Annotated in this window: 57 protein-coding genes and 1 pseudogene (1 of these 58 cut by a window edge); 31 read left to right on the top strand and 27 right to left on the bottom strand. The window is 57.0% G+C overall.

The window, feature by feature from the left end; translation table 11 throughout:
• A protein-coding gene (locus QN370_RS07125; protein WP_322129070.1) for a response regulator crosses the window boundary here: on the top strand, window positions 1–1,890 show its 3' portion. It extends 1,635 nt beyond the left edge of the window; the window shows 1,890 of its 3,525 coding nt (coding positions 1,636–3,525); its start codon lies off the left edge, out of view; its stop codon occupies window positions 1,888–1,890.
• A 40-nt stretch (window positions 1,891–1,930) separates the two neighbouring features.
• On the top strand, window positions 1,931–2,707 hold the full coding sequence (locus tag QN370_RS07120; protein ID WP_322129071.1) for an exodeoxyribonuclease III: 777 nt from the start codon (window positions 1,931–1,933) through the stop codon (window positions 2,705–2,707).
• A 66-nt stretch (window positions 2,708–2,773) separates the two neighbouring features.
• Here QN370_RS07120 and QN370_RS07115 read toward each other — a convergent pair whose 3' ends face one another.
• The gene (locus QN370_RS07115) at window positions 2,774–3,907 is read right to left on the bottom strand and encodes a hypothetical protein (protein WP_322129072.1); all 1,134 of its coding nucleotides are present in this window, start codon (window positions 3,905–3,907) and stop codon (window positions 2,774–2,776) included.
• Window positions 3,904–4,452, bottom strand: coding sequence for a DUF4365 domain-containing protein (locus QN370_RS07110; RefSeq protein ID WP_322129073.1), 549 nt, complete (start codon window positions 4,450–4,452; stop codon window positions 3,904–3,906). The genes QN370_RS07115 and QN370_RS07110 overlap by 4 nt, the downstream gene beginning before the upstream one ends.
• Before the next feature lie 275 nt (window positions 4,453–4,727).
• Between QN370_RS07110 and QN370_RS07105 the strand changes: the two are divergent.
• Window positions 4,728–4,844 (top strand): annotated as a pseudogene (locus QN370_RS07105) (exodeoxyribonuclease III); the annotation flags it as partial.
• Between the two features lie 2 nt (window positions 4,845–4,846).
• Here the strand turns inward: QN370_RS07105 and QN370_RS07100 are convergent.
• Entirely contained in the window at window positions 4,847–5,875 is a 1,029-nt protein-coding gene (locus QN370_RS07100) for an AraC family transcriptional regulator (protein WP_322129074.1), read from the bottom strand.
• Between the two features lie 143 nt (window positions 5,876–6,018).
• Between QN370_RS07100 and QN370_RS07095 the strand changes: the two genes are divergently transcribed.
• The gene (locus tag QN370_RS07095; RefSeq protein ID WP_322129075.1) at window positions 6,019–7,188 is read left to right on the top strand and encodes an alkane 1-monooxygenase; all 1,170 of its coding nucleotides are present in this window, start codon (window positions 6,019–6,021) and stop codon (window positions 7,186–7,188) included.
• Window positions 7,185–8,858, top strand: coding sequence for a GMC family oxidoreductase (locus QN370_RS07090; RefSeq protein ID WP_322129076.1), 1,674 nt, complete (start codon window positions 7,185–7,187; stop codon window positions 8,856–8,858). Before QN370_RS07095 ends, QN370_RS07090 begins: the two co-directional genes overlap by 4 nt.
• Here the strand turns inward: QN370_RS07090 and QN370_RS07085 are convergent.
• The 12 genes from QN370_RS07085 to QN370_RS07030 all read right to left on the bottom strand — a co-directional run bounded on the left by QN370_RS07085 (window position 8,800) and on the right by QN370_RS07030 (window position 21,083).
• Entirely contained in the window at window positions 8,800–10,041 is a 1,242-nt protein-coding gene (locus QN370_RS07085; protein WP_322129077.1) for an AmpG family muropeptide MFS transporter, read from the bottom strand. The two genes, QN370_RS07090 and QN370_RS07085, sit on opposite strands and share 59 nt — an antisense overlap.
• A complete protein-coding gene (gene metW, locus QN370_RS07080; protein ID WP_322129078.1) occupies window positions 10,041–10,652 on the bottom strand; it encodes a methionine biosynthesis protein MetW in 612 nt (203 codons plus the stop codon). Before metW ends, QN370_RS07085 begins: the two co-directional genes overlap by 1 nt.
• Window positions 10,649–11,800, bottom strand: coding sequence for a homoserine O-succinyltransferase MetX (metX, locus tag QN370_RS07075; RefSeq protein WP_322129079.1), 1,152 nt, complete (start codon window positions 11,798–11,800; stop codon window positions 10,649–10,651). Before metX ends, metW begins: the two co-directional genes overlap by 4 nt.
• 263 nt (window positions 11,801–12,063) lie before the next feature.
• A complete protein-coding gene (locus QN370_RS07070; RefSeq protein WP_322129080.1) occupies window positions 12,064–13,269 on the bottom strand; it encodes a hypothetical protein in 1,206 nt (401 codons plus the stop codon).
• Window positions 13,270–13,384: 115 nt separating this feature from the next.
• Window positions 13,385–15,136: a phosphoenolpyruvate--protein phosphotransferase gene (gene ptsP / locus QN370_RS07065; RefSeq protein WP_322129081.1), complete on the bottom strand. Its 1,752-nt coding sequence runs from the start codon at window positions 15,134–15,136 to the stop codon at window positions 13,385–13,387.
• A 24-nt stretch (window positions 15,137–15,160) separates the two neighbouring features.
• On the bottom strand, window positions 15,161–15,430 hold the full coding sequence (locus tag QN370_RS07060; protein ID WP_322129082.1) for an HPr family phosphocarrier protein: 270 nt from the start codon (window positions 15,428–15,430) through the stop codon (window positions 15,161–15,163).
• A gap of 66 nt (window positions 15,431–15,496) precedes the next feature.
• Window positions 15,497–15,904: a PTS fructose transporter subunit IIA gene (locus QN370_RS07055; protein ID WP_322129083.1), complete on the bottom strand. Its 408-nt coding sequence runs from the start codon at window positions 15,902–15,904 to the stop codon at window positions 15,497–15,499.
• 46 nt (window positions 15,905–15,950) lie between these two features.
• The gene (gshB, locus tag QN370_RS07050) at window positions 15,951–16,895 is read right to left on the bottom strand and encodes a glutathione synthase (protein WP_322129084.1); all 945 of its coding nucleotides are present in this window, start codon (window positions 16,893–16,895) and stop codon (window positions 15,951–15,953) included.
• Window positions 16,895–18,193 carry a glutamate--cysteine ligase gene (gshA, locus tag QN370_RS07045; RefSeq protein ID WP_322129085.1) on the bottom strand — a complete coding sequence of 433 codons (1,299 nt, stop codon included), beginning with the start codon at window positions 18,191–18,193 and terminating at the stop codon, window positions 16,895–16,897. The genes gshB and gshA overlap by 1 nt, the downstream gene beginning before the upstream one ends.
• A 225-nt stretch (window positions 18,194–18,418) precedes the next feature.
• A complete protein-coding gene (locus QN370_RS07040) occupies window positions 18,419–19,975 on the bottom strand; it encodes an ammonium transporter (RefSeq protein WP_322129086.1) in 1,557 nt (518 codons plus the stop codon).
• Window positions 19,976–19,985: 10 nt separating this feature from the next.
• The gene (gene glnK, locus QN370_RS07035; protein ID WP_322129087.1) at window positions 19,986–20,324 is read right to left on the bottom strand and encodes a P-II family nitrogen regulator; all 339 of its coding nucleotides are present in this window, start codon (window positions 20,322–20,324) and stop codon (window positions 19,986–19,988) included.
• A 12-nt stretch (window positions 20,325–20,336) separates the two neighbouring features.
• Window positions 20,337–21,083: a TorF family putative porin gene (locus tag QN370_RS07030; protein WP_322129088.1), complete on the bottom strand. Its 747-nt coding sequence runs from the start codon at window positions 21,081–21,083 to the stop codon at window positions 20,337–20,339.
• Window positions 21,084–21,316: 233 nt separating this feature from the next.
• Here QN370_RS07030 and QN370_RS07025 point away from each other — a divergent pair, with 233 nt between their 5' ends.
• The 4 genes from QN370_RS07025 (at window position 21,317) to QN370_RS07010 (ending at window position 24,276) form a co-directional block, all read left to right on the top strand.
• Window positions 21,317–21,562, top strand: a complete 246-nt coding sequence (locus tag QN370_RS07025; protein ID WP_322129089.1) for an accessory factor UbiK family protein — start codon at window positions 21,317–21,319, stop codon at window positions 21,560–21,562.
• A 138-nt stretch (window positions 21,563–21,700) separates the two neighbouring features.
• Window positions 21,701–23,224 carry a YifB family Mg chelatase-like AAA ATPase gene (locus tag QN370_RS07020; protein WP_322129090.1) on the top strand — a complete coding sequence of 508 codons (1,524 nt, stop codon included), beginning with the start codon at window positions 21,701–21,703 and terminating at the stop codon, window positions 23,222–23,224.
• 74 nt (window positions 23,225–23,298) lie between these two features.
• Window positions 23,299–23,817 (top strand): hypothetical protein, encoded by a 519-nt coding sequence (locus tag QN370_RS07015; protein ID WP_322129091.1) that lies wholly within the window; start codon window positions 23,299–23,301, stop codon window positions 23,815–23,817.
• 114 nt (window positions 23,818–23,931) lie between these two features.
• Entirely contained in the window at window positions 23,932–24,276 is a 345-nt protein-coding gene (locus tag QN370_RS07010; RefSeq protein ID WP_322129092.1) for a DUF1840 domain-containing protein, read from the top strand.
• Between the two features lie 12 nt (window positions 24,277–24,288).
• On the opposite strand, the gene QN370_RS07005 is transcribed toward QN370_RS07010, so the two are convergent.
• On the bottom strand, window positions 24,289–24,774 hold the full coding sequence (locus tag QN370_RS07005) for an N-acetyltransferase (RefSeq protein ID WP_322129093.1): 486 nt from the start codon (window positions 24,772–24,774) through the stop codon (window positions 24,289–24,291).
• A gap of 141 nt (window positions 24,775–24,915) precedes the next feature.
• On the opposite strand from QN370_RS07005, the gene QN370_RS07000 reads away from it, so the two are divergent.
• From QN370_RS07000 to QN370_RS06950, 11 genes are all read left to right on the top strand, one after another.
• Entirely contained in the window at window positions 24,916–25,476 is a 561-nt protein-coding gene (locus tag QN370_RS07000) for an ATP-dependent Clp protease proteolytic subunit (protein ID WP_322129094.1), read from the top strand.
• Between the two features lie 385 nt (window positions 25,477–25,861).
• Window positions 25,862–26,500 carry a LysE family translocator gene (locus tag QN370_RS06995; protein ID WP_322129095.1) on the top strand — a complete coding sequence of 213 codons (639 nt, stop codon included), beginning with the start codon at window positions 25,862–25,864 and terminating at the stop codon, window positions 26,498–26,500.
• A 3-nt stretch (window positions 26,501–26,503) separates the two neighbouring features.
• Window positions 26,504–27,817 (top strand): 16S rRNA (cytosine(967)-C(5))-methyltransferase RsmB, encoded by a 1,314-nt coding sequence (gene rsmB, locus QN370_RS06990; RefSeq protein WP_322129096.1) that lies wholly within the window; start codon window positions 26,504–26,506, stop codon window positions 27,815–27,817.
• Window positions 27,817–28,416: a DUF4390 domain-containing protein gene (locus tag QN370_RS06985; RefSeq protein WP_322129097.1), complete on the top strand. Its 600-nt coding sequence runs from the start codon at window positions 27,817–27,819 to the stop codon at window positions 28,414–28,416. The genes rsmB and QN370_RS06985 overlap by 1 nt, the downstream gene beginning before the upstream one ends.
• A 2-nt stretch (window positions 28,417–28,418) precedes the next feature.
• On the top strand, window positions 28,419–30,713 hold the full coding sequence (locus QN370_RS06980) for a sensor histidine kinase (protein WP_322129098.1): 2,295 nt from the start codon (window positions 28,419–28,421) through the stop codon (window positions 30,711–30,713).
• Between the two features lie 74 nt (window positions 30,714–30,787).
• The gene (locus tag QN370_RS06975) at window positions 30,788–31,510 is read left to right on the top strand and encodes a response regulator (RefSeq protein ID WP_322129099.1); all 723 of its coding nucleotides are present in this window, start codon (window positions 30,788–30,790) and stop codon (window positions 31,508–31,510) included.
• Window positions 31,507–31,893, top strand: a complete 387-nt coding sequence (locus tag QN370_RS06970) for a GTPase (RefSeq protein WP_322129100.1) — start codon at window positions 31,507–31,509, stop codon at window positions 31,891–31,893. The genes QN370_RS06975 and QN370_RS06970 overlap by 4 nt, the downstream gene beginning before the upstream one ends.
• Before the next feature lie 60 nt (window positions 31,894–31,953).
• Window positions 31,954–32,211: a DUF3567 domain-containing protein gene (locus QN370_RS06965; RefSeq protein WP_322129101.1), complete on the top strand. Its 258-nt coding sequence runs from the start codon at window positions 31,954–31,956 to the stop codon at window positions 32,209–32,211.
• A gap of 41 nt (window positions 32,212–32,252) precedes the next feature.
• Window positions 32,253–32,954, top strand: coding sequence for an SAM-dependent methyltransferase (gene trmB / locus QN370_RS06960; RefSeq protein WP_322129102.1), 702 nt, complete (start codon window positions 32,253–32,255; stop codon window positions 32,952–32,954).
• A gap of 90 nt (window positions 32,955–33,044) precedes the next feature.
• Entirely contained in the window at window positions 33,045–33,494 is a 450-nt protein-coding gene (locus QN370_RS06955; protein ID WP_322129103.1) for a hypothetical protein, read from the top strand.
• 114 nt (window positions 33,495–33,608) lie between these two features.
• A complete protein-coding gene (locus QN370_RS06950; protein WP_322129104.1) occupies window positions 33,609–34,523 on the top strand; it encodes a LysR family transcriptional regulator in 915 nt (304 codons plus the stop codon).
• Window positions 34,524–34,542: 19 nt separating this feature from the next.
• Here QN370_RS06950 and QN370_RS06945 read toward each other — a convergent pair whose 3' ends face one another.
• The 4 genes from QN370_RS06945 to QN370_RS06930 all read right to left on the bottom strand — a co-directional run bounded on the left by QN370_RS06945 (window position 34,543) and on the right by QN370_RS06930 (window position 36,546).
• Window positions 34,543–34,749 carry a VF530 family protein gene (locus QN370_RS06945; RefSeq protein WP_322129105.1) on the bottom strand — a complete coding sequence of 69 codons (207 nt, stop codon included), beginning with the start codon at window positions 34,747–34,749 and terminating at the stop codon, window positions 34,543–34,545.
• Window positions 34,742–35,377 carry a GGDEF domain-containing protein gene (locus QN370_RS06940; RefSeq protein WP_322129106.1) on the bottom strand — a complete coding sequence of 212 codons (636 nt, stop codon included), beginning with the start codon at window positions 35,375–35,377 and terminating at the stop codon, window positions 34,742–34,744. The genes QN370_RS06945 and QN370_RS06940 overlap by 8 nt, the downstream gene beginning before the upstream one ends.
• A gap of 18 nt (window positions 35,378–35,395) precedes the next feature.
• Window positions 35,396–35,737 (bottom strand): DUF805 domain-containing protein, encoded by a 342-nt coding sequence (locus QN370_RS06935; protein ID WP_322129107.1) that lies wholly within the window; start codon window positions 35,735–35,737, stop codon window positions 35,396–35,398.
• Window positions 35,738–35,859: 122 nt separating this feature from the next.
• A complete protein-coding gene (locus QN370_RS06930) occupies window positions 35,860–36,546 on the bottom strand; it encodes a Crp/Fnr family transcriptional regulator (RefSeq protein ID WP_322129108.1) in 687 nt (228 codons plus the stop codon).
• A 287-nt stretch (window positions 36,547–36,833) separates the two neighbouring features.
• Between QN370_RS06930 and QN370_RS06925 the strand changes: the two genes are divergently transcribed.
• The 7 genes from QN370_RS06925 to QN370_RS06895 all read left to right on the top strand — a co-directional run bounded on the left by QN370_RS06925 (window position 36,834) and on the right by QN370_RS06895 (window position 45,467).
• Window positions 36,834–38,807: an AMP-dependent synthetase/ligase gene (locus tag QN370_RS06925; protein WP_322129109.1), complete on the top strand. Its 1,974-nt coding sequence runs from the start codon at window positions 36,834–36,836 to the stop codon at window positions 38,805–38,807.
• Window positions 38,808–38,817: 10 nt separating this feature from the next.
• A complete protein-coding gene (locus QN370_RS06920) occupies window positions 38,818–39,606 on the top strand; it encodes an ABC transporter ATP-binding protein (RefSeq protein ID WP_322129110.1) in 789 nt (262 codons plus the stop codon).
• Between the two features lie 23 nt (window positions 39,607–39,629).
• Window positions 39,630–40,544 (top strand): branched-chain amino acid ABC transporter permease, encoded by a 915-nt coding sequence (locus QN370_RS06915; protein ID WP_322129111.1) that lies wholly within the window; start codon window positions 39,630–39,632, stop codon window positions 40,542–40,544.
• Window positions 40,545–40,568: 24 nt separating this feature from the next.
• Window positions 40,569–41,645, top strand: a complete 1,077-nt coding sequence (locus QN370_RS06910) for a branched-chain amino acid ABC transporter permease (RefSeq protein WP_322129112.1) — start codon at window positions 40,569–40,571, stop codon at window positions 41,643–41,645.
• A gap of 126 nt (window positions 41,646–41,771) precedes the next feature.
• The gene (locus tag QN370_RS06905; RefSeq protein ID WP_322129212.1) at window positions 41,772–43,034 is read left to right on the top strand and encodes an ABC transporter substrate-binding protein; all 1,263 of its coding nucleotides are present in this window, start codon (window positions 41,772–41,774) and stop codon (window positions 43,032–43,034) included.
• Window positions 43,035–43,104: 70 nt separating this feature from the next.
• Complete coding sequence (locus QN370_RS06900) at window positions 43,105–43,908, top strand: ABC transporter ATP-binding protein (RefSeq protein WP_322129113.1); 804 nt, start codon at window positions 43,105–43,107, stop codon at window positions 43,906–43,908.
• Window positions 43,909–44,219: 311 nt separating this feature from the next.
• Entirely contained in the window at window positions 44,220–45,467 is a 1,248-nt protein-coding gene (locus tag QN370_RS06895; protein WP_322129114.1) for a phenylacetate--CoA ligase family protein, read from the top strand.
• 366 nt (window positions 45,468–45,833) lie between these two features.
• Here QN370_RS06895 and QN370_RS06890 read toward each other — a convergent pair whose 3' ends face one another.
• Window positions 45,834–46,907 carry a glycoside hydrolase family 5 protein gene (locus tag QN370_RS06890; RefSeq protein ID WP_323581697.1) on the bottom strand — a complete coding sequence of 358 codons (1,074 nt, stop codon included), beginning with the start codon at window positions 46,905–46,907 and terminating at the stop codon, window positions 45,834–45,836.
• Window positions 46,908–47,279: 372 nt separating this feature from the next.
• Here QN370_RS06890 and QN370_RS06885 point away from each other — a divergent pair, with 372 nt between their 5' ends.
• Window positions 47,280–48,695: a mannose-1-phosphate guanylyltransferase/mannose-6-phosphate isomerase gene (locus QN370_RS06885; protein ID WP_322129117.1), complete on the top strand. Its 1,416-nt coding sequence runs from the start codon at window positions 47,280–47,282 to the stop codon at window positions 48,693–48,695.
• Window positions 48,696–48,742: 47 nt separating this feature from the next.
• Here the strand turns inward: QN370_RS06885 and QN370_RS06880 are convergent, their stop codons facing one another.
• Together QN370_RS06880 and QN370_RS06875 are read right to left on the bottom strand one after the other, a co-directional pair.
• Window positions 48,743–49,975: a type II toxin-antitoxin system HipA family toxin gene (locus QN370_RS06880; protein WP_323581702.1), complete on the bottom strand. Its 1,233-nt coding sequence runs from the start codon at window positions 49,973–49,975 to the stop codon at window positions 48,743–48,745.
• Window positions 49,976–49,989: 14 nt separating this feature from the next.
• Complete coding sequence (locus QN370_RS06875) at window positions 49,990–50,310, bottom strand: transcriptional regulator (RefSeq protein WP_322129119.1); 321 nt, start codon at window positions 50,308–50,310, stop codon at window positions 49,990–49,992.
• Between the two features lie 303 nt (window positions 50,311–50,613).
• On the opposite strand from QN370_RS06875, the gene QN370_RS06870 reads away from it, so the two are divergent.
• On the top strand, window positions 50,614–50,925 hold the full coding sequence (locus tag QN370_RS06870) for an addiction module antidote protein (RefSeq protein ID WP_322129120.1): 312 nt from the start codon (window positions 50,614–50,616) through the stop codon (window positions 50,923–50,925).
• 82 nt (window positions 50,926–51,007) lie between these two features.
• Here the strand turns inward: QN370_RS06870 and QN370_RS06865 are convergent, their stop codons facing one another.
• From QN370_RS06865 to QN370_RS06855, 3 genes are all read right to left on the bottom strand, one after another.
• Window positions 51,008–52,042, bottom strand: coding sequence for a TIGR03790 family protein (locus QN370_RS06865; RefSeq protein ID WP_322129121.1), 1,035 nt, complete (start codon window positions 52,040–52,042; stop codon window positions 51,008–51,010).
• A 221-nt stretch (window positions 52,043–52,263) separates the two neighbouring features.
• Window positions 52,264–53,418, bottom strand: coding sequence for an NDP-sugar synthase (locus QN370_RS06860; RefSeq protein ID WP_322129122.1), 1,155 nt, complete (start codon window positions 53,416–53,418; stop codon window positions 52,264–52,266).
• A 53-nt stretch (window positions 53,419–53,471) separates the two neighbouring features.
• Window positions 53,472–54,479, bottom strand: a complete 1,008-nt coding sequence (locus tag QN370_RS06855) for an acyltransferase (protein WP_322129123.1) — start codon at window positions 54,477–54,479, stop codon at window positions 53,472–53,474.
• A 259-nt stretch (window positions 54,480–54,738) separates the two neighbouring features.
• On the opposite strand from QN370_RS06855, the gene QN370_RS06850 reads away from it, so the two are divergent.
• Entirely contained in the window at window positions 54,739–54,927 is a 189-nt protein-coding gene (locus QN370_RS06850) for a hypothetical protein (RefSeq protein WP_323581696.1), read from the top strand.
• Window positions 54,928–55,243: 316 nt separating this feature from the next.
• On the top strand, window positions 55,244–55,414 hold the full coding sequence (locus tag QN370_RS06845) for a hypothetical protein (protein ID WP_322129125.1): 171 nt from the start codon (window positions 55,244–55,246) through the stop codon (window positions 55,412–55,414).
• 274 nt (window positions 55,415–55,688) lie between these two features.
• Here the strand turns inward: QN370_RS06845 and QN370_RS06840 are convergent, their stop codons facing one another.
• Complete coding sequence (locus QN370_RS06840; RefSeq protein ID WP_323581695.1) at window positions 55,689–55,886, bottom strand: hypothetical protein; 198 nt, start codon at window positions 55,884–55,886, stop codon at window positions 55,689–55,691.
• Window positions 55,887–56,338 lie beyond the last annotated feature (452 nt).

Raw genomic sequence — 56,338 nt, 5'->3', positions numbered from 1 at the left:
CTGGGGGATTCGCCGATGGGTCAGCGTCAGCGCGATCATGCCGACAAGATCCTGCTTTCGGCCGAAGCATTGCAAATAATGATCGATGACATCCTGGATTTTTCCCGTATCGAAGCCGGCAAGCTGCAACTCGAACATCAGGCCTTTTCGCTGGACGCGATCCTGCGCACCACGGCCACGGTGATCGGCATCGGGTTGGGCGACAAACCGGTCGAAGCCTGTTTTGACATCGCTCCCGACGTTCCCGACATGCTGGTCGGCGACAGCATGCGGCTCCAGCAAGTCCTGCTGAACCTGACCAGCAATGCGGTCAAATTTACCGACACCGGCACCATCGTGATGCAATTGCGCTGCCAGGCTGTTGGCACCAGCAGGGTCGCGTTGCAATTTGTTTTCAGGGATACCGGCATCGGCATACCGCTGGCCCAGCAGACCACTATTTTCGAGCACTTTACCCAAGCCGACACGTCAACGACCCGCCGTTACGGCGGCTCCGGACTGGGCCTGGCCATCAGCAAACGACTGGCCGACCTGATGGGTGGCACCATCACCGTGGACAGCACACCCGGCCAGGGCAGCACGTTCTGCTTCTGCGTCGAACTTGCGCGTGCCGGATTGCCGGGTACGGCACCGCGACCGCTGGCCGGGTTACGCGTGCTGATCGTCGATGACCATCCGAAGGCACGGACATTGCTGTCGCGACCCTGCATCGCCGCCGGCTGGCACGTCACCACGTGCGACAGCGGTGCCAGCGCGCTGGCCGAACTGCAGCGCAGCGCGGCAACCGGTGAAGACCATGATGTCATGCTGCTGGACTGGGACATGCCCGGCATGAACGGCGCAGAGCTGTTGCAGCAAGCCCATGCCATCGACGGCCTGCTGTTACCGGCAACCATTTTGCTGGCACCCATGGGGAAACTGGAACAGGCTGCCGCCGCCACCGCTGATCTGGGTATCGATCGCATCGCAGCCAAGCCGTTGCTAACGGCAACACTGATCGACACCATACGACAAGCTTGCCTGGGCGAACTGGGCACGATGTTTTCGGCACTGACCACGACGAACAAGGACGAGCGTCTCGCCGGGATGCATTTTCTGGTGGCAGAAGACAATCTGATCAACCAGATCGTGATCGAGCAGACCCTGACCGGTGCCGGTGCCAGCGTGGAACTGGCATCCAACGGACAGGCGGCAGTGGAGGCGCTGCGTCAGTCGGTGACACGGCACGCATCGCCGTTTGCTGCGGTACTGATGGATATCCGGATGCCCGTCATGGACGGCTATGAGGCGACCCGTGTGATGCGCGGCGAACCTGGCATGGCCCTGTTGCCGATTATTGCGCTGACCGCCTCGGCGCGACGCCAGGACCGCGAGTCCTTTCGGCAAGCCGGCATGTCCGGAGTCATTGCCAAGCCACTCGACGTCAGCGATTTGCTGGCGATGCTCAACGGCCTGACGAACAGCCCGGGTCAGTTCACCATGACAACGACTGCCGGCGGCGACGATACGGCCGCGCTGGCGATCCTCAATTGTGCGCATGCGTTGCGCAGCTTCGGTGGCGACGACCAGAAGTTCGCGACCTTGTTGCAGCAATTCCTGCGTTCGACCAGCGATGACATCGCCCAAGCCCATTGCCTGCTGGGTGACGGCGATACCGCCAGCGCGGCGGCACTGGCGCACGGCTTGTCCGGCAGCGCCCGTGTTCTGGGCGCCGAGCAACTGGCCAGGGTGGCCAGTGCCACCGAGGTGGTTCTGCTCGATGGCGATCGCGAAACGGCCGTGGTCCTGCTCGCTGAACTGCAGGTCGCGCTGCAACAACTGCATCAGTTCGTTGCGCAAGGCCTTGCAACAGCGAGACGATCGCACGACACCGGTGTGAACGCGGACTGATCAGGTATCCTTGGGCACCACTCACCCGATACTCTCCCTCATGCTGAAAATCATCGCCGCCAATCTTAATGGCATCCGTTCGGCCAGCAAAAAAGGTTTCTTTGTCTGGATGGCCAAGCAGGATGCCGACTTCATTTGCGTTCAGGAGCTCAAGGCCCAGGCCGCCGACATGTCGCCCGAAATGCTGGCACCAGACGGTTACCACGGCTATTTTCACTATGCTGAAAAGAAGGGTTACTCGGGTGCCGGTATTTACAGCAAGCGCCTGCCGGACAAGGTCATCACCGGCTTCGGCAATCCCGAATTCGATGCCGAAGGACGCTACGTCCAGTGCGACTACGGCGACCTGAGCATCATCTCGGTGTACTGCCCGTCGGGTTCCTCCGGCGAAGAACGGCAACTGGCAAAGTTCCGTTTCATGGAGGTCTTCCTGCCGCACCTGGCGGCACTCAAGGCGAGCGGGCGCGAAGTCGTCATCTGCGGCGACTGGAATATCGCGCACAAGGAAATCGATCTGAAGAACTGGAAGGGCAACAAGAAGAATTCCGGCTTCCTGCCCGAAGAGCGGGCCTGGCTGACGCGCCTGTTTGACGAAGTCGCGCTGGTCGACGTCTTTCGCCGGGTCGACGAACGTGCCGAGCAATACACCTGGTGGAGCAACCGCGGCCAGGCCTGGGCCAACAATGTCGGATGGCGCCTCGATTACCAGATCGCCACACCCGGCATCGCAGCGACGGCGAAAGCCGTGGCGATTTACAAGGACGAGCGGTTTTCGGACCATGCACCCTTAACGATCAATTACGACACCAAGACTTGACGTTTCGTGGGCATGATTGGAAGTTCCTATGCAAAATAGGGTCCACCTTTTCTGTGCCGAGACGCGTCAAGATTGAAGAAGTTCAAATGTCGTCATGTCCGTCATTTGTCGTGGCTGCCTGCCGGGACGCAGGCACCCAGTCACACGAACGTACGCCCCGTTATTCATGTGGGCCTGGTCGGCAATGGCGTAGTTGTCTGCAGAGAGAACTGTACGTACGCGAACAGACTCACCTTCGTCAGGCAAAAGAAGGGAGAGAACAACGACTCCGGACCGACGTCCATCGACTCCCATCTCTCCCTCAAGCCGTTCGACGGTTCCGATAAAAGTGTCACGTTGATGGCGCTCTGATGCACGCAACTCTCGACGGACCTCTTCTATGCGCGAAAAATAATCCCGCTGAATGCGAACCGGCCGGGGAGCTACGTCTACGGGAGGCAGATACAGCAGCGACCAGTCGAATCCGACATCCAATGAATTGTCGACTACATCGTCGTGCATCGAGTAAATCGCCTCACATAAATTCGACGAAACGAGCGGCTGATCACACGACTTTAACTCGTCAACAAATTTGTCCAGCGTGTCCGCCTCGATGGCCATCGTCAATTGCGACAACGCGCGCTGAATAGTCTGTGTTACTTGCCGAACAAAGGGAGGGGGATCACTTTCAAGAGTTAAGGATCCTTGGACTTCCATCGAATTGACAGGGCAGGCGACCCGCAAGATAAAGCTGCCGTTTTCCGTCTGACCAAAACGAGCCTTCTCAACGAACTGAGAGGCTTCACTAAGAGTCAAGCGCGGATGATGCGCGCGTGGACGCAAGACTGTACAGGCACCCGCCTTCAACAACTTTTCCGTACTGCTGACCAACATCGTGGCAAAACTCAACGGCAGGGCACTGTCGTTTCCATCAAAGAAAACGCGCAAGCGTAAAACATCATCCCTCACGGACATGACCCTTGAAACAAGCCGCTCTTGCGGCACGGACATCAAATCAGCAAGTTTTGAGAAAACGGAGCCAATAGCGTCAACGAAATCGGGTGCCGTCATATCCATCGGGAAAACCAGTTGTCGACGCTCAAAACGGCTATTTTCCAAAACATATAGCCGGTCATCCAGCGCCTTCTCAACCAGCGACCACCCTTGCGCCTTGAGAAAATCTCTCAAGTCAGTCGGTGCGACCAATGTGACCGATGTCATGTCAATATCTCCTGGTACATCGGAATGTCATTTCTGGAAAGTTGCGTCATCAGTGAAACGAGACCCGTGCTGTCAAAGCGTTGGGCTTTCGGAATGTAGACCGTCTGCGCAGTGTCGTTGACCGAAATTGGCGCACCACGCAAACTGACCCAATAGGCGCAACGGTGCAAAGAAAGCGCCTCCTCTGAATGAGTAATCCATTCCTCATACGCCTTTGGCAAGAAGAGTACAACCAAAATTCTCGGAGTGGCAACTGCATCAGAGCGCAAATCGTTGTACTGCGCGATCCCGCGAAAACAATAAGAAAAATGATCACCGACGGTCGCAGGCGGGGCAATCGTGGCTTTCAGCTGAATTTTAATATCCACTTCTGTCCGATAGCCTCCACCAGCAAACGGGCCCCAACCGACCAATTGGGCATCGACTCCTGCATTGTCCTCATGCCGACTGGTTACCTTGCATCCGCACTGAGCGTGTGACGCAATGGCATGCAAATAAGCGTAGCTAAGTTCGGACTCAACGTTTGCAAGGGTCAGTGGCTTCATCGTGGTTATTCCCTGTTGCTCTTTCGGACATCGTACTGGTGAACATGACTTTTGATTAACTGATCACTCGGCCAAGCACCCAATCTGTTTTTTACCGAAAAGGGAAGCTCTCGACTCTGCCGCTGTCAGCTTGGTGTTTGCACCGACCACAACACCAGAATTCGCAGTCTATCGGATCTGGCAGAGTGCAGGAAGGCTACGATTTCATCACCTTGATGCCATCCCCGTGTTTGTGGCACGGCTGCAGTAAATTTGAATTAAATGTTGGTTTTTAACGAACCAGCTACCAGATCGCCACACCCGGCATCGCAGCGACGGCGAAAGCCGTGGCGATTTACAAGGACGAGCGGTTTTCGGACCATGCGCCGCTGACGATCGAGTACGACGCCTGAGCTCAGCAATCGCGCTGACGCAGCCCTAGCGGTGTCACGCCAAACCAGCGCCGCACCGTCCGGCTGAAGTTGGAGGTGTCGGCATAACCGAGTTGCGCGGCGATCTCTTCGATGCTGCAGCGACTGTGTTGCAGCAGCCAGAGCGTACGGGTCTGACGGGCCGCGTCGAGCAACTGCTGAAACGTCGCATGGTCGGCGTGCAGGCGGCGCATCAGCGTGCGCGGGGTCAGACCCAAGGCGCTGGCCACCTCCACCAGTTGCGGATAACGCCCCGCCGGTGCGACCGCCAGCAGTGCCGTCACCTGCTGAGCGATGCTGCGACCCGCCTGTTCGGCCAGCGCGTCGTCGCACTCGGCGCAGGCCACCGCATGTCCATGCCGGTCGGCACCGAGACACGCCAGACTGCACGCCTGCCGGTCAACATGAAACGCCAGCGCAGACCGCCCAAAACTTATTTCTACTGGCAAGTAGCGCCGGTATTGCGCCACCCACTGAGGCGCGGCAATCGGCATCTCGACGCGCAGTCCGGCCGGTAACTGACCCAATGCCGCAGCGATCAGGTGCAGCACTGCGCCAACCATCATGTCGAGCACGAAACCGCGCGCCTCGCCCCAGTCGGCCTGCTCGGTTGCCTGCAACACGGCACCCTGCGGCGTGATCTGCAACTCCCATGAAAACGCCGCGTTGCGCAAGCTGCTGTACCGCTCCAGCACTACCAGCAAGCCGGCGATATCCCGTGCCGTGACTGCCGCAATACCCAGCGCACCGTGCGCGGTGACCGGCAAGCTGGCGGCCAGATCCAGCCCCAGCCAGGGCTTGCCAGTAGCGGTCATGGCCGAAGTCACCAACCGGGTCACGGTGTCCTGCGACAGGCGACGGTCATCGGTGAGCAGCGTGGCCCAGTCGAGCTGCGCGGCAGCCAGCACCTGATCGCCATCAATCGCGCCTTGCTGCAACAGCATGCGCAATTGCCGCGCATAAATGGGCGGCGTCAGCATGGTCGCGCGAAACCCGGCGGCGTTGGCAGGCATCGTGTCCTATCAAAAAGTGGTTGTCACATTAAGACGAATTCGTGGCATCGGCATCGGTGGCGGTCGCATCAAAAGCGTCGCACACTGTACTGCATCGGTAGCTCAGATTACCGCGTATTTCAACGATGATGGAGACCAACTGCATGTCAACTTCCGCCCCCGTGGTGCCGTATGTCGACCACAAACGTTTTGCCTGGATTCTCTCGCTGCTGATCCCGATGTCGATCGCCACCGGCCCGCTGCTCTGGCAATGGCATCCGGTGACGCTGATGCTGTGGCTGCCGGTCATCTTCACGTATTGCATCGCACCGCTGATCGATCTGGCGCTGGGGACCGATACCAGCAATCCGCCGGAGTCGGCCGTGCCGGCGCTGGACGCCGATCCGTATTACCGGCGTGTCACGTTTGCGCTGGTGCCGCTGCTGTGGGCTGCGTTCATTTACGCGGCCTGGTTCAGCCAGAGCGTGGTGCTGTCCTGGCAAGCGCAACTCGGGCTGATTCTGGCCACCGGCGGCGTCGGCGGCTTCTGCATCAATCTCGGCCACGAGATCGGCCACAAGCGCGCGCCGCTCGAACAATGGCTGGCGCGGCTGATTCTGGCACCGTCGGGTTACGGCCATTTCACGGTCGAACACAATCGTGGCCATCACCGCGATGTCGCCACGCCTGACGACCCGGCATCGTCGCGCATGGGCGAATCGATCTGGCGTTTCGTGTTGCGCGAAATGCCGGGCGCGTTCCAGCGTGCGTGGCGACTCGAACGCACGCGCCTGCATGCGGAGGGTCTGCCGCTCTGGTCGCTGCACAATGCGGTCCTGCAGCCGGCGCTGATCACGTTTGCGCTGTGGGGAGCGCTGTGTCTGTGGCTCGGTCCGCAGGTACTGCTGTTTTTGTTACCGGCGGCGCTGTGGTCGAACTTCCAGCTGACCTCGGCCAACTACATCGAGCACTACGGTTTGCTGCGTCAGGTCAGGCCGAACGGCCGTACTGAATCCTGCAAGCCGCAGCATTCGTGGAACAGCAACCATGTCTTTTCGAACTGGGCCACGTTCCATCTGCAACGTCATTCCGATCACCATGCCCATCCGCTGCGACGCTTCCAGTCGCTGCGCCATTTCGATGCCGCACCACAGCTGCCGAACGGTTATTTCGGCATGTTCCCGGTGGCGTATTTTCCACCGCTCTGGTTTGCCATGATGGACCGGCGACTGGTCGCTGCAGTCGGACGCGATCCGGACCGGATCAACTTTGCACCGGGCCAGCGCGACCGGCTGATGGCGCGTCATGGGCTGGTGGCCAAGGAGCAGCCATGAAGACCGACTTCGATTTCGTCATTGTCGGTGGCGGGTCCGCCGGCTGCGTGCTGGCGGCGCGCCTGAGTGCCGACGGCAAATACCGCGTATGCCTGCTCGAAGCCGGCGGCGATGGCCGCGACCTGCTGATCCGCCTGCCTGCCGGCGTGGTCGCGATGATGCCGGGCAAGCCGGTGAAGATCAATAACTGGGCCTTCGATACGGTGCCACAAGCCGGTCTGGCCGGACGCACCGGTTATCAGCCACGCGGCAAGGCACTCGGTGGTTCGTCGGCGATCAATGCGATGCTATACGTGCGCGGCAATGCGGCCGATTACGATGAATGGGCCAGCCTCGGCTGCGACGGCTGGTCATATGCCGAGGTGCTGCCGTACTTTAAAAAGTCGGAAAACAACCAGCGCGGTGCCAGTGCTTTGCGCGGTGACAGCGGTCCGTTGCAGGTGGCCGAACAGCAAAGCCCGCGCCCGATCTCGCAAGCCTTCGTCGATGCCTGCGCCGAAAATGGCATCGCGCCCAACCCCGATTACAACGGTCCGGTGCAGGAAGGCGCGTTCCTGTATCAGGTGACGCAATTCCATCAGGGCGAGCGCAATGGCCAGCGCTGCTCGGCGGCGGCGGCTTATCTGCATCCGGTCATGGAGCGCAGCAATCTGACTGTGCTGACCCGCGCCCATGCGCGCCGCATCCTGTTCGATGGCCAGCGCGCCATCGGCATCGAATACCAGCAGGACGGCAAGATACTTCAGGTACAGGCAAGTCGCGAAGTCGTGCTCAGTGGCGGCGCATTCAATTCGCCGCAGTTGCTGATGCTGTCCGGCGTCGGTCCGCGCGCCGAGCTGGATCGGCACGGTATCGCGCCGGTGCAGGTGCTGGAGGGCGTCGGAAAAAACTTGCAGGATCATCTGGATTGCGTGATGTCGTTCCGCTCGAAAGACACCAACCTGTTTGGCATTGGTCTCGGTGCGCTGATCGATCATATCGGCGCGTACCGGCAGTGGCGGCGCGATGGCACCGGCATCATGGCCACGCCGTTTGCCGAGGGAGGCGCATTTTTCAAATCGTCGCCCGAGGTGTCGCGGCCTGACTTGCAATTGCATTTCTGTATCTCGATTGTCGATGACCACGCCCGCAAACTGCATCTGGGCTACGGCTTTTCCTGCCACGTCTGCGTGGTGCGGCCAGCCTCGCGCGGCACGGTGTCCCTCAACAATGCTGATCCGCTGGCACCACCGCGCATCGATCCGCAATTCCTGTCGGACGAGCGCGATCTGCAGCTACTGCTGGCAGGCACCCGGACCATGCGCAACATCCTGCATGCGCCGGCACTGGCGAGTTACCGCGACAAGGAGCTGTACACCGAAAACGTCCGCACCGAGGCTGAACTGGAGCAGTACGTTCGCACCCACTCGGACACGATTTACCATCCGGTCGGCACCTGCAAGATGGGCATTGATGCGCTGGCCGTGGTGGACCCGCAATTGCGGGTGCATGGCCTGCGTCACTTGCGCGTAGTCGATGCCTCGGTCATGCCGCGCCTGATCGGCGGCAATACCAATGCACCGACGATGATGATTGCCGAAAAGGCAGCCGACCTGATTTTGCAGGACGCACTCAGTGCTTCTGCGACCACGGTGCGATCTTCGGCAACATCAGCATCCCCGGTATCGTGAGCGCGAAGCACACGAAGAAGAACAGAAACCAGCCGGTCTCGGCGACGATGTAGCCCGCTGACGCATTGATGAACGTGCGTGGCACCGCTGCCAGGCTGGAGAAGAGTGCGTACTGGGTAGCCGTATAGCGCGGGTCGGTGGCGCGCGACAGGAAGGCGACGAAAGCGGCCGAGCCCAGCCCGGTACTGCCGAATGCTTCGAAGGCAATCACGATCCCGAGCACCAGCGGATCGGGGCCGACAAACGCCAGCCACGCAAAGCCGAGCACGGCGACGGCCTGGATCGCGCCGAACACCCACAGCCCGCGGTTGATACCGAGCTTGAGCATCCAGATGCCGCCGACAATGCCGCCAGCCAGACTGGCCCACAGGCCGGTGGCCTTGGCGATGACGCCGATCTGCGTCATGCTGAAACCGAGGTCGAGATAGAACTTGGTCGACAAGGCCGTGGCCATGCTGTCGCCCAGCTTGAACAGGAAAATGAACGCCAGTATCCACAATGCGTGACGCCATCCATCGCGGGCAATGAATTCACGGAACGGGAGTGTGACGGCTTGCGCGAGATTTTTCGGCGGCTCGCCGTATTGCTCCGGCTCCTTGACCAGCAGCGTGCAGAGCAGGCCAGGCAACATGAACGAGGCGGTAATCCAGAACACCGGTTGCCACGGCATCCGGTCAGCCAGGATCAGCGCCAGCGAACCCGGCACCATGCTGGCGACCTTGTAGGCGTTGACGTAGACCGCCGCACCGAGTCCTTGCTGGCTGTCGGGCAAGACTTCGCGCCGGTAGGCATCGACGACGATATCCTGACTGGCCGACAAAAAGGCGACCAGGCTGGCCATCGCCGCCACCAGCGAAATTTGCGTCAGCGGATCGAGCATGCCCATCGTGCCGATGGCCACGAACAGCGCTGCCTGCGTGAGCGCCATCCAGCCACGCCGCCGTCCGAGCGAACCGAAGTGGTAGCGATCCATCAGCGGCGACCAGAGGAATTTCCAGGTGTATGGAAACATCACCAGCGCGAACAGCCCCAGCGCCTTGACGTTCAGGCCAGACTTGGCCAGCCAGGCTTGCAGCAAGTACAGCAGGATGAACAGCGGCAGGCCGGAACTGAACCCGAAAACGAGGATGGCCAGCATGCGCCGGTTCATGTAGTCGCGCCACGGCACGGAAGGATTCGTCATCAGGCGCTGGCAGTTTTCTTGAGGCGAAATACCGCGAGGTTGCCGCGCCAGTTCGGCAGGAAGTGCACCGGACGGCCATCATGCAAGGCCACGCATTCGAGGACGTCGAGACCGACCTGATTGGCCAGTTCTTCAAAATCCTTGATCGTCGCGCAACGCAGGTTGGGCGTGTCGTACCACTCGTACGGCAGGCTTTTCGACACCGGCATGCGACCGCGCAGCAACGCCAGTCGATGCGGCCAGTAGGCAAAATTGGGAAACGAGACAATCGCTTCGCGACCAACCCGGGCGATATCGGTCAGCACGCCTTCGACGTTTTTCATCATCTGCAAGGCCGACAGACACAGCACGGTATCGAAGGCGCTGTCGGCGAACATCGCCAGACCCGCTTCCATGTCTTGCTGGATCACCGAGACGCCACGTGCGATGCATTCCGGAATCTTGTCGTCATCGATTTCGACACCGTAGCCGTGACAGGCCTTGTCGGTTTGCAGGTAGTCGAGCATGACGCCATCGCCGCACCCCAGGTCGAGCACTTCGGTGTCGGCACGCACCCAGTGGGCGATAAACGCGAGGTCGGGACGCAGGGCGCTGAGCTCATTGAAATTCATGCGCGGCTTTCGGACTCAAGGGATGTCCAGACGGACTGGTAATAAGCACGCACCACATTCATGTAGCGCGCGTCTTCCTGCAGGAAGGCATCGTGGCCATGGGGTGCGTCGATTTCGGCGTAGGTGACGCGGCGGCGATTGTTGACCAGTGCCTGCACCATTTCGCGGCTGCGTTCGGGCGCGAAGCGCCAGTCGGTCTGAAACGATACCAGCAGGAATTCGGCACTGGTCTTGGCCAGAGCCTTGGTGAGGTCACCGCCATAAGCACGCGCCGGATCAAAATAATCGAGTGCCTTCGTGATCAGCAAATAGGTATTGGCATCGAAGTACAGGGCGAACTTGTCGCCCTGGTAGCGCAGGTAGGATTCGATTTCAAAATCGACGCCGAAGCCGAACTGGTATTCGCCGGAACGCAGGTCACGGCCGAATTTTTCCGCCATGTCGTCATCCGACAAATAGGTGATGTGGCCGACCATGCGGGCAACGCGCAAGCCGTTTTTCGGTACCACGCCGTGGGCATAAAAATCGCCGCCATGAAAATCAGGATCGGTCAGGATAGCTTGTCGCGCGACGTCATTGAAGGCGATGTTCTGGGCCGACAATTTCGGCGTCGAGGCGACGATCACGCAATGGCGCAACCGTTCCGGAAACAGCAGGCTCCAGGCCAGCGCCTGCATGCCGCCCAGCGAGCCTCCCATGACGGCGGCAAATTGCGCGATCCCCAGCGCATCGGCCAGACGGGCTTGTGCCTGCACCCAGTCTTCGACCGTGACCACCGGAAAGCTCGCACCGTACGGTTTGCCTGTGGCGGGATCGGGATGCATCGGGCCGGTCGAACCGAAGCACGAGCCGAGGTTGTTGACGCCGATGACGAAGAAGCGGTCGGTATCGACCGGCTTGCCGGGACCGACCATGTTGTCCCACCAGCCCGGATTGACCGGTTCGCCCGCCGCGTTGGCATACATGCCGGCGACATGATGCGAGGCATTGAGCGCATGGCAAACCAGTACTGCATTGGAGCGCGCCGCGTTGAGCGTGCCGTAGGTTTCATAAGTCAGTGCATAACCGGCCAGCGACGCGCCGCTTTGCAGCGGCAGCGGGGTCGGGAAATGCATCAATTGGGGCGAGACGATTCCGAGGGATTTCATGATGGGCAGCGCGCGGTTGCCGAAGGCATCCGCCGTGAAACTCCTTGCAGGGCAATGAACAGGGGGCGAAGAAGGGACCGTCTCGGGCGCAATAAAAAAGCCCGGCGGGGCTGCTCGGGCTAAGGTGGACTTGCTGTGCAAGCGCGCTTTAGCCGTATTTTTTTCGCGCCCGCAAGCTGATCTCAAATCGGCGCCAAGGACAAAGAATAACCAAGTCGCCGGGGCGCGTCAAACGCTCACCCAAGGTTGACTGCTTGCGTGCTTCAACGACTCGCCAAGGCGCACGCGTGCGCGTCGCACCAATCCCGCAGAGCGCTGGCAATCGCTGCAATGACTGGCTCCCAGTTGCCGTCGGGCGCTTGACGGAACAAGCGCATCTGTTGCGGATACCACGGCGATCCCGCCCCTTGTTCCAGCCAGCGCCAGTCGGTCATCCGCTCTGGCAGCATGACCCAGCATGGGATACCGAGGCTGCCTGCCAGATGCGCGACAGCGGTGTCGACACTGATGACCAGGTCGAGGCTGGCAATGACCGCAGCGGTGTCGGCGAAATCGGTGAAGTCGCGGCCAAGGCCCAGTACATCGAAACCCTCTGTCTGGCTGATCTCGTCTTCGCCTGGCCCTTTTTGCAGGCTAATGAAATGCACACCGGCGACCGCAGCGAGCGGCGCCAGCGTGGCCAGCGATGGCAACGATCGGGCGGCATCGTTTTCAAAACGCGGATTGCCTTTCCAGGCCAGGCCGACTTTCAGTGCGCTCGCTGGCAGCCGCGTCGCCCAGCGGATGATCTCGGCAGGATCGGCGGCGAGGTACGGAATCGCAGCCGGGATGGTAGCGGGCCGCGTCTGAAAAAAATACGGCAAGCTCATTGGCGGGGTCCAGAAATCCCATCCCGATGCCGGCACCTGCTGATGAAACGAGATCACCTCATCAACCGCTGTCAGCGATGCCATCAGGCGCACCAGACCCGGATGACAGACCAGCGTAATGCGGATGGCACCGACGGCCTTGAGCTGCGTGGCATAGCGACAGAACTGGATCATGTCGCCATGACCGGCCTCAAAGCCGATGACGATGGACTTGCCGGCCAGCGGTTCGCCCGCCCAACGCGGACAAGTGAAATGTTGCTCGAGCCGCTGATACCAGTCGCGCGCCTCGAAGCACAGCCAGCCCTCCTCCATGCGCCCCTGCCGCAACAGCAGGTAGGCCAGATTGAAGCGCGCTTTGGCGTAACTGGCATCGCGCGCAAGGGCGCTGCGAAAGCAGCGTTCGGCCGTCTCGTCCTGATGCAGCAGCGTTAGCACCGCACCCAGATTTGACCAGGCCGACGGCTCATCCGGTGCCAGTTGCAGTGCCTGCCGGAAGCCACGTTCGGTTGCGGCAAGATCGCTGTGGACGTACAGGCAATCCTCGAAGGACAGCGCGTCCGGTGCCGACGAGAGGGCGCTGCTGCCGACCGGGGAGATCATGATGATTCCTTGTTAAATTGCACCACTGAAAACGCATTTCCTGCCTGACCGGTGATCGGCAGCGATTCGGTAAGGCGAATCTACCCGCAGGTAAGTCGGTGTGAAGGCTGCCCGACTACAGCGCCGCGAGGCGCTCCACCCCTTCGGCGATGGCGTGCGGTTCAATTGCACGCAATATTTTTTTGGTCTGCGGCACCAGCAGGCGCAGATCGCTGTTCAGCACTTCCTGCTTGACCGACAACAGCTGCGACGGATGCATTGAAAACTCGCGCAGTCCCATGCCAAGCAAGAGCCGGGTCAGGCGCGTGTCACCGGCCATTTCGCCACAGACCGCCACCGGCACACCGTGCCTGGCACCGATGGCAATGGTGTTCGACAACAGGTACAGAATGGCTGGATGCAGCGGGTTGTACAGGTGCGCCACTTCATGATCGACGCGGTCAATGGCCAGCGTGTACTGGATCAGATCATTGGTCCCGATTGACAGGAAATCGAGGCGCTTGACGAACAGCGGCAGCGTCAACGCAGCGGCTGGAATTTCGATCATCGCGCCGACCTCGATGGCTTCATCGAATTTTTTGTTCGCGGTCCGCAACTGAACCTTGGCCTGGGCGATCATTTGCAGCGTCTGGTCGATCTCGAACGCGTGCGAGAGCATCGGCACCAGCAGGCGTACCTTGCCGAATGCCGAGGCGCGCAAGATGGCGCGCAGCTGGATCAGGAACATTTGCGGCTCGGCCAGACAGAAGCGGATCGCGCGCAGGCCGAGTGCCGGATTGAGAGCCGTCTGCTCGGCGAAATCGAGCGGCTTGTCGGCACCGATGTCGAGCGTGCGGATCGTCACCGGCCGACCTTTCATCGCCACCACCGCTTTGCGATAGGACTCGAATTGTTCGTCTTCGGTGGGTAGCTTGTTGTGGTAACCGGTACGTCCCATGAACAGGAATTCGGAACGGAACAGGCCGACTCCCTGCGCGCCGGCATCGAGCGCCGCACCGCAATCCTCGGGCAACTCGATGTTGGCCATCAGCTCGATGGCCACGCCGTCAATGGTGACGGACGGGGTTTTCTTGAGCTTGGTGAGTTTCTTGCGCTCGCGAATCAGGCGCGCCTGGCGTTCGCGGTATTGCTCGAGGACTTGCGGCGACGGGTCGACGATGACTACGCCGGCATCGCCGTCGATGATGACCCAGTCGTCCTGATCGATCAGTGCCGACGCGTTGAACATGCCGACCGCAGCGGGAATATCGAGGCTGCGGGCGACGATGGCGGTATGCGAATTCTGGCCACCGACATCGGTGACGAAGCCGGCAAAGGCGCGGTCGCGAAACTGCATCATGTCGGCCGGTGAAATGTCGTGCGCGACGACGATCATGTGCGAGATTTTTTCTTCGCTGCCGCTCGGTGTCGGGATCGTCGTGGCGGTGCCGGTCAGCACTTTCAGGATGCGTTCGCCGACCTGCTGGATATCGGCCTTGCGTTCCCGCAGGTACGGGTCTTCGACCTCGTCGAACTGCGCCGACAATTCGTCAATCTGCGTGACCAGCGCCCACTCGGCGTTGTAATAGCGCTTGCGAATAATGTTGAGCGGTACTTCGGAGAGCATCGGGTCCGACAGGATCAGCACGTGGACATCAATGAAGGCGGCGAGCTCGGCTGGCGAATCCTTGGGCAAGTCGCGCCAGATTGTCTGCAGTTCTCCGTGCACGGTCCTGATCGCATTTTGCAGGCGAGCGACTTCGGCTTCCATCTGGTCTTGGTCGATCAGGTAATGCTTGACGTCGAGCGTCGCGGGCGTGAGCAGATGAGCGCGCCCGATCGCGATGCCGCGCGAAACTGAAATGCCGTGGAGCGTAAAAGAGGCCATCGGGTTCCGTCGTCAGTGTGAGTGTTATTCGCCTTCGCCAAACTTGTTGTCGATCAGCTCCTGCAATGCGGTGAAGCAAGCCTGCTCATCCGGGCCGTCGGTTTCCAGTAACACTTTCGAGCCCTTGCCGGCGGCCAGCATCATGACGCCCATGATCGACTTGGCATTGACACGGCGCTTGTTACGGGTGAGCCAGACTTCACTCTGGAATTTTGCGGCCAGCTGGGTCAGCTTGGCCGAAGCGCGCGCATGCAGGCCCAGCTTGTTGATGATTTCGAGCTCTTGCTGGATCATGATCGGGTCTTGTCGAAAGAGTCAGTAATAATAAGAAAGTATCGCAAGGCGGTGTCGGCAGCACCCTCAGTTCGGCGACAACCGGACCCGGTTATCGACCCGGACCACGCCACTCTGGCCACCGGCGAGCGCCATCTCGACCACCACGTCGAGGGTGTCGTGACGGTAGGTCAGCGCCCGCAACAGCATCGGCAGACTGATGCCGGCAATCACTTCGACCCGACCGGGATCGTGCAAGGGCAATGTGCAATTCGACGGCGTCCCTCCCATCACATCGGTAATGACCAGCACGCCGTCGCCGGCATCGAGTCGCTCGATGACTACCTTGGCCATGCGTTTGACTTCACAGGGGTCCTGGTCAGCGCACACGTCGACTGCTTCGAGCCGTTCAGGACGCGCCCGAAAAACATGGGCGGCGGCGTCGATGAAGGCTTGTCCGAGCGGGGCATGCGTCAAAAGGAGAATACCAACCATAAATTATTCCGAGAAGCCATTACAAGATCACACGAACACGAACCGATTACGCCTGGCGATTTTTTTCCAGCGCATCGACGAACATGCCCGCTACATTGAATCCGGTCTGTTGCCTGATTTCCTGGAAACAGGTCGGGCTGGTGACATTGATTTCAGTCATGCATCCACCGATGACGTCCAATCCTACCAGCAATAGACCGCGTGCCGCCAGTGTCGGGCCGATGCCATTGGCGATCTCGAGATCGCGTTCGGACAAAGCCTGTGCCACGCCAACACCACCGGCGGCCAGATTGCCACGGATTTCAGTTCCCTGGGGAATGCGCGCCAGACTATGCGGTACCGCCACGCCATCAATGAGCAGGATGCGCTTGTCGCCCTTGACGATCTCGGGAATGTAGCGCTGCGCCATGATGGTCTGATGGCCGTTGGCGGTCAGCGTTTCGATGATCACGCCGAGATTCATCGCATCGTCCTTGATGCGGAATACGCCGGTGCCGCCCATGCCGTCGAGTGGCTTGAAAATGACGTCGCGATGTTCGTCATGGAACGCGCGCAAGCGCTTCTCGTCGCTGGTCACCAGCGTTGGCGTGGTGTACTGCGGAAACTGCAGGATGGCCAGTTTTTCGTTGTGGTCACGGATCGCAGCGGGCTTGTTGACCACGCGTGCACCCTGTTTTTCGGCCAGCTCCAGCAGGTACGTGGCGTAGACGTATTCCATGTCGAACGGCGGATCCTTGCGCATCACTACGACGTCAAAATCAGCCAGCGAACGTGTCTCGCGCGGTGCGGCGCGATACCAGTCGAGCGGCTCGCCGGTCAGCGTCAGTTGTGCCACGCTGGTCGTGACCACCCCGCCGGAAACGACCATGTCGCGCGGCTCGAAGGCGTGGATCTGGTGTCCGCGCGAAACGGCTTCGGCCATCATCGCGTAGGTCGAATCCTTGTAGGTCTTGAAGCCGTCCAGCGGATCGGCAATGAAGGCAATGTTCATTAATAGACTTCCGGGTTGGGATCAGTTTTTTCGAGTTCGATCGAGGCGGCCAACAGCGCCAGTCGCGCCACGACGCCGTACAGATAAAACCGGTTCGGTGCAGCCGTGCCCGGCTTGGCATGCATGTCCGGCAACGAGTGTTGCTGGGCAAACGCCAGCGGTACGAAATGCGCGCCGGGTGCGTTCAGGTTTTCATTGATATCGCGGTCGGCATGGACACGGTAATAGCCACCGACGACGTAGCGGTCGATCATCATCACCACCGGCTCGGCCACCGAGTCATTGATCCGCTCGAACGTATGCACGCCTTCCTGCAGGATCACGTCAGTCACTTCGAGACCATCCTTGACGACCGCCATCCGGCTGCGCTGCTTGCGGTCCATGTCGCGCACTTCGCTGCCTTCCTTGACCGTCATGATGCCCATGCCATATGTACCGGCGTCAGCCTTGATGATCACGAACGGCGTTTCCTTGATGCCGTATTCGCGGTATTTTTTGCGTATCTTGGTCAGCAGGGCGTCGACCTGAACAATCAGCGCATCTTCACCGGAACGATCGTTGAAATCAACCTGACCACATTTGGCAAAGTACGGGTTGAGCATCCACGGATCGATGTCATTCATCTTGGCGAATTTCTTGACGACTTCGTCATACGCTGAAAAATGATTGCTCTTGCGACGCACGGCCCAGCCCGCATGCAGCGGCGGCAGCAGGGTTTGTTCGTTGAGGTTGTCGAAGATGGCCGGAATGCCGGCCGACAGATCGTTGTTGAGCAAAATCGTGCACGGATCAAAATTCTTCAGTCCGAGACGACGGCCATTGGCCGAACGCTCCAGCGGCTCCAGCGTCAGCGTGGTGCCATCAGGCAGGTCGATTGGCGTCGGGCCAGTGACATCGGGAGAAAATGAACCAAGGCGCACGTTCAAACCGGTCTGACGGAAAATCTGCATCAGGCGCGCGATGTTTTGCAGATAGAACGAATTGCGGGTATTGCCCTCCGGGATCAGCAGAAGATTCTTGGCATCCGGACAGTATTTTTCGATGGCCGCCATCGCTGCCTGCACCGCCAGTGGCAACATTTCCGGTGCCAGATTATTGAAGCCGCCCGGATACAGATTGGTATCAACAGGGGCCAGCTTGAAGCCGGCGTTGCGCAAATCAACCGAGCAATAAAACGGCGGCGTGTGCTCTTGCCATTCGAGACGAAACCAGCGTTCGATGGACGGCGTGTTATTAAGAATTTTCTTTTCGAGGTCGAGAAGCGGGCCATTCAGGGCCGTGACGAGATGCGGAACCATTTAAGCCTTTTGCTGTGCGGTGCAGGATGCACCTGCGAAGTGAAGCTGATTCTAACGGTTATCCTCTTGCAAGGCTTGAAGCAACCGATCTGTTCTGTCCCCGTTACATCAGGGTAAGACTGTTAATTTAAAGCCCGGTACGAAAAAAAGCGCTTCTCAGGAAGCGCTTTCGTGGAGTCGTCTGTCAGCGCAAGGCCGACAGACAACGTGACCTGCAATCCCGGATCAGGAATGGTAAGCCGACTCGCCGTGGCTGGAGATATCCAGACCTTCGCGCTCGTCTTCTTCCACTACCCGCATGCCGATAATCATGTCAACGAGCTTGTAGGCGATCAGCGATACCACTGCTGACCAGATCACCGTGGTAATCACGCCCTGTGCCTGAATCCAGACCTGAGCACTGATCGAGTAGTCAGGCGACACCTTGTTGGCGACGTAGTCATAAATACCTTGACCGCCAAGCGATGGCGCAGCAAACACGCCGGTGAGCAATGCGCCGAGGATACCGCCAACGCCATGCACGCCGAAGACATCGAGCGAATCGTCCGCACCGAGCAAGCGCTTGAGACCACTGACACCCCACAGGCAGATGACGCCGGACAGCAAGCCGATCGCCAAGGCACCCATCGGACCGACAAAACCGCAAGCTGGTGTAATGGCAACCAGACCGGCAACCGCACCGGAAGCGCCACCGAGCATTGACGGCTTGCCCTTGGTCAGCCATTCGGCAAAGATCCACGACGCTGCTGCTGCAGCCGTTGCCAGCAGCGTATTGACGAAGGCCAATGCAGCGATATCGTTAGCTTCCAGTGCCGAACCGGCGTTGAAACCGAACCAGCCCACCCACAACAGCGAGGCACCGATCATCGTCATTGTCAGCGAATGCGGCGCCATCGATTCCTTGCCGTAGCCAACCCGCTTGCCAATCACGTACGCACCGACCAGGCCAGCGACAGCGGCGTTGATATGCACCACGGTACCGCCCGCAAAGTCGAGCGCGCCTTTTTGCCATAACCAACCGGCCTTGGCCGACTCGGAAGCCAGCGACGCCGCGTCCTTGATACCGTCCGGACCAGGCCAGAACCAGACCATGTGCGCAATCGGCAAATACGAGAACGTAAACCAGATCACGATGAACATCAGCACCGCTGCAAACTTGGCGCGCTCGGCGAAGGCACCGACGATCAGACCACAGGTAATTGCCGCAAATGTCGCCTGGAACACCACGAAGACAAACTCGGGAATCACGACACCCTTGCTGAAGGTTGCAGCAGTAGCGAACGTACCTTTGACCGGATCGAAGATGCCGTTAAGGAACAGACGATCGAATTTGCCGATGAATGCGCCGCCTTCGGTAAAGGCCAGCGAGTAGCCATAGATGCACCACAGGACGACAATCACAGCGAAGATCGTGAAGACTTGCATCAGGATCGACAGCATGTTTTTGGACCGGACCAGACCGCCGTAAAACAACGCCAGGCCAGGAATCGTCATCAGAATCACCAGGGCGGTGGCGACCATCATCCAGGCCGTATCACCCTTGTTTGGGACGGGTGCGACAGCGGCTGCGGCAGCCGGCGCAGCCAATTCGCCTGCTGCGGGCGCAGCAGCTGTTGCTGCAACCGGAGCAGCAGTAGCAGGTGCGGCGGCGGCAGGTACAGCAACAACGGCCGCGTCAACCTTGGATGGGGCTACTTCATCGGCGGCTACTGCAGCAGGTGCGAAACCGACCGCCAGCAAGAGCGCGCCGGCAGCCAGGAAGCTTGCAAACTGTTTTTTCATGAATAACTCCTTAAAGGGCTTCTTTGCCGGTTTCACCGGTGCGGATACGCACGACGTGCTGCAGATCGTAGACAAAAATCTTGCCGTCACCGATCTTGCCGGTACGGGCAGCTGTTTCGATTGCTTCAATCGCGCGGTCGACAATGTCGTCATCCACGGCAGCTTCGATTTTTGTCTTCGGCAGGAAATCAACGACGTATTCGGCACCGCGATACAGCTCGGTATGCCCCTTCTGACGACCGAAACCCTTGACTTCGGTGACGGTAATGCCCTGGACGCCGATGGCGGACAAAGCCTCGCGGACCTCGTCAAGCTTGAACGGTTTGATGATGGCGGTAATCAGTTTCATGACTGGCCTCGATTAGAAAGTTTTGCTGATGGCGACGACGAGGGCTGTTTTGCCGTTGTCCTTGCCGGAAGGCGTCGAGTAAGCACCCGTTTTGGCATCGGTACCGATCACGGCCAGGCTGCCGCTGAGGAAACCGAAATCTTTTGTCACGCCGACTTTGTAGTCGGTGTAGCTGTAAAAAGAGCCGTTCTTGATTTTCTGATGGCCAGCATGCAGATTCAGGACCGTGCCTTCGGCGATGTCAATGTTTGCGCCAATATCGAGATAGCCGCTATTCTTGCTGTTGACGTTACCGAAGGTGTCGGTCACTGCATTCGAATATTTGACATACGCAGGACCGTAGCCGACCTGGCCATAAATCTCGGTCGTGTTGGCATTTGCAAATCCGGCAACGCGGGACAATTGGTTATCGGCGTAAATGTAAGTCAGCACGCCAACGTCATACGACACATCCTTGACGATTTCTCCGCGCTTGCCTGCGTAGATATCCAGTTCGATATCGCCCTTGCCGCCGGCATCCTTGATCCACTTGATGGATGATGCCCATGTACCCACATAGAAGCCAGTCGGATTGTTGACGAAGTCGGCACCGACAGAGACGGCCGGTTTCAGGCGGGATTGCGAAATACCGCGGTAGCGGTAATCGGAAGTCAATGCAGCATTGAAGCTCAGCTCGTTGTCCGGCTTGGCATCTTCTGCATGAGCAAAGTTACCCATAAAGGTGGCTGCGATGGCCGTGACGAGAAGTAGTTTTTTCATTTTGTTTCCCTGTTAAAAGTTTATGGATAAAAAAGGCAGTGGCACAGCAGTTTTCGATCTACATTAGCAGGACTCGTGCCACCCTTTTTCGGCACGAAAAATTGTTACAACGACAAATAATCATTCCTTGCCATCGCAACATTAGCGCAAGTTTTAACTCAACCGCACCAACTTGTGGCGATTCACCAACAGGTGCACAGTTACGGTGCTTCAGCACCCGGAAAGGCAGAAATATGGACAAGAGCAACTTTTTTAGCGACATGCAAAACAAAATCAGCCAGGCCATCGAAAATTCACCCGCCAAAGACATAGAAAAGAACGTCAAAGCGATGATGACGCAGGGATTTTCAAAGCTTGACCTGGTTACCCGCGATGAATTCGATATTCAGGCACAGGTGCTGGAGAAAACCCGCACCCGACTCGAAGCGCTGGAAATTCAGGTAGCGGCACTCGAAGCGCAGTTGAACAAACCGGCATAATCACCCGGTCCGGATGGCGCGCCCTGCGCCATCCGGCCTGACTCTGCGCCACATCAACATTCGTCATCATTCCTCATTGCAAACTTGCTCGCGATCGCACCGATCCGAACCAAACCACCAGCAAGAATGCGATCCACCATGAGTCTCGCCGTACTGAAAAGTCGCGCCTTGGCAGGCATACAGGCTCCCCAGGTCACTGTGGAAGTGCACCTTGCCAATGGCCTACCCAGTTTTATGATCGTTGGTTTGCCAGAAACCGAAGTCAAGGAATCCCGTGACCGGGTCCGTGCCGCCCTGCAAAACGCCCGCTTCGAATTTCCGGCCCGACGGATTACTGTCAATCTCGCCCCTGCCGACCTGCCCAAGGAATCGGGCCGGTTCGACTTGCCGATTGCATTAGGCATCCTGGCTGCTTCAGGGCAAATGCCCGCAGGCGAACTCGATGACTACGAATTCGCCGGAGAACTCTCGTTATCCGGCGAACTGCGACCGATTCGTGGTGCGCTGGCCATGACATTTGCAATGCACCGCGGCGATGATCCGGGCCGCGCACGACGTGGATTTATCTTGCCACGATCCAATGCCGACGAAGCAGCACTGGTCAAGGACGCCCGGATCTATCCGGCCAGCTCCCTGCTGGAAGTCTGTGCGCACTTCGCGGCTGCGGACGGCGTCAGCCGGTTGGGCAGGCATTGCTGTCAGGCTGCACCGGTACTGGATGTCCATCCTGATTTTTCCGATGTCAAGGGTCAGCTGCAAGTCAAGCGCGGGCTGGAAATTGCCGCAGCAGGAAATCACAGTGCCTTGTTAATCGGTCCGCCCGGCACCGGCAAATCCATGCTGGCTGCACGTTTCGCTGGCATCTTGCCACCAATGACCGACGACGAAGCGCTGGAATCGGCCGCAGTGCAATCTCTGTCGGGCGGATTCACGGCGGCACGCTGGAAGGTCCGGCCGTTCCGATCGCCCCATCACACTGCATCAGGCGTGGCACTGGTTGGTGGCGGGGGCACGCCTCGTCCGGGCGAGATTTCACTGGCGCATCGCGGCATCCTGTTCCTCGATGAATTGCCCGAGTTCGATCGTCGCGTGCTTGAAGTATTGCGCGAACCGCTTGAATCAGGCCGCATCACTATTTCCCGGGCCGCACGGCAAGCCGACTTTCCGGCACGCTTTCAGTTGATCGCAGCAATGAATCCCTGTCCTTGCGGCTATGCCGGCCATCCGTCGGGCCAGTGCCGCTGCACGCCGGACAATGTTGCACGTTATCAAAACCGAATTTCCGGACCGCTGCTCGACCGCATCGACATGCAAATCCTTGTCGGGGCGCTGCCGCATGATGACTTGCTAAAGCCCGCTGCAGGCGAAACGTCCGCCGTCATTGCACTGAGGGTCAAGCGGGCATTCGATATCCAGAAAATGCGGGCAGACAAGACCAACAACTTGCTGACAACCAGCGAAGTCGATCTCCATTGCCAGCCTGACGCGAGCGCCGCCACTTTGCTGCAGGCTGCCATGTTGCGACTGAACTGGTCGGCGCGCTCCTACCATCGGGTACTGAAGGTGGCGCGGACGATTGCCGATCTCGCTGGAGCCACCCAGATCGGCGCGCAACATGTTGGCGAGGCTATCCAGTACCGGCGTGGCTTGCGCGAGCACTGACCGCCGCATCGGGCGGGCATCACAGCATGAACAGCACGCACATTCCTGCAAGCCACCCTGTTACCATACTTGCCATGAAAATTCCCTCTTCGATTTCCTTTAAGCAATTCTCCACAATCCTGCTACTGACTCTGCTGGCAGGTTGCACACCCAGCCACGACTGGCGCGAGGTTCGCGGCACCGACGCGAGCTTTTCCGTACTGATGCCGGCCAAGCCGATGACGCTCACGCGCCAAATTGATCTTGACGGCGTCAATGCGTCCATGACCATGATGGCTGCTGAAATCGATACGGTGACCTATGCGGTCGGTAGCGTCGACCTGGCCGATGACAACGCCGCAAAACTCGCTGTGCTGGCGATGAAAACCGCGATGGTCCGGAATATCAATGGCACCATCCTGCGTGAGAAATCAGCGGGCAGTACAACCGATCTGGAAGCCAGCGGTGCGCCGACCGGTGGCCCGGTGCGACTCTTGATCGCCCGTTTTATCAGCAAAAACCAGCGGGCCTACCAGATTATCGTTACCGGCCCTGAAAAAGCCATTGCACGTGAGCAGGTCGATACCTTCATGACATCTTTCAAGCTGCCATGACCATCCAAGCAAAAACTACTTAAGCGACCCGGCACACAGCATGACGAGCGCCTTGACGCTACAATTCGAGCGCTAGACATCCGCTTCACCAACATCAAAAACAGGGAACACGACATGCTAGTCACATTCAAATCCAAAGCTGCCGGCGAAGTCACCATGTATCAAATACATGCCCGGCGCCTGCTTGATCTGCTGCACAAAGATGTCACGCGCGGGGTAATCACCGCCGAAGAAACTGGCCATGCGCTGGCTGTCCTCGAAGCACAGGTCGCTGCCAGCCGACTGCACCCTGCGTCCGACGAACTCGAACACGATGTCCACGCACACCACGGCGACGAAGGCAATGACAGTGGTCACGAGCCAACCACCGCCGTCAGCTTTTCTGCCCGCGCCTACCCGTTGATGGAAATGCTGCGTGCTGCCCATGCAAGCAAGAACGACATTCTCTGGGGCGTCTGATCCCGGCGTTGATTACGAGGTCAGCAAGGTCTTGGTCATGATGCGCGACTGCACGCCAAAACCTGCCGCGTCGTAAAAGCCAATGGCCTTGTCGTTCGCCTCGAACACTTCGAGCCGGATTTCTTCTGCGGCCATCATTTTTGCCCACTGCTCTATGGCGTCGAGCAACTGCTTGCCAATCCCTTGCCCTTGCATCGACGCTGTCACGACCACGGTACCAACATGGCAAACCTGCCGCGTCCTCAGAAATGACGTTTCTGACGGCAGCAAAATCTTAGCGCGCAGCAAACCGACCACACGATGATCGATCATCGATAACAGCAACATGCCTTCTGTGTCATCAATTGCGGTGCGCCAGAATTCGGCGTCGCGCTCGATACCCGGCGGGGCCGCAAAAACATGGGGGCTATGCGCGTGATGCTGCACGTTGATTTCCTCTGCCAGAAGACAAATGGCATCATGGTCACGTTGCGTTGCGCGTCGGATTTTGGTCAGCATGCCCGCTCTTTATCAATAAAAATAATCCCGAGGATACACGCGCGCGTCGAGGTGATTCACGCCTCTGTGTGCGGCAACGCACATCCGCGACAAACCGCTTCGGAGAATATTTAATCATGACAGCAGCTTGCAGGAACCGGCATGATCGACAATCAGCGCACCCACTCCGACCATGGCTATTTCACGCTCACCGGCGATATCAACAGCGACATGGTGAGACGGGTTTTTGACGCTCTGGAAAAAATAACGGCGAACGGTATTGGTACCGCCCACATCCTGCTGCAATCGAACGGCGGTTACGTCAGCGATGGCATCTGTCTCTACAACACATTACGTAATGTCCCGCTCAATCTGGTCATGTATAACGGTGGCGCGGTCGCCTCCATTGCCGTGACCGTCTTTCTGGCCGGCCAGCGCCGGGTCGCCAGCGATACGGCGCGCTTCATGATCCACAAATCCCATGCGACAGCACCCATCGGTGCTCGCCCGGAAGCGCTCCAGATTATCGCCGACGGCCTGAAGGCCGACGACCGGCGCACCGAAGCGATCCTGCGCCGGCACATCAACCTGACTACGCGCATGTGGGAAGTCCACGCGCACTCGGATCTGCACCTGAGCCCGCAAGATGCGCTCGACACCTTGCTCATCGAGCGGCTCGCCGACTTTGCGCCGCCACCGGGCAGCCAGCTTTTCAATATCTGATGCGACAGATGTGTCCTGCGGCGGTCACGTCGACCGCACAAGGCAGACATAAACCAGCTAAATGCTGCACATGCAAAAAAAAACCCGCTCTAGGAGCGGGCTGAAATCCATACTCTTGGAGGAGTTATGGAGGAGACGGCTCGAGTATGCCACATTATTTGTGCAACGCACCACAACTATTTCAAACAAATCCCCTGCCTTTTCAAATTGCACCAGAAATGTTATCAATAGGAAAATTTTTAACCGTATATTGGGTCAGCGCAACTGCCCCGCAACTTGCCGGTCCAGCAGTTTAAATGTCATAAAAGTGGCTCAAGGCACGCGCAAGCCGGCGTGCACCGCTACAATCACCGCTTTCCGTCAATGCTACTGGCAAGAACCTTCGATGAGCATTACCGGCATTCCCGATTTTGGCTACTTTTGCCTGGCCGTACTCCTGCTCAACGCCACACCTGGCCCCGACACGGCCTTCATCGTCGGGCGCAGTATCGCCCAGGGACGCGCCGCAGGACTGGTATCGGCGCTAGGCATTTCGGCCGGGTGCTGCGTGCACGCTATCGCTGCGACACTCGGCTTGAGTGCGCTGCTGGCGACTTCCGCTACGGCATTCACCCTGATCAAACTAGCCGGCGGCGTGTATTTGATGTATCTGGGCTTGCGCATGTTGCTCACGCGCGCAGCGCCCAATGGCGCGCCAGCGAAAAATGTCTCGGCACGACCATTGCAGACAATTTTCTTGCAGGCGCTGGTCACCAACCTGCTCAATCCGAAAGTCATCCTGTTTTTCTTGTCTTTTTTCCCCCAATTCGTCAGCCCGAATGCCACGGGCAAGACCCTTTCGTTTCTCATACTCGGTGTGGTGTTCGTGCTGATGTCGACCGGCTGGAATTGCGGCACTGCGTTGGTCTCCGGAACGCTGGCGCGGCGAGTCGGCTCCAGCCAGCAAGTCCGGCTCTGGCTGGAACGCTGCGTCGGCGCTGCCTTCATCGCACTGGGTGCGCGCATTGCCTTTGCCAGGAGCTAAACCATGGCCACACTTGATTTGAAACACGATTCACTGGCCTTCAGCCTGCGTAGCGCAGCCCATGCCGTTGCGCTAGTGCGCGGCGGGACCGCCTTGCCGCAAGCCCTTACCCGCGTGCAGGGTTATACCGAAACATCCGGTCAAGCCCGTGGTGCCATTCAGGATATCTCTTACCGGGCCATGCGTGGACTGGGACGCGCCGATGCCCTGATAACCCTGCTCACCTCACGCGCACCCGAGCCGGCCGCTTTGCACGGATTGCTTTGCTGTGCACTGACACTGATCGACTTTGATGAATCTGATCCCGCGGCACCGTACGAGATATTTACCGTCGTCAATCAGGCCGTGCAGGCAGCCAGTGCCGATCCCGCCATGGCGCATGCCAAGGGTATGGTCAACGCAGTGTTACGCCGCTTCTTGCGCGAACGTCAAGCCCTGTTGGCAGACGTACTCCGGCAACCGATTGCCCAATGGAATTATCCGGCTTGGTGGATCGATGCCTTGCGGAGCGCGTATCCGAAGGACTGGCAAGCGATCCTGCAGGCAGGCAATGCGGCACCGCCACTGATCTTGCGCGTCAACCAGCGTCGTACGACACCCGAGGCCTATCTTGCTTTGCTTGCAGAACAGCAGATAGTCGCGCGTCAGGTGGGCCCCGATGCAATCCGGCTGGAACAACCCGTACCGGTCTTGCAGATCCCCGGCTTCATGGACGGACTGGTGTCGGTACAAGATGGCGCAGCACAGCTGGCGGCACCGCTGCTGGATGCGCAAGACGGCATGCGCGTGCTGGATGCCTGTGCCGCACCGGGCGGCAAAACCGGGCATTTGCTCGAACGCGCGCAGCTCGACCTGATCGCACTGGACTCCGACCCGCGTCGCCTCAAGCGCATCGAAGAGAATTTGCAACGTCTGCAATTATCGGCCCGCCTGATCGCCGGCGATGCTGCCGCTACCGACTGGTGGGATGGCCAGCCATTCGACCGCATCCTGGCCGATGTACCCTGCACGGCTTCCGGCATCTTGCGGCGTCATCCGGACATTCGCTGGCTGCGACGCAAAGCCGACACTGCGCAGCTGTCAGCTCTTTCGTCGCGCATACTCGACAATCTTTGGCGCATGCTGGCACCCGATGGTAAATTGCTATTTGTGACCTGCTCGCTGTGGCCGCAGGAGTCCGAGGCACAAGCGGCCGCATTTGCGATGCGCAACCATGCCGAACGGCTTCCAGCACCCGGCCAGCTATTGCCAACTGCAACCCCCAATGAAGATCATGATGGTTTGTTTTACGCATTATTCAGGAAGCCGGCGAGCTGATGCGAGCGCGTGATGCAGTGGCCATGTCAGCGGGTCGGACTGCCGTGATGACATTGCTGCGTGGCTGGCTATTGGGTTGGCTTCTGTTGCTGACGCCAGTGGTACATGCCGACGGCGTCGATATCGTTCAGGCTCACCTGGAATCGACCGACGAGGGGGTGAAGTTGTCCGCCACGTTTGCCTTTGATCTCAATCGCGGCCTGGAAGATGCCATTACCCATGGCCTGCCGCTCTATTTCACGACCGAAATCGAAATGAAGCGTCCTCGATGGTACTGGTTCGACGAAAATACCATCACCGAATCCCAGACCATCCGTCTGTCCTATAACGTGCTGACGCGGCAATACCATGCTGCGATACTTGGACGACTGCAACAGAGTTTCAGCTCACTCGATGAAGCGCTTTCACTAATCCGTCGCCCCAGCCGCTGGCTGGTGGCTGAAAATTCCTCGCTGAAATCAGGTGCGGTGTATTCGGTATCCGTACGCATGCGCCTTGATGTCGCCCAACTGGCAAAGCCGTTTCAGGTCAATGCGATCAACAACGCCGACTGGCGCTTGTCGTCGGACTGGAAAACTTTTCTCTACAAGGCTGAATAGTCGTGCAACGAGCATTACGGTATGCGCTGATAGTCGGCGGAGCGATCGTCGCTATCCTGCTGTTCCTGCTGGCGTCAGCGTCGGATAACTCAGCTTCTTTCGACCAGCACTATCCCTGGTTGCTGGGCCTCAATGTTCTGGTGACGGTGGCATTGCTTGCGCTGGTGACCTTGCTGCTGGCGCGCTTGTATGCCCGCTACAAACGTCGCCTGTTCGGTTCGCGTTTGATGGCAAGGTTAGTGCTGCTGTTTGCGGTGATCGGGATTGTGCCTGGACTGGTGATTTATACGGTCTCGGTACAGTTCGTCTCGCGTTCGATCGAGTCATGGTTTGACGTGCGAGTGGAAGCCGCGCTCGAGTCGGGACTCAATCTGGGTCGTGCCGCACTGGATTCTTCGCTCAGTGACCTGAGCACCAAAGCGCGTAATCTCGCGCTCGAATTATCGGACTTGCCGGACAGCGGTCAGATGCGCCAGCTGGGACGATGGCGCGAACAAAGCAGTAACCAGGAAGCCATCATTGTCACTGCCAGTGGTCGGGTGATTGCCACCGACGGCGGTGAGCTCAAAACAATCGTGCCTGACATACCCAATGCAGCCATGTTGCGTCAGGCCAGGCTTTCGCGTGGTTATACCGGCATGGAAGGCAAGCCCGAATCACATGAAGTCGATACGCCGGCAGCGCGGACCACGCCGCCGGCGGCAGACGCCGTCAACAACCTGCGTCTGCGCGTCGTCGTCGAAATTCCGTCAGGACGCAACGCGCTGTCACTGCAGTCCGAGGTGCGTTTCCTGCAACTGATCCAGCCGGTGCCATCTTCCCTGGCAACGAATGCGGAGGCACTGCGAGCGGCTTACAGCGAGTATCAGGAACGGTCCCTGAGTCGCTCGGGCCTGCGCAAAATTTATATCGTGACACTGACATTGACGTTATTGCTGGCAATTTTTGCCGCCATTGTCAGCGCGTTCCTGATCGCCAGTGACCTGGCAGAACCTCTTCTGCTGCTTGCCGAAGGCACTAAAGCCGTGGCCGAGGGCGATCTGTCGCCGAGACCGATCGTGTCCACTTCTGATGAACTGGGCACGCTAACGCAGTCTTTCAACACGATGACGCGGCAATTGTTCGATGCCCGTGCCGCAGTCGAAATCAACCGCACCGAGCTTGAAAACGCCAAGGCTTATCTGGAATCGGTGCTGGCCAACATGTCGGCAGGCGTGATGGTGCTCGACGACACGTTCTGCCTGGTCACCTGTAACGACTCAGTCGAACGGATCCTGCAACTCGACGTCAAACTGTCTCTGAACCAGCCGTTGTTGGCGATTGCGGGGCTCGAACCTTTTGTCGAAGCGATCCGCAATGCATTTTCGGCGCAAAGCGCGCAATCGGCTGGCACCGACAACGGACAAGCCGGCCTGCACTGGCAACAGCAAATCGAGGTACCCCGTCACAGCGACAATACCAACAGCGATGATGACATCACACTGCTGGCGCGCGGATCGCGTCTGCCGGGGGCGGGTGGCAGCGGTTATGTCGTTGTCTTCGATAACATTTCAGAAGTCATTTCGGCGCAGCGCTCGATCGCATGGGGCGAAGTGGCACGCCGCCTTGCGCATGAAATCAAGAATCCGCTGACGCCGATCCAATTGTCGGCCGAGCGACTGCAAATGAAACTTGAAGACAAGTTATTGCCCCAAGACGCTGCCATGTTGAACAAAAGTACCGCAACGATAGTCAATCAAGTCAATGCCATGAAACGGATGGTTGACGACTTCCGCGATTATGCGAGAACGCCGCAGGCAGTTCTCGCGCAACTCAATCTCAATGCGCTTGTCGAAGAAGTGCTGCATCTTTATACCGGTGGCGATGAACGCGCCATCATCAATGCGGTGCTGATGCCGGATTTGCCGATGGTCATGGGAGATGCAACCCAATTACGACAGGTAATTCATAACCTGCTGCAAAATGCGCAAGATGCCGTAGCGGACCGTCCCGCCGAAAGCACTGCTCCGCGGATCGATGTCATCACCGAAGCAGTTCATTACCAGAGCGCAAACGGTAAGAGCTGCCGCGCAGTACGCTTCAGCATCAGCGACAACGGGCCCGGATTTTCGGCAAAAATTCTCAAACGGGCATTCGAGCCATATGTCACGTCGAAACCCCGCGGAACGGGGCTTGGACTGGCAACGGTGAAAAAAATCGTCGATGAACATGGTGGCCGCATAGATATTCTTAATAGAAACGATTCAAATGGTGCAAAAGTACTAATTTTGCTGTTAAAGTTGGCGCCGGGAGAGTGACCGTAAGTAACTATCGGAACCGCCCCAAATATAGACGCTGCGACTAAAACTATTTGAAAAAGGGAGTTCGGCACATGGCAAATATACTAGTAGTAGATGACGAGATGGGGATCCGCGAGTTGCTTTCAGAAATCCTGAGCGACGAGGGCCATGTCATTCTGATCGCCGAAAATGCGCAGCAAGCACGTGATGTGCGCGCGACCAGTACACCGGACCTGGTTCTGCTCGACATCTGGATGCCCGATACAGATGGCGTGACGCTGCTCAAGGAATGGCAACGTGATGGCTTGCTGACGATGCCCGTGATCATGATGTCAGGCCATGCAACGATCGACACGGCAGTGGAGGCCACGCGCATTGGTGCGATGAATTTCCTTGAGAAACCAATCGCCTTGCAAAAACTGCTAAAAGCCGTCCAGCAAGGTTTATCGCGCGGCAAGGAACCGGTCAGGCCATTGGCTTTCCAGCCTCGACCGGTACCGCTGATCAGCGAAGTATCTGCGAATGTGCATACCCAGCATATCGTCAGTACTACGCTGATTTCGCCAGCGAGTTCTGCCGTGGTGGGAGACATCAACGCGGCGCCAGCCGCACCAGGGTTCACGGTACCCTTCGAATTGCCGCTGCGTGAAGCCCGTGATGCGTTCGAGCGCGCTTATTTTGAACATCATCTGGTCCGTGAGGGCGGCAGCATGACCCGGGTAGCGGAGCGTACCGGTCTTGAGCGTACCCATCTTTACCGCAAGCTAAAGCAACTCGGCGTCGAACCGAGCAAACTGGTCAAGCGCGGCGGATGACACCAACCGCGCTAATCAGCGGGGCAACTGCCCGGCAAAGAGAAGCCGTGATCGCCGACGCCATTGCCCGGTTGCCTCTTCACAGTCAAGTAGCCGTGATTCTGGAGGGGATGCCGGACAGCGCCAGTGCGCTCGCCGACCTTCCTCCAGACCACGCCCTCTCGATTACCCGGATCGCCCCTGGCTGTCCATGCTGCATCGGTAACCTGACCATGCGCGTTACGCTCAATCGGGCGCTGCGGCATCCTCCCGATTACCTCTTCATCAGCCTTGCCAGTACCGCACACCTGGAACAAACCAACCACTTTCTGACCAGCGCGCCCTACGACACCCACTTGCGGCTTGATACCGACATTCGCTGCCCGACCATTGATTTTGCGTGAAACAGCCCAACTTGTTATCGGGAAGAGTGCAGCCTGCATTCAACCGACCAAGGAAATCTGATGAACCTGATCTATAACAGTGACCAGTACAGTGTCGTGGAATTCGGCGCTGACAGCGCACTGGAAGCACTCCGCTCCGGTGGCTACGAAATCATGGACAAACCAGGAAAGCGTGAAATTTTTATCGCTGGCTCCTTAGCCACGGCGTTTCGCGAACATGTCGAAAAACTCATTGCCAGCAATCCGGATGCCGAACAGTTCGACGCCTTCCTGGCCAGCTATGATGAAGTCATGCACCACCCGGTGATCATGCACTGAAGATCCAGGACTGCATGCATGCGGCAGGTATACTGCGCCGCATGCATGCCAACTCCCGCCCCGTCACCAGTAGCCAGACCGAAGCACACTCGCACCTGTCGCGACTAGTGTCACGGCACATCTCCTCGCCTTACCAGAAACCTGTCATGCCGTATAACCGGGCAGCCTTCGACCTGTTCGTGCAGCATTGGCGCACAGCCGGAGAGCCGCCAGTCATCCTCGATGCCGGCTGCGGAGTCGGCCTGTCGACTTTCAATCTGGCGGCACAATTCCCTCGCCACTTCGTGGTTGGCGTCGACCAGTCGGCAGACCGGATTGACCGGAAAACCCAATGGCCCGGTCCGCCGCCACCGAATGCACTTTTACTGCGAGCGGAGCTGGCCGACTTCTGGCGGCTCATGGGTGAAGCCGGCATCCCGCTGGAACGCCACTACCTGCTCTATCCCAACCCCTGGCCCAAGATCGGTCACCTCGGCCGCCGCTGGCATGGCCATCCGGCATTCCCTGCCGCGATCGCGCTGGGCGGCACAATCGAATGCCGCAGCAACTGGCCGGTCTATGTCGAGGAATTCGCCATGGCGCTACGCCAACTAGGTGTAACAGGCGTCGCCACCGAAGCCTATGCACCGAGCCAGCCGATCACGCCATTTGAAATCAAATATCTCGCCTCCGGCCAACAGTTATGGCGCTGCCATGCCCCAATCCCAGTCGAAGTAATTGCCAGCATGCAAAGCAACGTGTGACGGCAGACACATTAGCCCATCACGTGGAGAAACCACCGACACATCGAGAGGGTCCAATGAACCTCATCCCCACATCGTGAAGGAACCGTGATGCAAGCAATTTGCCATGCCGTTGTACAAGCACCAGAAGGCCGTATCCGCATCGAAGGCACGCAAGCATTCGTGCAAACCGAACTGGCGCGCTACGCGCAACCTGAATTCGAAATCATCACCACCGCGCCTGAGCCAGTGACATTGGCCAGTCCGGCAATCGACTTCACTCACCTCACAGAACTTCCCGGCGACAACATGGCTCAAAAAACCGTCAACGCGGCCTTGTTGATGAGCTACTCCGACTTGTCACAAGGTATTCAGAAAACACCTTTGTGGCGCATTCGGGATATCGTCAAACAACTGCACTGCCACGACACCAATAATTTTTCAGCGATTTTGCGACGAGAGACAGCCCTGTTCAGCCATAGCGGCGAACCCACGCTCGCCCTCAATGCGCAGGGAATGGAACGCGCAGCCCATCTCGCACAGCAATTGCAACTCGTGTGACGGCCTTCCAGCCGGCTACCCATGCAGCTTGATCTGCCACCACCCCGGCTGGAAATGACCCGCTTTCCGTAACAATGGAATAATGCGTGCCAGAACCTACAATCAGGATGGCCGATGGATCGTTTGCAATCGATGCGTGTCTTTGCCAAGGTGGTCGAACAAGGCAGCTTTGCCGGTGCCGGACTGGCACTCGACATGTCGAATGCAGTGGTGACGCGCCACGTCGCCGATCTCGAAAAACATCTCGGCGTGCGCTTGCTCAATCGCACAACGCGCCGGTTGTCATTGACCGAAACCGGCCTGATCTATCTCGAACGTGCGAAGCAGATACTGCAAGATGTCGACGATGCCGACGCCATGGCCTCGTCGCAGTCGAGCAAACCGGCAGGCACGCTGCGGATTTACTCGCACCTCGGTTTTGGTCAGTTGCAACTGGCGCAGTTATTACCGCGCTACGCGCTGCTTTTTCCTGACGTCAAACTCGATGTCACGTTATCGGACCATGCAGTCGATCTGGTCGAAGAAGGCTTCGACATCGGCCTGTTTATCGAGCTGCAAAAGTTCGATGCCAGCATGATTGCACGCCGGATCGGTCTCTCGGACATCATCCTGTGTGCGTCACCTGACTACATTCGACAGCACGGCATGCCACTGAAGCCGGAAGACATCTCGCAACACATTTGCCTCAACTTTGCGTACGAACAATTGCGTCATCACTGGCCCCTCTTCATCGACAAGCGGCGCATCGATGTGCCGATCACCACCAAGCTGGTGTCTAACGACGGTAACTTGTTGCGCCAGTGTGCGCTGGCAGGAATGGGCATTGTCATCCGCTCATCCTTCACCCTCGGGGATGATCTCAGCTCGGGCCGACTGGTCAGGCTGCTGCCACAACATCATTTGGGCACCGTGGCGGTAACGATGGTGTATCCGAGTCGTCGCCAGCTATCCGCCAAAGTGCGGTCATTCATCGACTTCATCAGCGCCACTTTCCCGGAGCCGGAATCGGATCCCTGGCAAGCGGCCTGAGGGCACGCTGCCGTATCAGTCAGCGTGTGGCCAGGCGCACGAAAAGCGCCTCCACCTCGGCCCGCGCCCACGGTGTACGGCGCAAAAAAGTCAGGCTGGACTTGATGCTCGGGTCGCTCTTGAAGCAACGCACATCAATATGTTGTGCCAGACCTTCCCAGCCGTGGCGCTCCACCAGCGCGTTCAACATTGCTTCGAGGGTCATGCCATGCAAGGGATCAGTCATCAGGGTCCGTCATATCAGGTAAAGGTTCTTCCAAAATAGCCGTGCAATTGCGGCCATCGAGTTTGGCTTGCAATAGCGCCGCTTCAGCGCGTTGCATCAGGCTGCTAACGGTGTATGCAGGGGCATTAATCGTCACGCCTGCCGAGAACGTGACGACCGTTCCGTCTGTCCTGCCAGTGATGCCGGGCCAGTCGCAGGCGGCGACGGCTGCGCGCAAGCGCGTCATCGCCGTGACGCCGCTGTCGAGCCAGGTTGCCGGCATGACGATGCCGAACTCCTCGCCACCGAGCCGGCCAAAACGATCCACGCCCCGCAATAATTTCTGCGCCGTGTCCGCCAGTGTCTTGAGTACCAGATCGCCAGTGGCCGTGCCGCATTGTTCATTGATGTGCTTGAAATGATCGAGGTCGACGATGGCCAGACAGAATGGCTGGGCAGTGCGGTGCGAGCGCTGCAGTTCCGTCCTCAGGGCTTCGATCAGGGTGCGCCGGTTCAACACACCGGTCAGCGCATCGTGCCGGATCAGCGAGGAGATACTGGAACGCAAGGTCCGCAGTTCTTCTTCCGTGGCGGCGAGCTGCTGGCGCAGCAGGGCGATTTCAGCAACAGCATTCGGTTCCGCGATCATGAGGAGCTCCGTTTAATGTCACGACAATGACGAGTCCGGTGAGGGGCCGAACTGGTTGGGTTCTTTCGCTTCCTGCGCCATGAATATCACCACGATGATCCAGCCAATCAGCGGCACCAGCCACAACAACTGCAACCAGCCGCTCCGATTGGTATCGTGCAGCCGACGACTGGCTGCAGCAGTCGACGGAATCACCGTGACCAGTGAAAAGACGACGCTGGCCGTGTTATCAATCATGCTCAGAACAAGGCTGCCAAGCAATGTGAACAAGATAAAATACCAGAACTCTTCACGGCAAGCGCGACCGCTGAAGTCAGCGTACTTCGAGAAGCAGGTCTTGATGGCGTCGGCAAATGTCATGCAGGGATTCCAGGTTGATTAGGGCGAGACGGAGAAGGACCGGACCGCTCAATATGCCACAGCCCGGCCTGGTTGAAAACACCCACCTTGGCTACCGACAACCATGCAACGGCGGCCCGGTATCAACTGCCAAAAATCCGCAAGCCGGGCAGGTCCAGGATCGTAATGCCGCCGTAGTCAACGCTGAGCAAACCCTCTTTTTCGAGCACCTGCAGAGCCTGATTGGCACGCTGGCGCGAGGTACCGCAGAGGTAGCCGATCTCTTCCTGCGAAATTTGTAATTGCAAACCGTTGTGCGGATTCAGGTACGGATTGAACAGCGCTGCCAGGCAGCGTGCGACGCGGGTATCGGGATCGAGCATGCGGTCGTATTCAACCAGTGAAATGAACAATCCCAGGCGCTCGTTCAATTGCAGCAGCAAAAACCGATTGAACGAAATGCTGGTATCGAGCAGCCACGTGAACGTCGCGCGCGGCATGGTAGCCAGACGGCTTTCACGTAATGCCACCACGTCATAGCGACGCACTTCGGTTTTCAGCAGCGACCCCTCGCCAAACCAGCCGCCCGGTCCCATGCCGGTGAAGGTCACGGTCTTGCCTTCGGGCGACACGCTACTCATTTTCAGCAAGCCCGACATGACACCAATCCAGTGATCGACCGGCTCGGCCTTACGGCAGGCATACCCGCCGGCCGGCACCACGCGTTCGCTCATTTCGCAGGCGACGCGTTCGCGCTGTGCCTGCGTCAGCGACGGGGCCCAGAAGGTCTGGTCGAGGAATTGCGCGATGCTGGACGGGGCTGGGATCATGGTGCAGTGCGTCAACGAAAGTTGGTGAATAGGTGACCGATTGTCGTGCAGAAGACAACCTGCGGCAAGGTGAAGTCCTAGTATCGAGAAAACAAAAAGCCGGCGTCGCCATTTTAAACGGCCCGATAGCGCTGGCACGATTTGATCGTGCGCAATTCGATTGCATGCCAGTTAAACAGTAAGAGTCGCGTCAGTTTCAACGACCACACTATCCGCAGAGTGCTGCCAAAGAGCAGCGCCTCAACGTCACATCAAGCCAGATCAGCAGTTCCAAATAGAAGAGGACCATGGTGGAGACAACAACCAAGGCGACGGGAAACACCTTCCCGCACCTGCTCTTGCAACACGCGCAGCAACGGCCGCACAAGGCAGCCTTCCGCGAAAAAGACCTCGGCATCTGGCAAGCCACGAGCTGGTCGCAGGTCGCCGCCGAGGTCCGTGCGCTAGCCTGCGGGCTGGCGGCGATCGGCTTCAAGCGCGGCATGAATCTGGCCATCATCGGCGACAACCGGCCGCGCCTGTACTGGGCGATGTCGGCGGTGCAATGTCTTGGTGGCGTCCCGGTGCCGTTGTACCAGGATGCGCCGGCGGCCGACATGGCCTACGTGCTGCAGGACGCCGAAATCGACTTCGCCGTGGTGGAAGACCAGGAGCAGGTCGACAAGCTGTTCGAGATCAAGCAGACCCAACCGGCGATGGCCGACCGTCTCCATCACATCATCGTTGATGACGAACGCGGTCTGCGCCATTACGCCCAGCATGAACTTGACAGCTACGCCAGGCTGCAGGAAATCGGTCGCAAGTACGACCTCGCCCATCCCGATTTTTTCATGCGCGAAGTCCACCTCGGTCAGCCCGAGGACACCGCCATCATCCTGTACACCTCGGGTACGACCGGCAAGCCGAAAGGTGTCTGCCATTCGCATGCGGCGATGATTGCCACGGCCACCAACCTGATTGAATTCGATCAACTGACCGAAGCCGACGACGTGCTCTGTTACCTGCCACTGGCCTGGGTCGGCGACTTCCTGTATTCGTATGCGCAAGCGCATCTGGTCGGTTTGTGCCTGAACTGTCCCGAGTCACCGGAGACGGTCATGACCGACCTGCGTGAAATCGGCCCGACCTATTATTTCGGCCCGCCGCGCGTGTATGAAAACATCCTCACGCAAGTGATGATCCGCATCGAAGACGCCAGCTGGATCAAGCGCAAGCTGTTCCATCATTTCATGGCAGTCGCCCGGCGCGTCGGCATTCCCATCCTCGATGGCAAAGGCAGCGTCGGTCTGCTCGACCGGCTCGAATATGCGTTTGGCGAACTGCTCATTTACGGTCCGCTCAAAAACGTGCTCGGGCTATCGCGATTGCGCGTGGCCTACACCGGCGGCGAAGCCATCGGGCCGGACCTGTTCGACTTCTATCGCTCGCTCGGCATCAATCTCAAGCAGCTCTACGGCATGACCGAAACCTGCGTCTCGGTCTGCATGCAGCGCTCCGGCGACGTCAAGCTCGACACCGTCGGCAAGCCGATGAACGGTGTCGAGATCAAGCTCAGCGACAGCGGCGAAGTGATGGTGCGTTCACGCGGCCTGATGACCGGCTACTTCAAACGACCCGAGGCGACCGCCGAAGCGATCGATGCCGACGGCTACTTCCTGACCGGTGACGCCGGCTTCTTCGACGCCGACGGCCATCTGAAAATCATCGACCGCGCCAAGGATGTCGGCAGGATGGCCGATGGCGCCATGTTCGCGCCGAAGTACATCGAAAACAAACTGAAGTTCTTCCCGTACATCAAGGAAGCCGTTGCCTTTGGCGACCAGCGCACGCAATGCAATGCTTTCATTAACATCGACATGGCAGCAGTGGGCAACTGGGCCGAACGACGCGGCCTGGCCTACAGCGGCTACACCGATCTGGCCGCGCTGCCGGCAGTCAATGACCTGATTGCCGAGTGCATCGCCAAGGTCAATGCGGATCTGGTCCATGACCCGCTGCTGGCCGGATCGCAAGTACATCGCTTCATGATCTTGCACAAGGAACTCGATCCGGATGACGACGAACTGACCCGCACCCGCAAAGTCCGGCGCGGTTTCATCGCCGAAAAATATGCGGTGCTCATTGATGCGCTGTACTCGGACAAGACCTCGCAATACATCGAAACCCAGGTCAAGTTCGAAGATGGCCGCAAGGGCATGGTCGCCGCCGACCTGCAAATTCGCAGCGCAAAAATTGTCGCCGCTCTCCCGCGCGCAGCCTGATCGGAACTTCATGAGTAATCAACGACCAACCGGCGACGTGATCCTGAGCCTGCAACATATTTCGCTGGCGTTTGGCGGCGTGAAAGCGCTGACCGACATTTCCTTCGACGTCAGGGAACACGAAATCCGCGCCATCATCGGCCCCAACGGCGCGGGCAAAAGCTCGATGCTCAACGTCATCAACGGCGTGTATCACCCGCAGCAGGGCGACATCACTTTTCATGGTGAAAAGCGGCATGCGATGAACCCGACCCGCGTGGCCCATCAGGGCATCGCCCGGACCTTCCAGAACATCGCGCTGTTCAAGGGCATGACGGTACTCGACAACATCATGACCGGCCGCAACACGCGCATGAAGTCAGGCCTGTTTGCCCATGCGCTGTGGTGGGGACCGGCGCGCAATGAAGAAATCGTCCATCGCAAGCGGGTCGAAGAAGTCATCGATTTCCTCGAAATCCAGCACATCCGCAAGACCCCGGTCGGACGGCTGCCGTATGGCTTGCAAAAGCGTGTCGAACTGGCGCGTGCGCTAGCGGCCGAGCCGAGCTTGCTGTTGCTCGACGAGCCGATGGCCGGCATGAACGTCGAAGAAAAACAGGACATGTGTCGCTTCGTCCTCGACGTCAACGACCAGTTCGGCACCACCATCGTGCTGATCGAGCATGACATGGGCGTCGTGATGGATATCTCGGACCGCGTCGTGGTGCTTGATTACGGCAAGAAAATTGGTGACGGCACGCCGGCTGAAGTGATGGCCAATCCGGATGTCATCAAAGCCTATCTCGGCACATCACACTAAGCACATCGCACCAGGAGGAACCCATGAAATTCTTTTTTGAAGTCCTGCTCAGCGGCATGCTGACCGGCCTGATGTATTCGCTGGTGGCACTCGGTTTCGTGCTGATCTACAAGGCTTCCGGCGTGTTCAATTTTGCCCAGGGCGCGATGGTGTATTTCGCGGCACTGGCCGTGGTCGGGCTGATGGACAAGGGTCTGCCGATGTGGGCAGCGATCGTCGGTGCGTTCGCGGTGATGATCCTCGTCGGTCTGTCGACCGAACGTTTCGTCTTGCGCAAGCTGGTCAACCAGCCGCCGATCACGCTGTTCATGGCGACCATCGGTCTGACATTTTTCCTCGAAGGTCTTGGGCCGCTACTGTTCGGTAGCGAAGTACGACCCATCAACCTCGGCATCGTCGATGAACCCATTCAATCGATTATGGATAGCTATGGCATCGGCATCTCGAAGTTCGATTTGTTCGCCTCCGGCATGGTCATCGTGCTGGTGACCTTGCTGGCGTTATTTTTCCAGAAGACCAAAGTCGGCCGGGCCTTGCGCGCTGTCGCCGATGACCATCAGGCCGCGCTGTCACTGGGCATACCGCTGCAACATATCTGGGCCATCGTCTGGGGCGTGGCCGGCTTCGTTGCGCTGGCAGCCGGCTTGCTGTGGGGTTCGCGCAATGGCGTGCAATTTGCGCTGACGATGACGGCGCTCAAAGCCTTGCCGGTGCTGATCCTCGGCGGCTTCACGTCGGTGCCCGGCGCGATTGTCGGCGGGTTGATTATCGGTGCGTCAGAGAAGCTCGCCGAGCTCTATATCCCGCCGGTCATGCAGGATGCTTTCGGTGGCAATTTCGGCGGCATCGAAGGCTGGTTTCCGTATGTGTTCGCGTTGCTGTTCTTGCTGGTACGGCCTTCGGGTCTATTCGGCGAAAAGCACATCGACCGCGTCTAAACACCACACATTCAGGAGACATCCATGTTCTATCGTGAAGCCGGCCAGTTCAAAACCAGTTACGTGGCCGACAGCCAGATTTTCCCGTTACGCCAGGACCGCATCGGCATGGCCATCGGGCTGGCAATTGCCTTTATCGGTATCCCGGTGCTCGGTTCCGAGTACTGGTTTTCCGCGATTCTGATTCCGTTCCTGGTACTGGCACTGGCCGCACTGGGCCTCAACATTCTGACCGGGTATGCCGGCCAGTTGTCGCTCGGTTCGGCCGCCTTCATGGCCGTCGGCGCGTACGCGGCTTACAACTTCCAGCTGCGTATCGAAGGTATTCCCATCCTTGTCTCGTTCATCCTCGCCGGCTTGTGTGCGGCGGCAGTGGGCGTGCTGTTCGGCTTGCCATCGCTACGCATCAAGGGCTTTTATCTGGCGGTCGCGACGCTGGCGGCGCAGTTCTTCGTGATCTGGGTACTGACCAAGTTTTCGTGGTTTTCCAATGACAGTTCCTCCGGCGTCATTAGCGCGCAGAAGCTGGACCTGTTCGGCTATGCGATCAACACGCCGATGAAGAAATACGTCTTTGTGCTTGCCATCGTCACCGTCATGGCGCTGATCGCCAAGAACCTGGTGCGCAGCGGTACCGGCCGCGCATGGATGGCGGTGCGCGACATGGATGTGGCCGCCGAAGTGATCGGCATTCCGCTGATGAAGACCAAGCTCGTGGCGTTTGCGGTCAGCTCGTTTTATTGCGGCGTGGCCGGTGCGCTGTACGCATTCTGCTACCTCGGGTCGGTCGAGCCGGATGGCTTTTCGCTGGACTTGTCGTTCCGCATTTTGTTCATGATCATCATCGGCGGGGTCGGCAGCATCCTCGGTGCATTCCTCGGCTCGGCCTTCATTTTGCTGTTCCCGATTTTTCTGGATAACTTCCTGCCACCGCTGGCGACCTTGCTGCACTTGCCGTTGTCCGGCTCGGCGGTCTCGCATATCCAGATGATGATGTTTGGCGCGCTGATCATTTTCTTCCTGATCGTCGAGCCGCATGGACTGGCACGCATGTGGGCAATCACCAAGGAAAAGTTGCGCCTGTGGCCGTTCCCGCATTGAATCTTTACGCATCACAGTTGTACCGTCGCACCCAAAAAAGCACCTCATCGAAATGAAGGAGACAGCATGATCAAGCTAAAAAATATCCTGTTCGCGGCAGCCACCGTCACGACCTTGCTCGCGCCGATGACCCAGGCCGTAGCGCAAAGCAATGAGCAGTTCATTGCAATCCCGAGCTATCGCGTCGGCCCGTACGGATCGAATGGCCAGTCGTTCTACGGCGGCTATGTCGATTACCTGAACTACGTGAACCTGAAAGAAGGCGGCATCAACGGCGTCAAGCTGTCCTGGGAAGAGTGCGAAACCGAGTACAACAACGCCAAAGGTGTCGAGTGCTACGAGCGCCTGAAGAACAAGAACCCGGTCACCAAGGGCACCGCCTACAACGTGATGGCGACCGGCATTTCCTATGCGCTGATCGACAAGACCGCCGAGGACAAAGTGCCGCTGATGATGGTCGGCTATGGCCGCACTGATGCGGTCGATGGCTCGGTGTTTCCGTACGCGTTTCCGCTGGTGACGACATACCAGATGCAGGCCTCGGCCATCGTCAAGTTCCTCACCACCAAGAACGGCGGTTCGCTGGCCGGCAAGAAAATCGCCTTCCTCTATCACGACTCCGCGTATGGCAAGGAACCGATCGGCGCACTCGAAGCCGAAAGCCTGCTCGGCAAGTTTGCGCTGGTGCAGATTCCGGTCGCGCATCCGGGCAACGAGCAGGGCGCGCAATGGCTGCGCATTCGCCAGGAAAATCCTGACTACGTGATTTTCTGGGGCTGGGGCGTGATGAACCAGACTGCGATGAAAGCCGCCCAGAAAGTCGGCTACTCGCGTGAAAAAATGATCGGGTCGTGGTGGGCCGGTTCCGAAGAAGACACGGTGCCTGCCGGTGAAGCCGCCAAGGGCTACATGAGCGCGACCTGGAACGTCTCCGGCAAGAACGTGCCGGTCATCGCCGACATCGAAAAAGTCGTCTACGCCACAGGCAAAGGCAACATGCAGGATCAGGCCAAGGTCGGTACCATCCTGTACAACCGCGGCGTCTCGGTCGCGATCGCGACCGTCGAAGCGATCCGGACTGCGCAAGGAAAATACGGCAAGGGCAAAGTCATCTCCGGCGAGCAAATGCGCTGGGGCCTGGAAAACCTGAACATCACCAACGCCCGTCTTGGCGCGCTCGGTGCCACCGGCCTGCTGCCTGAAATCAAGACCAGTTGCGACAACCACGAAGGGTCCGGCAAGGTCAAGATCCAGCAATGGGATGGCAGCAAGTGGGTGTTGATTTCGGACTGGATCGAAGGCAACAAGGCGTTGATTCATCCGCTGTTCAAGGCCAACGCTGCCAAGTACGCCAAAGAGAAAAACATCACGCCGGCGTGCATGAAATAACTGGTGCCGGAATCCGGTCCTGCCCTGTGATGCGGACTGGATTCCACCCATTCTTGAACCTGGAGAAACCATGTCCGCAGGACTGCGCATCAACAATATTGAAGTCATTTATGACCATGTGATCCTGGTCTTGAAAGGCGTCTCGCTGGAAGTCCCGCAGGGCAAGATTGTCGCCCTGCTCGGCGCCAATGGTGCCGGCAAAAGTACCACCCTGAAAGCCATCTCGAACCTGCTCGCCGCAGAGCGGGGCGACGTCACCAAAGGCAGCATCGAATACAACGACGCACGCGTCGACCAGCTCACGCCGAACGAACTAGTCAAGCGTGGCGTGATCCAGGTCATGGAAGGGCGACACTGTTTCGCCCACCTGTCGATCGAAGACAACCTGCTGACCGGTGCCTACACGCGCAACATCAGCGCGGCCGAGACCCGCCATGAACTCGAAAAAATCTACACGTATTTTCCGCGCCTGAAGATCCGGCGCAAATCGCAAGCCGGCTACACCTCCGGCGGCGAACAGCAAATGACCGCGATCGGCCGCGCGATGATGGCCAAGCCCTCGATGATCCTGCTGGACGAGCCATCGATGGGACTCGCGCCGCAGATCGTCGAAGAAATCTTCGACATCGTCAAAGACCTGAACACCCGCGAAAACGTCTCGTTCCTGCTAGCTGAACAAAACACCTCGGTGGCACTACGTTACGCCGACTTCGGCTACATCCTCGAAAGCGGCCGCGTCGTCATGGAAGGCGCCGCCACGGACCTGGCCAGCAACGAAGACGTCAAAGAGTTCTACCTGGGCGTCTCGGGCGCGGGGCGAAAGAGCTTCAAGGACATGAAATTTTACCGACGACGCAAGCGCTGGCTAGCATGACACGCTGGGACTTGCTCAATGACAGCACACGAAACAATCGGGGTCAGAGTGAATTTAATCAGTTGGTAATTAGGGTCAGAGTCAATTTATTCAAAACCCAAAAGCAATATTCAACTCTGACCCCATTTAATTTGTCAGCGTAGCAATTAGGGTCAGAGTCAATTTAATTAGATCCAAGGAGAAATATTCGACTCTGACCCCAATTAACTCTCCATCAATAATAGGGTCAGAGTCGATTTAATAGTCTCCACAAAGCAATATTCGACTCTGACCCCAATATTTTTTTACTGACTATTACCGGAACCACCGCCATGTCCGATGCCCTCGACCACCTCGAAACCCGCACCTCCGCCGAACGCGATGCGGACCTGCTGACGCGTCTGCCGCAGCTGATCGCCCGCGCGCAAACGGCCACTGGCTGGGCGCGCCTCCTCGGCGGGGTAGACGCATCCGGGATCACGTCGCGCGCAGCGTTAGCCGCCTTGCCCGTCACCCGCAAATCCGACCTGCACGGCCTGCAATGCGACACGCCGCCATTTGGCGGGCTGACCTCGACCGCGCCGCATGGCTTGCGCCGTATTTTCATGTCGCCCGGTCCGATCTTTGATCCGGAAGGACGCAGCGAAGACTGGTGGCGCTTTGCGCGCGGGCTGCATGCGCTCGGTTTGCGCAGCGGCGATCTGCTGCAAAACTGCTTCTCGTACCATTTCACGCCAGCCGCCTTCATGGTCGAGGGAGCCGCAGCCAAGCTTGGTTGCGTCGTCATCCCGGCCGGCAGCGGCCAGACCGAAATGCAAGTTCAGGCAATGGCCGAACTGAAGCCGGCGGCCTATGTCGGCACACCATCCTTCCTCAAACTCATCATCGAAAAAGCCCGCGACATGGGAGCTGACATCAGCGCCACGCAACGCGCACTAGTCAGCGCGGAAGCCCTGCCGCCATCGCTGCGCAGCTGGCTGCAGGACAACGGCGTGCCCCACGTGCTGCAGATGTACGCCTCGGCCGATATCGGCAACATCGCCTATGAAACCGAGACCGACGGCAAGGTCAATCCCGGCATGATTGTCGACGAAGACATCCTGCTCGAAATCGTCCGTCCCGGCACCGGCGACCCGGTCGCGCCCGGTGAAGTCGGCGAAGTTGTCGTCACCTCGTTCAACCCCGATTACCCGCTGATCCGGTTCGCCACCGGCGACCTGTCGGCAGTCCTCGCGGGCACCTCGCCGTGTGGTCGCACCAACCTGCGCATCAAAGGCTGGATGGGTCGCGCCGACCAGACTACCAAGATCCGCGCCATGTTCGTCCACCCGTCCCAGGTTGCCGAGATAGTTCGGCGCTTTCCGGCGGTGAGCAAAGCACGGCTGGTGGTGTCGGGCGAAATGGCGAATGACGTAATGACGCTGCATTGCGAAGTAATTGCACAGGACGCGACCTTGTCGGCGGCGATTACTGAAGCGATCAGGGAGGTGACGAAGTTACGTGGGGAAGTTTTGCTAGTGGCACCAGGGACGCTAGCCAATGATGGGAAGGTGATTGAGGATGCGCGGCGGTATGAATGATGCATGATCCGATTCGATCCGGGGACCGCGTCCTGGCCTTCAACTTGATAAAAACAGGTCGTAGCGAAGAGCAACGGCTGCTTCCGTCAACGTCATGCATCCAAAGTCAATTAGGGTCAGAGTCAATTTATCCAAAATCAAATAGGGTCAGAGTCAAATTTAATCAATCCACTTAGAAATAATTTACTGTAACCCTAATTCTCACTTAGAAATAATTTACTCTGACCCTAATTTTTCAAATACGAGGACGCTTGAAGTGTGAACGGTGGAAATTAGGGTCAGGGTGAATTTAATCCGTGCCGCTTGGGAATATTTCACTCTGACCCTAATTATTCACATCAAAACAATTCGACTCTGACCCCATTTTTAAAGGTTGTTCAGCAGTGCGCCCATTTGAGGTTTGTCTACGGGACTGGTGAGGCTTGCTGGGGTAAGCAAATACATATACGTCTGCGGCCACCAACTACCACCGGACCAATAGGTCCAACCGGCCCATACGTCGGCGTTGGCCGAGGTGTAATTCATCATGGCGGCACCTTCGTTCAAGCATGTTGCATTTTTTGACCAGCCGGCTTCGGCCAGAAACAGCTCGTAATGGTTGGTGCGGGCCCACAGCGTCGCGCTGTTGAGTACGTCCTTACCCTTGCCGAGAACGCATACATCACTGGTACCCGAGTTGTTGCTGTCGAGGTATTGATGCACTTCAAAGGCGAAGTTATTCGCCGGCTCGGTGAATCCCGTCCAAGCCGCTGCATTACCGCTGGAAACCCAACTATGCGCGCCAGTCCACGACGTTCCCGGAATCAATATCTTCTGTGTCGCACCCGTTGAACGGATTGCCGCGACTGCATCGCTGGCAACCGCCTTCCACTGCACTGGAGTCTGCTGATTCGGTTCGTTCATTAACGCAAAAATCACATTGGGCTGTGACTTGAATGCGATCGCCAGTCGCTTCCAAAAATCGGCAAAGTCCGCCGAAGACACCCCCCCAGGTACGCCAATCAACTTCATCGTGCCACTGACAGAATCGTATTTACTACCGTAATCATGAGGATCGAGAATCACATTCACACCCTTGCTGGCGCTATAGGTAATGACTTTCTGCAAATTCGCAATCTCGCTGACGCTCAAGGCCGCGTTGTTGATCGGCTGGATCCGCGCGCCGGAAAATGGCACGCGGATGACGTTCATGCCTTTGCCTGCGTAGTAGTCGATTTCGGCGTTAGCAGGGTATGTATATTCGTAATTAAGTCGCCCGTTGGGCTTGGAGCCGTTATATTCTCCACCAGAAATATTGACCCCCTTGAATTTGACCGGCAACGAGGCCGACGTGGCCGCTGCGGAAGCAAAGAATGACAAGCCCAGCAAGCAGATCAATGCAAGACGGCTTGCTGGAAGAAGTGTTGGGGTCTGGGAGATGTTGAGATTCGAGTCGCACATTTTTAGCTTCGCAATTTGGTTTCCACGAAGCAATATTACCCGCCTTAACTTTCCTTGCGGCAACTGTTACAGTTTTTTTTATTAACCTCCTTTTTTACGACACATTTTCCAAAATTAAATTTTTTCCCGGCCTGTTTTACTAGTCCATACAGGTGACGATGAGCGCGGCGCGCTGGACATCAACACACTCTCACCTGAAGAACTCACTCTCTTTTGAGAATTTTTAGGTCTTATGTGACCTGACACCCGCCTAAGCCAAACAGGTGTAGTGGTACACTTTCGCCAACATTTTCACATCGAGCACGCGACCATTTACTGCACTGCCGCCTGGCTAACGTCTAATTAAAACCCAATATTTTTAAGGAACCACCCATGCAACTGATCCCAACCATCCTCTGCGGCGGCGCAGGTTCACGCCTATGGCCTGTCTCCCGCGAGATGCACCCGAAGCCATTTATTCGACTCGCCGATGGCCAGAGCCTGTTGCAAAAAGCGTTCTTGCGCGGCGCCCAACTGCCAGACGTTACCGAGGTCCTGACCGTCACCAATCGCGAGTTATTGTTCAAGACGGAAGACGAGTTCGGCGAAGTCAATGCCGCCAAACTCGCGACATCGTTCATCCTCGAACCGTTCGGCCGCAACACCGCCGCCGCGATCGCCGCCGCCGCGTTGCAAGTAGAAAAAAAATACGGTGCCAGCGCCATCATGCTGGTGCTCGCCGCAGATCATCTGATCGCCGACCAGCCAGCCTTTGAACAGGCCGTAGTCGCCGCCGCCAAGCTTGCCGCTGCTGGCAAACTGGTGACGTTCGGCATCGAGCCTGAATCCCCGGAAACCGGCTACGGCTACATCGAAGCCGATGGCAACACCGTCGTGCGTTTCGTCGAAAAGCCATCGCTCGACAAGGCCCAGGAATACCTGGCCTCCGGCCGCTTTCTATGGAACTCCGGCATCTTCTGTTTTGCGGCCGGTACGATGCTCGCCGAAATGGCCAAACATTGCCCGGACATCCTCGCCGCGACCAAAGCCTGTACCGAACAGTCCCGTCTGGCAGAAGGCAAAAACTTCACCCAACTGGACCTCGACGCGGAATCCTTTCGCAGCATTCCCGACCTGTCGATTGACTACGCAGTCATGGAGAAATCCACCCAGGTCGCGGTCATTCCGTGCAGCATCGGCTGGAGCGATATCGGTTCCTGGACGGCGCTGGGCGATTTGTCGGCGGCTGATGCCGATGGCAACCGCACCCAGGGCGACGTGATGCTGCATAACACCAGCAACTGCACGATCCAGACCAACGACCGTCTGATCGGCACCGTCGGCATCGACAACCTGATCATCATCGACACACCCGACGCGGTCCTCATCGCCGACAAATCCTGCGCGCAAGACGTCAAGCACATTTACGCCGGACTAAAAGCCAAGGGCCACGAGGCGCACAAGATGCACCGCACTGCGCATAGGCCGTGGGGCACGTACACCGTGCTGGAAGAAGGCAACGGTTTCAAGATCAAACGCATCGAAGTCAAGCCCGGTGCCAGCCTCAGCCTGCAGATGCACTACCACCGCAGCGAGCACTGGATCGTCGTCAATGGCATGGCCAAGGTAGTCAACGGCGACAAAGAGTTTCTGGTCAACACCAATGAATCGACCTACATCCCGGCCGGACACCGCCACCGCCTGGAAAATCCGGGCAGATTGAATCTGGTGATGATTGAAGTGCAGAGTGGTGGGTACCTGGGCGAAGACGATATCGTGCGGTTTCAGGATAATTACGGGCGGGCTTGAAGCGGAGCAAGCGGACAACTTTCCGATTAATTGAACAGGGCGACTGGCTACCCTTTCACCAGTCGCCTGCGATTCATCTCAATCATCCTGGCCACGGTGTTCACCGTCCTGGCGCGGATTGGCAATCCTTTTGCCAGCGTCCGGAATACCTTATCGGTGACTCGCTCAAGCACTGCATCAATGATCGCCTCTGTGTCTTTGGCTGCTAATCCGGCAGCTTGCGCCGCAGCAATGATGTGTGACCGGGCGGGCGCTTTTCCCTCACCCGCAATATCCATGAAATGCTCGCCCCGATACCCCGGGCAAAAAGTCAGATCAAAGGGTGGTGCCAAACACCATTGACGGTCCCGATCGAGCAAGAAAGCGATGTTCTTGGCATGATCGTCGCGATTGTTCATCAACACATTGAACACGCAGCGTTGTACCGCTTTTTTCAGCTCGCGGTGGTCACGCGTGAGGCGCCGCGTTGCCCTGAAAAAATCCTCATAACTCACCGATGGAATCTGAAAATTCGTATGGAGCAATCCAGCCAGCGAATGGACATGAACACGTTGCTCACCCTCGCGATCAAATCGCCTGGTACCGAATGCAGTCATTCCTATTCCAATGGCAAAAAAACGTGTTGCCGTCATTCCCAAATCGCACAAGTTCGCGATCTGCGCATACAACGCCTCGAGCGCACACGCATCGGGCGCATCGTCTGATGCCGGAAACTTGATCAGCCATGGCTCAGCATGGGTAACGCTGGATACTTGCGTACTCATCTGGCCAGTGTCAGGGTCAAAATAGACCATTGCCTTTGGTCGCGCTCCTCCGGGCGACCCTCCCGCGTGGGCTATCTCTGCCAAAACGGCATGACTGTCGTCGACCAACAATGCTTGCACTTCGTTCGCTAGTGCGAGCAAGCTCAGGTCGGTGGCATCGATCGCCTGGTCAGTGCAGGGCTCATAGGTCAGTGCCCCCATGGTGTTATCGCCAAGGTAAGCAAGTCGATCCAGCGTCGAAACGGTTGACAGATCAATCCCGCACGCTTTCATGCGCCGATTCATCAAGCCAAAACCCCAGCTATCCGGCAGCGAATCGGACACCAAACCAGGCACCCGTTGCAAATTCACATAATGCTGTTGCTGGTCAGGATAAGCCGCTGCGCGTAAGGGCAAGCGGATTGGCGACAAGTCAAGGCCGAGTGCTATCGCTTCCGGAGAATATTGAAACAACACATCGCCCCCGGCATCCGCCAGCCGGCCCAGAACAACCGATGCGCCAAACGCCCGGTACATGACAGTCAGCTCTTTCATTTGGTACGGCTAGCTAACCGATATGCCCGCTGGCGCCCTACAACCGCCGCCTTCGCCCGCATATCCTCTATCGTGCGGCTTTGGGTTACCAGCACAGCTTGCAGATCCGACGTTGCGTTGAGCGATTCGAGTATCCGGACAAACGTCTCCAGGGTGCAGCGCCCGGTACGTTCAAAGTTACCCAGCGTCTTGCTGGAAAGACCAATTCGTTGCGCCATTTCATCAACGCTCACATTGATCGAAAGCCGACGAGTGCGGGCACGAACACCGAGTTCGAGACAAATTTCGCTAGGAAGAGCCAATGAGAAATCGAGCATATTTATTCTTGATAGCCTGTCAAAAAATACTTAACTAGAATAATTCTACCTGATGTTGAGCCGACGTCCCCACTCAATCTTCTACGACCATTTATCGTGAGCAGCAACGCCGTCTTGAGCAAGAATTGTCGATTCTTCCGATGAGGACGACCGCAACTCGGATCATTTGACTGACAAATATCAACAGCTTGCAATAACCCATCATCAAACATCCATCCCAATGACTGTCATGTGCCTGCATGACAGCTGCTTGATTGTTGTCCGGAGCCCCTGAATCTTAGCAAGACTGGCAAAGGTGAAGCGATGAAAGACAGAGCGCATGACGAAGCGATGGCGGAGATGTTCCGGGACGATCCTGAGTATGCAGTTCAATTGCTCAACAGCATTCTCGAGGACGGCGACCAGAGTGAGCTGTTGATCACCTTACGTCAAATGGCAAAAGCCTTTGGTGGCGTGCAGGCCGTCGCTGACACGGCCCACCTTAGTGCGACTCAGCTTTACCGCACCTTATCGCCCGATGGCAATCCTGTTCTGAGTAATTTCTCGGCAATTTTGAGGGTGATGGGTCTGCGGTTGGCTGTCCAGCTTGTTCCGCCGCCAACGGCTTCCCAATAAACACCCCCTGCGCTTGCCACACTGATTTTACCGACGCGCTCACAATACCCTAGAGCCCACACCACCAACGCCGTGCATCACACTAACGATACGGTGCCGCCAACGGTTCCCCTATAAACACCCCCTGCGCCGGCCACGCCACGCTTTTCCAATAGGCTTCGATGGCTGTTTCGCCAGCCAGATAATGCTTGAGCAGCACACTCGAATTCGGAAACTTCTGCCAGTAATTGCAAGGCTCTGACACGCTGCCATAACTGGCAGTCGCACCGGCATCCAGCCAGCGCAAACTGCTCATCTGGCCCTTGCCCAGCAAATCACCGCCAACTGAAGTCAGATGGTCGGCCAGTGCGCCTGCCTGAAAATGCAGCGTCTCCAGATGCGGCACCGATACCGCGCCGGTTTGATAAATCATCACATTAGTGGCATTAATCAGGCTGTCTTGTCGCAGCGTCTTGATTACCAGCTTTTTCTGCGAAATCGCCCCACTACGCGGGAAATACGCCGCACGACTGTTGCGTGCGCTGTCGGCAGTTATCAGGTAATACGCCGTTGACGGATACACCCGAAAAGCACTCTGCACACCGCGGTCGATCAATGCCTTGGCCTGCTCGAATGACTCGGTCGGCAACAGCATTGACGGCCGAATCCCGAAGTCGGAAAAAGGCTGGCGCGTGAGCGTGTTGTAATACGGACTGGGCGTGCCCGGCGCACAAGTTTTGACACACTGCTGCGCATCAAAGCCAAGTGTCATCGCCGAGGTAATCGAGTTGCACTCCACCCCGTACGGCGCAGTCCAGACCATCAGCAGCGCCTGCATTGCGGGGGTTAATTGCGCATCGATTTCCTGCTTGAGTTTGGCAAAGGCAACCCGTGACAGGTTATGCGGCGCATTGGGTATCTGCACGTGAATCATGTTTTGCGAAGGGATTTGACGGACGACGCGGTAGTACTCGCCGACCTGTACGCTCAGTGGATCGGCGTCGTTGATGACAACACCGAGTTGGTCGGCGCGGAGCGCGGCCGGTAGCGCCGCATCCGTCGGTGTATCGGCATGCGCACCGCCAGAAACAAAAACGACGAGAGAAAAAATCAGGGACAGATATAAAGAAAAAGGCACAGCGCGTTTCCCGAGGCAGTAGACATGAAGGCAGAAGCAGAACTCAAGTATACCTGTCCTACCTCACCTTCTTCGCCAGTAAAAGACCTATAACGACCTAAGACGAAAAGCTTATCCCGTACACATCGCGGACACCAACCAGCCGTCAGCGACTTGTTCGCAGGATGGAGTCGAGTCTCCACCCTGCTGGCCCGACACACCTTCACAAAACACTTGCCCGACTAAATGGCACCTTCAACCAGATCCTCGTCATCGCTACTACGGCGTTCGGTCCGCCGATCCCGCGCATCCCGCCAGCTATTAACCTTGCACTCCGCCACATGCATCATCTTGCCCTGCCGATCCACACAATAATCCTTGCACACCACCATTTCGGTCATCTCGGTATTGGGTGTCACGCGCGTGTATTCAAACAGTACGCTTCGCACCACCTCCGCACCGGAACAAATATGACTACCATGGCCGATCCAGGTCGGTCCAACAATCGTACAACCCGCCTCGATCCGCGTACCCGATCCGATATAAACGGGCCCCGTAATCGTTGTGCCTTCCCAATCAATACTGGTATTTAACCCAACCCAAAGACCGTCAGTAATTTGCGTCCCCGGCATCGTCATGTGCGCCACACTACCGCTGAGCACACTTTGCAACACAGCCCAGAAGTCCTTCACGTTACCGATATCAATCCAGTTAAAGAACCGCTTCTGGGCATAGAAAGGCACGCCTTTTTCTACCAGCAATGGGAACAACTCCGAACCGATATCAAACATCTGGTCAGACGGGATCAGCTTGAGCACTTCCGGCTCAAGGATATAAATACCGGTACTGGCGAAGTTGGATAATGCTTCTTCCGGCTTCGGCTTCTCCTGAAACGACAGCACGCGTCCCTGTTCGTCTGTCACGACCATGCCGTACTCAGACGACTTTTCTTTTGGCACTTCTTTCGTGATGACGCTGGCCAGTGCGCCCTTGCGACGGTGCTCGAACAAGGCTGACTTGATGTCGAGATCAATGATCGCGTCACCGCAAATCACAATCGTCGTTTCGTCAAAAAACCCGCCAAAATCCTGGATTTTTTTCATACCGCCTGCCGAACCAATCGGCTTAGGACTGACTACCCGTTCATCGTTGATATACCCCTCGAACGAATAACCAATCTGCGCCCCGAAGCGCTGGCCTTCACCAAAATAACTCTCGATCTTCTGGTGCAGATAACTGACATTCACCATGATTTCGGTAACGCCGAACTTGACCAAGTGATCGATCAGATATTCCATGACTGGCTTGCCAAGGATGGGAATCATCGGCTTGGGCAGTTCGTAAGTCAGGGGTTGAACACGAGTGCCTTTTCCGGCGGCGAGGATCATTGCTTTCATAGGTACCTTGTCATAATCATTAAGACTAACTTTTTGGAATCGACAGAAAAATATTAATTGAAATATTTGTTTGTTAATAATAATAATTTTACACGGGCACATATCGGATGTTCAATATAGATACTAAACAAAGACGAACCCATAATCACTAACAAAATAGCTGATAAAATCGCCCAGCCTCCAAAATAAATACTCACTTTTGCGAAAATATATAATATCGGAATGTGTAAAAGGTAAATTGAAAAACTCCAATCGCCCATTTTCTGGAAAAAATGCCAATGCAATATTTTATCGAGCGGAGTTGAATCACTGGTGAACGCAAATATCGTCAATCCCGATATAAGTGCAGGAATCATGTCGAGCCAATATGATTCGCCCATACTTACATAGCCCATCATAAAAAATAAAAATGTGATTAGCAATGCTAGCTGTAAAAAAAACATCAGTCTTACTGATTGAGTTACCGCTGAAGCCTTTAAATGTAACCAGCCCAAAAATGTTCCAATAATAAAATACTGAAGTTTTGAACCCACAAATGTGCCGGGAAAGCTGGCTCTTTGCCAAACAAGATAACAACTGACGATAGCAACAATAGCTAATGCTATATATTTCTTTCGATATACCGCCGAATAAACAGAAAACCAAATCACGATAAACAAGATATAGAACTGTACTTCTGGAGGTATGCTCCAGAACACACTTGCATTGCCAACAAACAGCAAATGCCTGGCAATATTACTGTGATCAATAGCATACGGAAATGCGGGATCAAAATAATTAAAGACGACGAACGAAAGTATAATGACAATTAGATATGGCGGTGCGATTCTCGAGAATCTGGATACGATATAACTGAACACACTTGAAACATTGAAATTTTTGTGAAGATAAAGATGCCCCATAAGAAAACCTCCCAGAGTAAAAAAGATCATTACTCCAAAATGGCCTTCTTGCGCATTTCCAAAAGCGCCTATTTTAAAAAGTTGAAGGTGTGAGAAAACAACCAATAACGATGCAACTCCCCGGATCGCATTTAATGACAGTATTTGAGGCTGCTTCATTTCAAGATTTACCTTTATTTTATTCTACTTTTGTAATTATAAAAATATGCATAAAAGAGCTTGAATATAAACGCATTGTATTTTTATTTATCGCAAATAACAATAATATCTTACCAAAACATTTTATATTGTATATTCGTTCAAATTGTTACAAATAAATAAATGAAGGAGGGAATAATTTAATCGCCTAATTTTTGACCTCAAAGGTCTACTGACGTCAAATTTCAACGAGATAGTACTGATCGCGAAGCAAATCAGTTTGTCGAATGTCGAATTTGCCGAGAAGAAGCGTGTCACGCGCCGTGGGTCGTTTCTGGCAAACATAGAACAAGTCATGACCTGGGTCGGTCTGGAAGCGGTTATTGCACCAAACTACCCGACTGATACGAACGATCGCCGTACGCTCAGTCTGTCGCGGATGGCGCGCGTCTACCGCATCAAACAGTGATTCGGTACGACTGATGACGGGGTCGAAGTGGAGACCTACGATGGTCAAGTCGTGCGTGCGTTTATTGGTGTGAATTGACATGCGAAGCGTTACCAGATTCGACGCCATTGTTGACATCACAGCGCTTGCTAGAGACTAGTGAAGTCAAACCGCGCATTGTCAACATCACTAAGCTAAACGAAAAAGGATTGATGCTGCCCTACGAGATCATCGTTGACAAAAAGATAAACAAACACCAACTTAGACGATAAGCCCAGTGCACAATCGAATCGCTGATTAGCATCAGACAAAACATAGGAATCAGTGATGCCTCAGCATGAACGCGCATATCAGCTTCGATACCGAAAATGGAGAGATGCGCCGCTTGATCTCGCTGAAGGGAAACGTGGCGGACATTGTAAATAGGGTTCCATGCCCTTTTTGTATAGAGCTTGACGCCCATCCAGATACCGCGTTACGCCAGTTCCACGTAACACCGCTGGCGTAAATAAACTCTCCGGCAAGAGCGCAAATTTACCCATGCGGAAATAAAAGATGGCCACAAAATTGGTGACGGCGCGAAAGTCGCGCGCAGTGGTTTTGGCTCGCTAGAACAAGCCGTTCATCGCATCAACATACGCATTGCTGCGCTCATCGAGCATGCCGCCCGCAATACCCCACGCAGTTGCGTCGTCAGCGTGCTCGCCGGTAGCTTGAACGACTCAAGGCGGCAGCGTCGCGACCAAAAAAACCAGCGCAATAACGCGGGCTCGGCCATGGGTTCACAGTTGGCCGTCATGCCTTGGACGTGTACCGCATTGCGCGCTAGCGCCGCAGACCGCGCAATCCCGCGGCCTTGCTTGGCACATAACGTCAAAATCGATGCGCTGCTTCACGCTATCGAGGACAACCTGCGTGACCTCCCGCGAGGCGTACAAACCAAGGTCACTGGTGAATAAGGTTTCGATGACGCTGTTCATGGCGGCATTCCTTACCGTCAATGTCGGATAAAAATAGATCGATTAAGCCATGTTAAATTCCACTGATAACGGTATAGAACCAAATGCTCGACCATCTATGTCCGCTCGAAGACTATACGAGACCTCGAGAATATGAAACAGGCCTTATTGGCTACGGTCCATTAACGTGTTGCATTTGGTTCTTGACGCTGCTCCTCGTAAGTAACTATCACATTCAATATTCGGTAATTGTTAAAATAACCTGAACGAATTATATTTATGATGTGTATTATCTCGATTAGTAAAAACTGAATTAAGAAGTCGTTGAATAAATTGATTTCATTGATTACAGAACTACTTAAGTCAAAAATTTAAATTAGCTAAAAAAGTGACTAAATCAACATTTTCTTTAATATTTTTCGAAGCAAAGTGAAACTTAAGGCGAGGTTATGATTGATACTGCTATTAAAGTT

This window comes from Actimicrobium sp. CCI2.3, from assembly GCF_035019065.1.
Taxonomy (GTDB): domain Bacteria; phylum Pseudomonadota; class Gammaproteobacteria; order Burkholderiales; family Burkholderiaceae_D; genus Actimicrobium.
This window is presented reverse-complemented; position numbering and strand designations above follow the sequence as displayed.

What these genes read in the sequence shown, in the direction of transcription:
- ptsP (WP_322129081.1), bottom strand. Translation starts at nt 15,136, where the DNA reads ATGGCCTCTTTTACGCTCCACGGCATTTCAGTTTCGCGCGGCATCGCG.
- QN370_RS06975 (WP_322129099.1), top strand. Translation starts at nt 30,788, where the DNA reads ATGGCAAATATACTAGTAGTAGATGACGAGATGGGGATCCGCGAGTTG.
- QN370_RS06910 (WP_322129112.1), top strand. Translation starts at nt 40,569, where the DNA reads ATGTTCTATCGTGAAGCCGGCCAGTTCAAAACCAGTTACGTGGCCGAC.
- gshA (WP_322129085.1), bottom strand. Translation starts at nt 18,193, where the DNA reads ATGGTTCCGCATCTCGTCACGGCCCTGAATGGCCCGCTTCTCGACCTC.
- QN370_RS06890 (WP_323581697.1), bottom strand. Translation starts at nt 46,907, where the DNA reads ATGTGCGACTCGAATCTCAACATCTCCCAGACCCCAACACTTCTTCCA.
- QN370_RS07085 (WP_322129077.1), bottom strand. Translation starts at nt 10,041, where the DNA reads ATGACGAATCCTTCCGTGCCGTGGCGCGACTACATGAACCGGCGCATG.
- QN370_RS06870 (WP_322129120.1), top strand. Translation starts at nt 50,614, where the DNA reads ATGAAAGACAGAGCGCATGACGAAGCGATGGCGGAGATGTTCCGGGAC.
- QN370_RS06845 (WP_322129125.1), top strand. Translation starts at nt 55,244, where the DNA reads ATGAACGCGCATATCAGCTTCGATACCGAAAATGGAGAGATGCGCCGC.
- QN370_RS07095 (WP_322129075.1), top strand. Translation starts at nt 6,019, where the DNA reads ATGTCAACTTCCGCCCCCGTGGTGCCGTATGTCGACCACAAACGTTTT.
- QN370_RS07070 (WP_322129080.1), bottom strand. Translation starts at nt 13,269, where the DNA reads ATGATCTCCCCGGTCGGCAGCAGCGCCCTCTCGTCGGCACCGGACGCG.
- QN370_RS07110 (WP_322129073.1), bottom strand. Translation starts at nt 4,452, where the DNA reads ATGAAGCCACTGACCCTTGCAAACGTTGAGTCCGAACTTAGCTACGCT.
- QN370_RS06880 (WP_323581702.1), bottom strand. Translation starts at nt 49,975, where the DNA reads ATGTACCGGGCGTTTGGCGCATCGGTTGTTCTGGGCCGGCTGGCGGAT.
- QN370_RS06840 (WP_323581695.1), bottom strand. Translation starts at nt 55,886, where the DNA reads ATGAACAGCGTCATCGAAACCTTATTCACCAGTGACCTTGGTTTGTAC.
- trmB (WP_322129102.1), top strand. Translation starts at nt 32,253, where the DNA reads ATGCATGCCAACTCCCGCCCCGTCACCAGTAGCCAGACCGAAGCACAC.
- QN370_RS06925 (WP_322129109.1), top strand. Translation starts at nt 36,834, where the DNA reads ATGGTGGAGACAACAACCAAGGCGACGGGAAACACCTTCCCGCACCTG.
- QN370_RS06940 (WP_322129106.1), bottom strand. Translation starts at nt 35,377, where the DNA reads ATGATCGCGGAACCGAATGCTGTTGCTGAAATCGCCCTGCTGCGCCAG.
- QN370_RS07090 (WP_322129076.1), top strand. Translation starts at nt 7,185, where the DNA reads ATGAAGACCGACTTCGATTTCGTCATTGTCGGTGGCGGGTCCGCCGGC.
- QN370_RS06860 (WP_322129122.1), bottom strand. Translation starts at nt 53,418, where the DNA reads ATGAAAGCAATGATCCTCGCCGCCGGAAAAGGCACTCGTGTTCAACCC.
- QN370_RS06915 (WP_322129111.1), top strand. Translation starts at nt 39,630, where the DNA reads ATGAAATTCTTTTTTGAAGTCCTGCTCAGCGGCATGCTGACCGGCCTG.
- gshB (WP_322129084.1), bottom strand. Translation starts at nt 16,895, where the DNA reads ATGAACATTGCCTTCATTGCCGATCCGCTGGACGGCTTCAAGACCTAC.
- QN370_RS06930 (WP_322129108.1), bottom strand. Translation starts at nt 36,546, where the DNA reads ATGATCCCAGCCCCGTCCAGCATCGCGCAATTCCTCGACCAGACCTTC.
- QN370_RS07015 (WP_322129091.1), top strand. Translation starts at nt 23,299, where the DNA reads ATGAAAATTCCCTCTTCGATTTCCTTTAAGCAATTCTCCACAATCCTG.
- QN370_RS06920 (WP_322129110.1), top strand. Translation starts at nt 38,818, where the DNA reads ATGAGTAATCAACGACCAACCGGCGACGTGATCCTGAGCCTGCAACAT.
- QN370_RS06950 (WP_322129104.1), top strand. Translation starts at nt 33,609, where the DNA reads ATGGATCGTTTGCAATCGATGCGTGTCTTTGCCAAGGTGGTCGAACAA.
- glnK (WP_322129087.1), bottom strand. Translation starts at nt 20,324, where the DNA reads ATGAAACTGATTACCGCCATCATCAAACCGTTCAAGCTTGACGAGGTC.
- QN370_RS07030 (WP_322129088.1), bottom strand. Translation starts at nt 21,083, where the DNA reads ATGAAAAAACTACTTCTCGTCACGGCCATCGCAGCCACCTTTATGGGT.
- QN370_RS06985 (WP_322129097.1), top strand. Translation starts at nt 27,817, where the DNA reads ATGCGAGCGCGTGATGCAGTGGCCATGTCAGCGGGTCGGACTGCCGTG.
- QN370_RS06970 (WP_322129100.1), top strand. Translation starts at nt 31,507, where the DNA reads ATGACACCAACCGCGCTAATCAGCGGGGCAACTGCCCGGCAAAGAGAA.
- QN370_RS07100 (WP_322129074.1), bottom strand. Translation starts at nt 5,875, where the DNA reads ATGCCTGCCAACGCCGCCGGGTTTCGCGCGACCATGCTGACGCCGCCC.
- QN370_RS06875 (WP_322129119.1), bottom strand. Translation starts at nt 50,310, where the DNA reads ATGCTCGATTTCTCATTGGCTCTTCCTAGCGAAATTTGTCTCGAACTC.
- QN370_RS06900 (WP_322129113.1), top strand. Translation starts at nt 43,105, where the DNA reads ATGTCCGCAGGACTGCGCATCAACAATATTGAAGTCATTTATGACCAT.
- QN370_RS07010 (WP_322129092.1), top strand. Translation starts at nt 23,932, where the DNA reads ATGCTAGTCACATTCAAATCCAAAGCTGCCGGCGAAGTCACCATGTAT.
- QN370_RS06965 (WP_322129101.1), top strand. Translation starts at nt 31,954, where the DNA reads ATGAACCTGATCTATAACAGTGACCAGTACAGTGTCGTGGAATTCGGC.
- QN370_RS07005 (WP_322129093.1), bottom strand. Translation starts at nt 24,774, where the DNA reads ATGCTGACCAAAATCCGACGCGCAACGCAACGTGACCATGATGCCATT.
- QN370_RS07000 (WP_322129094.1), top strand. Translation starts at nt 24,916, where the DNA reads ATGATCGACAATCAGCGCACCCACTCCGACCATGGCTATTTCACGCTC.
- QN370_RS06855 (WP_322129123.1), bottom strand. Translation starts at nt 54,479, where the DNA reads ATGAAGCAGCCTCAAATACTGTCATTAAATGCGATCCGGGGAGTTGCA.
- QN370_RS06995 (WP_322129095.1), top strand. Translation starts at nt 25,862, where the DNA reads ATGAGCATTACCGGCATTCCCGATTTTGGCTACTTTTGCCTGGCCGTA.
- QN370_RS06955 (WP_322129103.1), top strand. Translation starts at nt 33,045, where the DNA reads ATGCAAGCAATTTGCCATGCCGTTGTACAAGCACCAGAAGGCCGTATC.
- QN370_RS07060 (WP_322129082.1), bottom strand. Translation starts at nt 15,430, where the DNA reads ATGATCCAGCAAGAGCTCGAAATCATCAACAAGCTGGGCCTGCATGCG.
- QN370_RS06905 (WP_322129212.1), top strand. Translation starts at nt 41,772, where the DNA reads ATGACCCAGGCCGTAGCGCAAAGCAATGAGCAGTTCATTGCAATCCCG.
- QN370_RS06895 (WP_322129114.1), top strand. Translation starts at nt 44,220, where the DNA reads ATGTCCGATGCCCTCGACCACCTCGAAACCCGCACCTCCGCCGAACGC.
- metW (WP_322129078.1), bottom strand. Translation starts at nt 10,652, where the DNA reads ATGAATTTCAATGAGCTCAGCGCCCTGCGTCCCGACCTCGCGTTTATC.
- rsmB (WP_322129096.1), top strand. Translation starts at nt 26,504, where the DNA reads ATGGCCACACTTGATTTGAAACACGATTCACTGGCCTTCAGCCTGCGT.
- QN370_RS06885 (WP_322129117.1), top strand. Translation starts at nt 47,280, where the DNA reads ATGCAACTGATCCCAACCATCCTCTGCGGCGGCGCAGGTTCACGCCTA.
- QN370_RS07040 (WP_322129086.1), bottom strand. Translation starts at nt 19,975, where the DNA reads ATGAAAAAACAGTTTGCAAGCTTCCTGGCTGCCGGCGCGCTCTTGCTG.
- QN370_RS06935 (WP_322129107.1), bottom strand. Translation starts at nt 35,737, where the DNA reads ATGACATTTGCCGACGCCATCAAGACCTGCTTCTCGAAGTACGCTGAC.
- QN370_RS07115 (WP_322129072.1), bottom strand. Translation starts at nt 3,907, where the DNA reads ATGACATCGGTCACATTGGTCGCACCGACTGACTTGAGAGATTTTCTC.
- QN370_RS06945 (WP_322129105.1), bottom strand. Translation starts at nt 34,749, where the DNA reads ATGACTGATCCCTTGCATGGCATGACCCTCGAAGCAATGTTGAACGCG.
- QN370_RS07120 (WP_322129071.1), top strand. Translation starts at nt 1,931, where the DNA reads ATGCTGAAAATCATCGCCGCCAATCTTAATGGCATCCGTTCGGCCAGC.
- QN370_RS07055 (WP_322129083.1), bottom strand. Translation starts at nt 15,904, where the DNA reads ATGGTTGGTATTCTCCTTTTGACGCATGCCCCGCTCGGACAAGCCTTC.
- QN370_RS07025 (WP_322129089.1), top strand. Translation starts at nt 21,317, where the DNA reads ATGGACAAGAGCAACTTTTTTAGCGACATGCAAAACAAAATCAGCCAG.
- metX (WP_322129079.1), bottom strand. Translation starts at nt 11,800, where the DNA reads ATGAAATCCCTCGGAATCGTCTCGCCCCAATTGATGCATTTCCCGACC.
- QN370_RS07020 (WP_322129090.1), top strand. Translation starts at nt 21,701, where the DNA reads ATGAGTCTCGCCGTACTGAAAAGTCGCGCCTTGGCAGGCATACAGGCT.